The following is a 43,426-nucleotide window of genomic DNA, read 5'->3' as shown; positions in this document are numbered from 1 at the left end:
CGCCTCCCAGCCGACGGTCCAAAGGCCGAAGGAAAACTTGTCATCACGAGTGGGCTGAATCGCCATTGAAATGCTCCGAGGTTAGTGGTTATTTGAGCGTTAGGAAAGTCAAAATGTTCCCAAAACGAATATGTTTCGATAGCAAACATATTCGGTCTTTTTTGTGGTGTCAAGCACTTGGTGGCCACCGGAAGGTCCCGCCGCCGCGCACTGCACCGTCTCTTCTGGGACATACAGCCGCGTCGGGCTGTTATGTTAGGCTGTGCACCAAACTGCGTTGGGCGAACATCGAACAAGAGCACGCCAACTCGGGGAATCAGCTCGTGACAGAACGTAAACGGGCCAGCAAACCACACCTACCGCGGCTCCCCGACCCAGCCGTCCGGCCAGCACACAGGAGCGGCAGGACCCAATCAGGTGCGCCGACCATGTAAGGGCGTTGGGATCCCACGATTCGCTCACTGACCTCGAGGACAACCGCGGGAACGCGCTGACGTCCTTGAGGGTCTGGACGACGGCTCAGCATGGACAGCGCACGGTTGTGGGACTGGGAGTCCCGTCCACGCCGCGTATCGGTTAGCCTTCCAGCGCCTGGATCCGGTAGCGCAGGACGTGCGCCTGGCCGGGCTCCAGAACAATGAGGTCCTGGCCTGAATTGAAAGCATCAGGCGGGCAGCTCATAGGTTCGACAGCCAATCCTTTGCGGTCGCGCAGTTCTCCGGAATACAGCTGCACCCAGGGGGCATCGGTGCCGGTGGATTGGAGGACTGCAGAAAGCCTCAGCGCGGGGTTGCGGAGCGTGACGTCCCACTTTCCCTTGGGAAGCGCGGTGAAGGCGTGGTCCAGCCGCTGCGAATCCAGTGTTCTGGCCACAGAGAAGTCGAACTCGGTTCCTTTGGAGTCAAGCAGATCAGTGGGCTGGAGCCTTTCGTCGGTCATGAGCACCTTGCCGGCCGTGAAGCTGAGCTCACAGTTGGAGATGTCCTCTCCCCCGGCGGTCATATAGGGGTGGGAGCCGCAGCCATAGGGTGCGCGGGACTGGCCACGGTTCTCGGCCCTAAGCTCTACCATGAGTCCGGAATCCGCCTCCAGTCTGTAGTTGGTCGAGAGCTCGAGCTGGAACGGGTACCCGGGCTCACCGTTAAGCCGGTGTGTGAGGGTTACCTCCTCAGGTGACTGCTGGCCCACCAGCCATTCACTCCACAGCACGAGTCCGTGCAGGGCACTGCCAGTGGCCGCCTCATTTACGGGCAGCTCGTATCGCTGCCCGGCAAATCCATATGCGCCGCTGTGCACCCGGTTCGGCCAGGGCATGAGGACCTTTCCCGCGTATGCCGGCGGCAGCCCGTCCGGAGGGAAGGGCAGGACGAGGTCTTGACCTTGGAAAGTGAGGCCATGCAGCCCCGCCCCTACAGTGGTCGCACTTGCCTGGTATTCCCCCGCCTCGAGAACGATCAGCTCCCCGTTGGGACTGGCGATTGTGGACATGCGGTTCCTTTCAGGAAGACGTTGCCGGTTAGGACGAGCCGCGTTCGGCACTGCCGTACTTTGGGGACAACGTGAGCGTTGGGGATTCAGGGCGTTTCAAGTGTTCTGTTGGTTCTGTTGGACAGTGCAGGACGCCAAAACCGTCCGGCCGGCGCGCGTTCCTCCGGGATGATCAAGTCAGCCCGGATGCTACGGCAGGGCACAGCCCGGCTTCGTCAGGAACGAGTCTGTCTGCTCAGCTGTGGCTGGTTACCGGCCGTGGTTCCGAGGATGATCCTCGGATTACCAGGTGGGTTGCCAGCTCCACCCGCTGGGAATCGAGTGCTTCACCGTGGATCTGCCGGAGCACAGCACGGAGCGCAGCGCGGCCCATCTCCTGAAGTGGCTGTGCGACGGAGGTGAGGGGCGGAATGGATTCCTCTGCTTGGTATGTTCCGTCGAATCCTACGAGGCTCAGGTCCTCGGGGACCCGCAGGCCGTTTTTGCGCGCTTCTCCGAGGACTCCGAGTGCAATGATGTCGCTGGCAGCGAAAATGGCGGTAGGTGGCTCCGGGAGACTCAGCAGTTCCTTCAGCCCTTGGGCACCGTGATCTGATCGGAAGCTCCCGGAGATGGTGTACGCGGGGTTCACTGTTAGGCCTTTGGCCATGAGGGCCGCCATGTAGCCGTGCAATCTGGCCTGGTTGCACTCGGCCGTTTCCGGTCCGCCCAGGAACCCGATACGCGAATGCCCCAGTTGCAGCAGGTGTTCCGTTGCAGCCTTACCGCCTGCCCAATTGGTGGCACCGACGCTGACGACGTCGGTCGGGGGTGGATTCATCGGGTCGATCACCGCCACCGGTATCTTCCGGCGCCGGAACGCGTGCAGCTGGGCGGCGCTGAAGGCGGATGTCACCACGATCATGCCGCCGCGGCCGGCATCGACCATTCTCTGCGCCCGTCGTTCCGGGCTTATCGGGGTGCCGCCCGCGTGGCTGGTTACGCTCAGCATCACTTCGACATCCGTGGCGCCAGCATACTCAAGCACCCCGTTGAGGATCTCCACGGAGTACGCGGACGTCAGCGCATCGAAAACCACCTCGACCACAGTTTGCCCCGGCGCAGAGGCCCTGCGCTGCAGCGGGGACTGATAACCCGACTCCTCCAGGGCAGCAATCACCCTGGCACGAGTATCCGGGGAGACATCCTCCCGCCCATTCACGACCTTGGAGACCGTGGGCGCCGAGACGCCGGCCCGCAAAGCAACAGCTGCCAGGGTTATTTTTTCCGGCCGAACGGTCATAGACAAGGCATCCTCGAGTTCCTTCGAAACATTTCGATGAATGCCATCATGCATCGCTTTCGAAAGGTGGTCAACCGCAATGGAGAGATTTACAGAGACCACGGCAAAAAAATATCTTGACTGTGACAGGGCTCACCGTTAGATTTACTTCCACTGGTCGCAACTTTTCGAAACTTTCGAAAGCGCACAGGTGCGACCCTACTGCTCAGACGACATGGACGGTCGGCCTCGAAGCCGGCGAGACAGTCCACTTCACACGTTACCGGGTGCCCAGCGTTGAGCCCGGAGGATGAACGGATACAAAATGAAGATTCGAAAGATGCGCTCTGCTGCCTTGGCAATTTCCGCCGCGGGAGTGGCGCTTAGTCTGGCCGCCTGCGGTTCTGCCGGTCCTGCCGGTTCAAACGTGAGCGGTGACTCGGCCACCATGTGGGGTCTGACCGGCGGTAACCAGCCTGTCATGCAGAAGTCCGTGGACTCGTGGAACCAGACGAACCCGGAGAAATCGATCAAACTGGATTTCTTCGCCAATGACGCCTACAAAACCAAGGTCCGTACCGCCGTGGGCGCCGGTGAAGGCCCCACGTTCATCTATGGCTGGGGCGGTGGGGTGCTGAAGTCCTATGTGGATTCCGGCCAGGTCGCTGACCTGTCCGACTTCGTCAAGGAAAACCCGAAAGTCAAGGACCGGTACCTTCCCTCGGTGCTGAAGAACGGTGAGGTGGACGGCAAGACCTACGCCCTGCCCAACAACAACGTCCAGCCTGTCGTCCTCTACTACAACAAGGAAGTCTTCGAGAAGGTTGGGGCGCAGCCGCCCAAGACCTGGGATGAACTGATGGCACTCGTGCCCAAGTTCAAGGATGCCGGCATTGCCCCGTTCTCCCTCGGCGGCCAGTCCAAGTGGCCGGACCTGATGTGGCTGGAGTACCTCGTCGAGCGCATCGGCGGGCCAGAGGTTTTCGCGAACATCGCCGCCAACAAGCCCGGAGCCTGGTCTGACCCTGCGGTGACAGAAGCACTGACAAAGATCCAGGAACTGGTTGATGCAGGCGGATTTATCAACGGATTCTCGTCCATTGCCGCCGACAGCAACGCCGACCAGGCTCTGATGTACACCGGCAAGGCGGCCATGATCCTCCAAGGCGGCTGGATCTACCAGGGCATGAAGAAAGACGCGCCCGACTTCGTCAAGAGCGGCAAGCTCGGCTTCACCACCTTCCCCGCCGTCGAAGGCGGCAAGGGCGACCCCGCGAACGTCGTAGGCAACCCCTCCAACTTCTGGTCCATCTCCGCCAAGGCCACGGATGCGCAGAAGAAGGCCGCACTGGACTATGTCAAGGATGGCATGTTCACCGACGCGGACACGAAGGCTTTGATCGATTCGGGGGCCGTGCCGGTGATCAACGGAATCGAAGACAAACTCGCTGCGTCTCCGGACAAGGACTTCCTGACCTTCGTCTACGGAATGGCCAAAAAGGCGCCCAACTTCACGCTCTCCTGGGACCAGGCCCTGAGCCCGGCCCAGGGCGACGCGATGCTGTCCAACCTTGACCAGATCTTCCTGAAGAAGATCACCCCCGAGCAGTTCGTCTCCACGATGAACGCGACGACCGGGAAGTAAGAGACCGTGACATCCCTCAGTTCTGCACCCCGAAGGGTCCGCGACGCGGGCCCCTCGGGGTGGCTGGCAGCACCGGCCCTTATCTTCTTCCTGGCCTTCGCGGTCGTCCCGCTCATCGGCGTCGTCTTCCTTAGCTTCACGAGCTGGAACGGGCTCGGCGAGATCAAGCTGGAAGGCCTGTCCAGCTGGACCACCGTCCTGACGGATCCGGTGACGGGCAACGCCTTGGTAGTAACAGCCAAGATCATGTTCTTCTCGTTCGTCGTCCAAGCGCCCGTCAGTTTGCTGCTTGGCGTGTTTACGGCCGGCGGGCAAAAATACCGTGCAGCTCTGGCCGTCCTCTACTTCCTGCCGCTGCTGCTCTCGTCTGCCGCAGTCGCGATTGCCTTCAAGGCCCTGCTGGACCCTAACTTTGGCCTAGGACCCGGCTTTAAGCTCCCTATCCTGACCCAGGACTGGCTCGGAAATTCGGATCTGGTGCTCTTCGTGGTGGTCTTTGTCATCGCCTGGCAGTTCGTCCCGTTCCACACCCTGATCTATCAGGGCGGGGTGCGCCAGATCCCGGCCTCACTCTACGAGGCCGCGGAAATCGATGGGGCGGGACGGTTCCGCCAGTTCTGGAACATCACCCTGCCCCAGCTGAAATACACCATCATCACGTCCTCCACGCTGATGGTGGTAGGCAGTCTGGCCTACTTCGACCTCATCTTCGTGCTCACCGGCGGAGGCCCCGGCTACAGCACACGGCTGCTGCCGCTGCACATGTACCTGACCGGCTTCAAGGCCAACGACATGGGGGCGGCCAGCGCCCTGGGCGTCATCCTCATCGTCATCGGCCTCGGACTCGCGCTGCTCCTGCAGCGCTTGGGCGGGAAGAACCGCAACGCAAGCCAACTGGAAGGTGCCTGATGGCCTCCACGACACAGCTCCCCGTTCCTCCGTCGCGGGTTACTGCAGACCCGGCAGCAGCACCCGTTGCCCGTACCAAAGGCCCGGGCCGGCAGCGTCCAAACCTCCTGGGCGGGGTGGGAGGCTGGCTCTGGCTCGCGATCATTATCATCCCGATCTACTACGTGGTGATTACCAGCTTCAAGAACCAAGCCGGATTCTTCACCTCCAATCCGATGCTTCCGGCCCCAGAACCTACGCTGGACAATTACAAGCTGGTGCTGGACAACAACTTCGTCAAGTACTTCACGAACAGCGTCATCGTCACCCTTGGTACAGTGCTCCCCGCCCTCGCCGTGTCTTTCATGGCCGCATACGCAATCGTCCGGGGTAAAAGCCGGTTCCTGAACTGGACGAACAACCTGTTCCTCCTGGGCCTGGCCATCCCCCTGCACGCCACCATCATTCCCATCTATTGGATGATCACGAGGGCGCACCTGTACGACACACTGCTGGCGCTGATCCTGCCATCCGTGGCTTTTGCCATCCCGGTCAGCGTCCTGATCCTGTCCAACTTCATGCGCGATGTACCCAACGAGCTATTCGAGTCCATGCGCTTGGACGGCTGCTCCGACTGGGCCATGATGTGGCGCCTGGCCCTGCCGATGACCAAACCGGCGGTCATCACCGTGGGCATCTACAACGCCCTCCACGTATGGAACGGCTTCCTCTTCCCGCTGATCCTCACCCAAAGCCCAGCCACGAGGGTGCTGCCGCTCTCACTGTGGACCTTCCAAGGCGAATTCAGCGTCAACATCCCCGCCATCCTCGCCTCCGTGGTCCTGGCCACCCTACCCCTCCTGGTGATTTACGTCGTCGCCCGCCGGCAGCTGCTCAGCGGCCTGACGGCCGGCTTCAGCAAGTAATTCCAGGAACTCCACGAAAGGACATAGAAAATGACTACCGCAAAGCCATTGCGGGTCGGCATGGTCGGCTACGCCTTCATGGGCGCGGCGCACTCCCACGCCTGGCGGACAGCGCCCCGGTTCTTCGACCTGCCCCTGCAGCCGCAGCTAACCGCCGTCGCCGGCCGGAACGCCGACGGCGTCAGGGCCGCAGCCAAAAAGCTCGGCTGGGAATCCGTCGAAACAGACTGGCGGCGCCTGATCGAACGCGACGACATCGATCTAATCGACATCTGCACGCCCGGTGACACCCATGCCGAGATCGCGACCGCCGCCCTCGAGGCCGGCAAACACGTGCTGTGCGAAAAGCCGCTCGCAAACTCCGTCGAGGAGGCGGAGCGGATGACGGTTCTGGCTGAGGCAGCAGCCAAACGCGGTGTCTTTGCGATGTGCGGGTTCAGCTACCGCCGCACGCCGGCGCTGGCACTGGCCAAGCGCATGGTGCACGAAGGCCGGCTGGGAACCATCCGGCATGTCCGCGCCCAGTACCTGCAGGACTGGCTCTCAGATGAGAACGCCCCCATGACCTGGCGGCTGGACAAGAGCAAGTCCGGGTCCGGGTCCCTGGGGGACATCGGAGCGCACAGCATCGACGCAGCACAGTGGATCACCGGGCAGAAGATCACCGGCGTTTCCGCACTGCTGGAAACGTTCGTTCCGGAGCGTCCCCTGGCCGGGGACCTGGTGGGCCTGGGCGGGCACGGCGACATCGGGCAGGACGCGCCGCTCGGGACAGTCACCGTGGATGACGCCGCCATCTTCAGCGCCCGGTTCGACGGCGGCGCTGCTTCAGCGGGCGCCATCGGCGTCTTCGAGGCGACGCGCTACGCGCTGGGACGGAAGAACGCGATGCGGCTGGAACTGAACGGCACCAAGGCGTCCCTTGCCTTCGACTTCGAGGACATGAACGCCCTCTCCTTCTACGATGCTGCCGAATCGCCCGACGCCGGCTTCCGCAGGATTTTCGTCACCGAACCCGAGCATCCCTACGTCGGCAACTGGTGGCCCACCGGCCATGGTTTGGGGTACGAACACGGCTTCACCCACCAGGTGGTGGACCTGGTCACAGCGATCGGCGACGGCCGCCAGCCGGAGCCGTCCTTCGCGGACGCCCTGCAGGTCCAGCGTGTCCTCGCTGCCGTGGAATCCAGCGCCGCCAACTCCAGCCAATGGCAAAAGGTCTGAGAACGTGAGCACAGAAGAAGGAATCCCGATGACCCGGCCTATTACGCTTTTCACCGGCCAGTGGGCCGACCTGCCGTTCGAGGAGGTGGCCCGGCTCGCCGGCGAGTGGGGCTTCGACGGCCTGGAGATCGCCTGCTGGGGCGACCACCTGGACCCGCGCCGCGCCGCCGAGGACGACACCTATGTCCAGGACCGGCTGGACATCCTGGAAAAGAACAACCTCCAGGTCTTCGCCATCGCCAACCACCTCACCGGCCAGGCCGTCTGCGACGACCCGATCGACGAACGCCACCAAGGCATCCTCGCTGCAGAAATCTGGGGCGACGGCGAGCCCGAAGGAGTCCGGCGACGGGCCGCCGAGGCAATGATGGACACGGCCCGGGCCGCATCCCGGCTCGGCGTGAAGACCGTAACCGGATTCACCGGTTCCTCCATCTGGAAGGCCGTGGCGATGTTCCCGCCCGCTTCAGAGGCCATGATCGACGCCGGGTACCGGGACTTCGCAGAACGTTGGAACCCCATTCTGGACATCTTCGACGAACAAGGGGTCCGCTTCGCCCTCGAAGTCCACCCCTCGGAAATCGCCTACGACTACTGGACCACCAAACGCACCCTGGAAGCCATCGGCCACCGCAAGAGCTTCGGCCTGAACTTCGATCCGTCCCACTTCATCTGGCAGGACCTGGACCCCGTGATGTTCCTGCAGGACTTCGCCGAACACATCCTCCATGTGCACGTGAAGGAGTCCGTGCGCCAGCTCGACGGGCGCAACGGCCGGCTCGGCTCGCACCTGCCCTGGGCCGATCCCCGCCGGGGCTGGGACTTCGTCACCGCCGGGCACGGCGACGTGCAGTGGAACAGGATCTTCCGCACCCTGAACGCCATCGGCTACACCGGTCCAACCAGCATCGAATGGGAAGACGCCGGCATGGACCGGCTCACCGGCGCCCCCCAGGCGCTGGCCATGGTGCAGGAACTTGCCCGGATTGCCCCGCCCACTGCCGCGTTCGACGCCGCGTTCGCAAGTCGCTGACGCAACGTTCAAAACTAAGGAATCATTTCATGACAGAAAACAAGACAGCCCTGGTGGTCCGGGGCGGCTGGGACGGCCATCAGCCTTACGAGGCCACGGAACTCTTCATCCCGTTCCTCAAAGACAACGGGTACGACGTCAGGGTCGAGGAATCCCCCAAGGTCTACGCCGACGCCGCCTACATGGCCGGAGTGGACCTGATCATGCAGTGCATGACCATGACCACCATCGAAAAAGACGAATTCGCCGGACTCCGCGCCGCCGTCGAAAACGGCACGGGCCTGGCCGGCTGGCACGGCGGCATCGCCGACTCCTACCGCAACAACTCCGATTACTTGCACCTGATCGGCGGCCAATTCGCCTGCCACCCCGGCAAGCACCCCGACGAGTGCGTCGGTGAGCAGTCCGACAACTACGTGCCGTACACCGTCAACATGCTCCCGGCCGCCGCGGACCACCCCATCACCAAAGGCATCGGCGACTTCGAACTTGTCACCGAACAGTACTGGGTCCTCTCGGACGACTACATCGACGTCCTCGCCACCACCACCCAGAAGGTCCGCGCGTGGGACCCCTGGAACCGCGAAGTGACCTCACCGGCCATCTGGACCCGCCAATGGGGCAAGGGCCGCATCTTCGTCGCCACCCCCGGCCATCACGTCGACATCCTCCAGGACACCAACGTCCGCACCATCATCGAAAGGGGCCTGCTATGGGCAAGCCGATAAACGTAGGAATCATTGGCTGCGGGGCCATCATCGCCCAGTACCTCACCAATTTCCGCCGCCTCCACGCCGTAGAACTGGTAGCGGTGGCCGACCTGGATCCCGCCCGCGCCCAGGCCGTCGCAAACGACTATGAGGGCGTTCGCGCTGTTTCAGTTGACGAACTCATCGCCGCGGACGACGTCGACCTCGTTCTCAACCTAACCATTCCCGCAGCCCATGCAGACATCGCGCTAAAGGCCATCGCCGCCGGAAAGAGCGTCTACGGGGAGAAGCCCCTCGCAGCTAACGTCATGGAAGCCCGGCAAGTGCTCGAGGCGGCTGCCAAGGCAGGTGTGAAGGTCGGGTGTGCCCCTGACACCGTCCTGGGCACCGGAATCCAGACCGCCCGGAAGGCCATCGACGACGGCCTCATCGGCGCCCCGATCAGCGCCACCGCCACCATGGTCACCCCCGGACACGAGCGCTGGCACCCCAACCCCGACTTCTACTACCAGCCAGGCGGCGGACCACTGCTCGACATGGGGCCCTACTACGTGAGCGCTCTGGTCACTCTGCTCGGCCCGGTCGTGTCCGTGATTGGCGCGGCCAGCCACACCCGCAACGAACGAACCATCGGGTCGGGCCCCCGGGCAGGTGAATCCATCCCTGTGACCACGGACTCCCACGTCACCGGCATCCTGATGCACGCCTCGGGCGCACTGTCCACGCTGCTCATGAGCTTTGACGCTGTCCAGTCCAAGTCCCCCAACATCGAAATCCACGGGGAGCTAGGCTCACTTGTGGTTCCGGATCCAAACCATTTCGACGGCGACGTTCAGCTGTTCCTCCTCGGCGCCGAGTCCTGGGAGACATTGCCGGTCTCCGCCGGTTACGTCGATTCAGGCCGCGGCTTTGGCATCGCCGACCTCGCCGCCACTGCGGCGGGAAGCGAACCACGCGCCGGAGGTGTACTGGCATTCCACGCGCTCGAGGTCATGGAATCCATCCTCGTATCGGCGCGCACCGGAGCCGCCGTGCCCATCCAGAGCACCGCAGCGAGGCCCGATCCTGTTCCCTTGATCAACCTCAACCAGGCAGCCACGGTGGAACAGACAATGCCATCCGAAGAGATTCGCCAGGAGGAAGTCCAGGCCATCAGTTCGTAGGACTGCGCAGATACGCCCCGCTGGCACCAGTCGGGGCGTATCACGTGTACGGGCAAACTGCTATTGCTGCGATTCCGACTTTCGGGCTCGCGGCGTTTGATGGCAAGGTGCTGGTTTCCAGCTGGGCGAGGCAGCGGAACAAGCAGCGATCCCGAAGGTCCAAGCCCCGTTTCCTCGGTCCCCAGGGTTCGGTTGATGAGCGGTCCGAGTTGGGGGCTGCTGATGGTGACGACGTCACCGTTCTTTTGGGTGAAGCCGAGGCCTTCGGTGTCGCGGTCCTAGGTGAGGGCGAACAGTGTTCCTGTGAACAGGGCGAACCCGTCGGGATGTTGGTGGCTGCTGTTCGCCGCTTCGATGGGCTCTTCGAAGGGGCGGCTGATGCGGGCCAAGTTGCGTGAAGCCCTCGGGGAAGAGCCGGATCAGCGGGCCGATGGCGCAGAATGCGTTATTGTCCTTGGCCGTGCCGAGCTGTCTGCGATCATGAAAAACTGCCTATAGGCGGCCACGAAAATGCCACTCACCGCCAGTAAAACTGCCCACCGGTGACCATGAGATCTGCCCACTTCCTTACTGCACCGACCGGGTCCTAAGCGGCGGGGGCCTCTCCCCTGGGTTTGATGACGGTGTCTAGTCGCACCAAATGTCGCCCAGGAAGAGGCCTTGTATGAAGCATGACGGAGAAATCATGGAAATTCTTGTTGCCTACGATCTGACCGGATCGTTGCGCGCCACGGCGAAGCTCACGGGATGCTCCCACCACACACTCTTGCCAGGCATATCGCTGCCCGGGACGACGCCGGCCGGCCCATCGCCGAGCCCACACCCCGGCCCGGGGCCACGGACGTGTTCCTGCCCAAGATAGAGGAATAGATCGAGGCGTCCAAGGGACGGATCTGCGCCGACAAAGCCCACGAAAAGCTCTTGGGCCTGGGCTACGAGGGGTCGGAGCGGCCCACCCCGCCGGGCCATCGCGCAGGTCAAGGCCGCGTGGCGGCTGGGGCATGTGCGGGTCCACCCGGCCATGGATCACCGAGCCGGGGATGTGGCTGAAGTACCCCGCCCAGAATCCGGAAACACCGGTCCAGTGCCGCGAACACGCTCGGCGCGGTCCGGTCCACTTCGCCCGCCACTGCGGGGTAACGGTGCTGACCTGCCAGCCGGCGGACCCCGCCGCGACGGGCGGGGTCGAAGCGAGCGTGAAACTGGCCAAGCCTGATCTCGTGCCCAGGACACCAACCCGCGGTGACTACGCGTCCTTCGGGGAGCTCGAGGCGGCGTGCGAGGCGTTCGTGGAGGAAGTAAACAACCGTGAGCATGCCGTGAGCGCGGACGAACACCCGGGCACCGAGCAGGTGGAGCCCCGGGGCTGTCACTGAGGAAAACCGTGCCCGGGAAGCGATGTCCCTGGTCACGGAACTGTGCGGCAGGCGCCGGTACCCCTGCTCGTCGAGATCCCGATCCTCCACTGGATCGGCAAGCACGCAAGGACGGTATTTACCGGCTCCTGGCCGCTGACCTGCGTGCCCATCATCGGGTCATCCCCGGTTGAACGCGTCATCGTGAACTTTTACTCGCCAGACATCTCCGCCCATTCCCACCCAATTGTTTGACTCAGCCCGGAGGCGCTGGGCTGGTTTGGCTACGCCGGCACGTCCGGGCTTCCCACAACGCCATCAGCAAAGGAACAGCAAGAATGAATGGACCAACGGGCTCTGTTCTGTGCAGGGGATCCGGGCATGAATGCCATACGAGCCGGATCAGCTGACCTTCCTCCTGGCCTCGAAATGATCCACACTTGTGCACAGAGTTTTCTCTCTACATCGACCTACGTCGGCGAAAGGCAGGTCAGGTTGTGGTTTCTTTGATCTCGCTGGCAGCACTTACTGGACCGCAGGAGCTCAAGCCCACCGTCCCTTCTCCCCGGAACATTAAGTCCACGGACCTGCCGAAACTCGCAGACCTCTATCTGCATGCCTACGGCGACGGAACATCCCCTCCGGACGCAGAAAAAGCCGCCGACAGGATCAGCGCCGCCTTCGAAGGCGTCCACGGCACCCCTATCCCTCAAGCTTCCCTATTAACCGCTGACCCAGAAGGCCGCATCACCGCCGCTATCATCACCACAGAGCGAGGCCTTGGAACCGACGGAACCAGAACTGCTTTCATCGCAGAACTATTCACCCACCCCGATCACCGCAGGCAGGGCCTCGCCGAAAAACTCCTCAGCCACACCCTCCAGGCCCTGCACGATACGGGCCACAAGACCCTGGCTGTGACCGTAAACAGCGCTAACGCCGCCGCCATCGCCCTCTACCTGTCCCGAGACTTCCGCCGCCTCACCCCCTTCGCAGCGAACGACGACTAAGCCAATCGCGAGAGGTGTGGCCACCAGAAAATTCCTCGTTATATCGCTGGACGATCAACCAGGTATTTATTAGTGTCTCTAACTACGGAAACCGGCAGGGGCGCGAACAGCGCCCGGGGAGGAGGAGCGCATCACCGCTGACCAATACCAGAGCTCAACTGCCCAACCCGCTGAAAGCCCCTCCCGAGGGGCTTTCCTCATATACCGCGAGTATGAAACGGACACAGTCATTTGTCCGAACTTCATCACTCGTCCCAACCGCGCCCGCATGGAGCCGCGGCTGGGCCAAAAGACCCAGTGTGTTCGCAGCATGATGAACTTCAACTATCGGCGTTCCGAAGCTGCGGATGAGAAGTCCGACTGAGGCGGATCGATGCCGGTGCTCCCTGGGCCTACTCCTCGCGGTCGATCTCCAAGTAGCTGAGGCCGCTCAGATCTAACCAATATTGGGTTGGTGTTTCCACCAACCGCAGCAGCACTCCTTGGCAGTCGCGGCAGCGAACCACAATGCCGGGTGCGTCGGTGAAGACCATGGCCTCGCCAAAAGCTCTAACTGAGCCGCAATGCCTACAGCGTCCGAGCGCCGCGATGATGTCGATGCGGAACACTTCGGACAGGGCGCCGGCCGTGGCGTTTCCGTCCACATACCGAATCGGGTCATGGGGTACGGCTGCAATGTCCTGGTCTTCGGAGTCCGGGACAGCAAAGTTGTCTGGGCCGTTCACCGGATACCTCCCGTCCCGCCAAACCGTTCAGTCTTTATCGACTCCGGCGAATAGCCGGCCATCACAAGCCAGTCCGCAACGGTCTCCACGAAAACTGTTTGGCCGCAAACAAATACATCCGGATTCTCCTCAGCTGGGAAGATCTTGCCCAAAAGGGTGTCCGAAGTAAGGCGCGCCGGCGTGACCGGCCAGCCCTCCGGCGTCGAGCGCGTATAGACGTAGTCGACCATTAGCTTGGCTGATTCCTGGTCCAATCGACGCAGCTCATCGCGGTAAAGCGAAGTCTCGGGGGACTTGAGGGAATAGAGCAACTTGAAAGGGGACTCGTTGTTGGAGGCCTGATGGGCGCGGATCATCGACATAAGAGGCACCACACCGGATCCTCCCCCGATCAGCTGAACCCGATTCACATTACTCGGCCGCCAGACAAACCACCCGCCCACCGGCCCCCGGATTTCCAACTGGTCCCCGACGGCCAAGTCCCGGACAAGGTAAGGCGACACTTCGCCGCCAGGAAGCTCGTCAACGGTGATTTCCAGATGCTCATCCATACCTGCGGATGCAACCGAGTAAGAGCGGATGGCCGTGTACCCGTCGTCGGCGGTGAGGCGGAGGTCAATGTGCTGGCCGGCCAGATGTCCCATTAAGCCATCCACACGCAGCCGAACGGTCCTGGCTGTGGCGTGTTCCGGGACCCCGCCCACCACTTCAGCGACACGCCATACGGAGCTCACGGCAAGAGCCTCACGAGTACCGCTCCTCGCGCCACGGATTGCCGTGAAGATGATAGCCATTCGATTCCCAGAAACCGGGAACGTCTTCCCCTGTCAGTTCCAAACCATGAATCCACTTGGCGCTTTTCCAGAAATACAAATGCGGCACCAAAAGCCGAGCCGGACCGCCGTGGGCCCGTTCAAGAGGTTCGCCATCGAATTCCCAGGCCACCCACGCCTTGCCGCCCAGGAGGTCCCAAAGCGGAACATTGGTTGTGTAGCCGCCGAAGGAATGCGCCGTGGCGAAGTCGCTAGTGGTTTCCACGTTTTCGAAGAGTGTGTCCAACGAAACTCCACGCCACACTGTTCCCAGTTTTGACCAGCTGGTCACACAGTGAATGTCCTTAATGATTTCCTCCTGCGGCAAGGCCAAGAATTCATTCCAGGACCAAAAGAGCCGCAGGCCATTCTCAGTGGTGATGAAAAATTCCCATTCGTCGATGGGTATAAGCGGAGCAGGCCCGGCCGTCAGGACGGGAAAGTCCTGCGTTTCATGCTGCCCAGGAGGCAGTGCAGGATTCTCGGACCGCCGTCCACGGAAACCGGAAGAAATGATACCCATGATGCACCTCCGCAGTGGAGCTCCACCCGGCCCAGCGGCCGTTGTTGCCCCAACCATAGGGCAACGTCTCGGCGTGGTCTAGGCATCAACGGGACTCAGCCGGACGGCAAGCAGGAGGGGGTCGGGGTTTGGGGTTTCTGCTTGGTTAGAGTGACTGCGTGAAGACACTGGGGATTGATCTGGCTGCGGATCCGAAGAGAACCGCTGCCGCGGTCATTGAATGGCGTAAAGGACAGGCGCAGCTTGTCCACTTGGCACTCGGCGTCACCGACAAAACCGTCGTCGAGCTTTTCGGAGCATCAGACGTGACCGGCATCGACTGTCCTCTTGGCTGGCCCCACCCCTTCCTGTCATTCCTGCTCGGCCATTCCCGCAACGATCCAGATGCCGTTCTCCGTCATGACGGGTTGGCCGGACGTCGCGAGCTTGCCTACCGGGCCACCGACCGGTTCGTCACCCACCAAACGGGCCTGATCCCTTTGAGCGTCTCGGCGGACCGGCTAGCGCACCCGGCCATGCGCTGCGCCGTCATTCAAGCCAAAATAGCGCGTGCCTCGGGCATTCAACCCCGGGACGGTACAGGTCGTCTTATCGAGGTCTACCCTGCTGCCTCCCTGAGGATATGGGGTATCTCGGCCCGCAGGTACAAGGGCCGCGGGACGCCGGAGTCCGAAATCCGCTATAACATTCTCGGCCAGCTCACCACCGCAGCCCCTTGGCTGGACTTTGACGCATACCGCGACCAGCTGATCGCCTCGGATGATCTGCTCGATTCGGTCATCGCATCCCTCACAGCCCGCGCTGCCGCCAACCAGGCCACCCTGCTACCCGGCCCGGATCAGGACCTTGCAGCGCGTGAGGAGGGCTGGATCCACCTGCCCACCGGTGCGCTCACCGAGCTGAACAAAATAGGCCGACTCCTGTAAAAGTCGGTGACCGTGAATATCGCCATACCCGTTGATCGATCTCCTATCACCGGTGGGCACAAGTCATGTCACCCTCCCCGGGACTCACATGAAGAAGCAGAATAGCCCGCAAAAGCCAAGGGGGAGGAACCTGGTGAACAAGCAACGTCGAGCACAAAAACTCACCCCGGATTGTTCCCAGGTCATGTCGCCCTCCCCCAGACCCGGAATGAAGAAGCAGAACAGCCACCCAAGGCCAAGCAGGAGGATGAGCCAAGTGGGCAACCAACGATGCAATAAAGAAACCCGCACCGAATACTTCTCAGGTCATGTTGGTCGAGGCAAGAACCTCCATGAACAGGTAATGAACGACAAACCGTCCAACCAGGAAAGGACCGAGGCAGCCAGCCACACCAACGGCCACCAATGAAAAGGGCCCCGAAGGGGGCCCTCACAACACAATTTGTGCACACTCAGAGGTTAAAAGCCCCTGAACAAGAAAACACGTGCCCACGGTGGGACTCGAACCAGCCTCCTCCCCCTAAAATCCGCCACTCCGCGGAAATCCTGCCCAGTCCGGCCCGGTCCGACGCCGGTACAACCGCATCCGAAGCCCCGGTGTGGACACTGTCCACACCCACTTTTTTGCCAGTTTGAGGCACCGTCGAGTGAACAGCTCCAGGGTGCGGGGGCGCAGGTCCTGCCTGCCGCGGCCTTCATTCCGCCCGCTGTCACTAAGCTCCGGCTGGATGGCCGGGAGTCCGCAATCAGCCTCAATCCAGCACCCATGGACGGGGCACGTCTCGGGCTCGGATCCAGCAAGAATCGTCATGAAGTTCCACCTCCTGCAGACATCTCATGAACGAAAGAACGGAAACGTGCATGACCAAAGGTCAGCCCACGGTTACCGGTCACAAAGGGCCGAGAGCGGCACAGGTTTCGCGAGGGGGACGTAACACTCAACCCGAAAACTTGTGGCCAACGAGAGAAATCCGAACTTGGCGAAGAAGAAGTACCGGGCTATCGCCAAAATGACGAAAGGCCGGTTATCGGCATTTTCGCACTAAAAGCGCTTATGTACATTTCAGCACGGTCGGGCTAAAATTGGGTAATGAGTGAAATGACTGTGACTGATGCACGGAGCCGGCTCTCCGAGGCGGTCGATACCGCCCGGGTCAGCCACGAGCCCGTCTACCTGCTGCGCAGGGGCCGCCGCGTCGCCGCGTTGATCGACGCCGAGGATCTCGCCACTCTGATTGAGGCCGCCGAGGACCTGGAGGATCTCCGTGCCGCGGACGCCGCGAGGACCGAGATGGCCGACACCGGCGAGGGCACCGTGCCGTGGGAGGAAGTCAAGGCGGAGCTGGGTCTGGCGTGAGCTATGCCGTCCAGCTCGCGCCGGCCGCGGTCCGGCAGCTGCGCAAACTCCCGCCCGACGCCCGCCGACGCATCCAGGCCGCCATTGAACTCCTCGCCGAAACACCGCGTCCCCCAGGCGCCAAGAAGCTCTCGGGCAGCAGCCACGACTGGCGTGTCCGGACCGGCGATTACCGGATCATCTACGAGATCCGGGACGCCCAGCTGATCGTGCTGGTCCTATCCATGGGCCACCGGCGGGAGATCTACCAGCACTAGGGGAAAGGGGTCTGCACCGTCCGGCGCCTTCCAGCGGAATCCCGATCATTAGGACCTGTCCCGACCAACCATTTCGGGTTTGACGTAGGGAATCCACCCGAGTCCTTCCCTCCATCAACGTCACACACCGGGTTCCTTGCATGAGCCTCTCCTGGGTGGATCTGTGATGCTGAGCGGGTTCAGGCTGTTTCGACCGGGCCCCAGTATTTAGAACTCCTGTCCCGTCGCGCGGATTGCGATGTCCGAGATGTCGACGACGGAAGGCTGGGAGTGCCCACAACATGGCGGTAGCGACGGCCTCAGGTGCGATGGCGGCGTCGGGGGCTTCCTTCCAGACGGGGGGTGTCAACGTGGCCCGGGGCAATGTGGCGCAACCGGACAGCTGTCCCCCGCCGGCCGTCATGCGGCTAGCCCCTTTTCTCTCACTCCGTGCCGAACAAAGGGGCATCGGACGTCGGCGCCCTGCGTAAAAAGTTGTTCACGGCGTTGTGGCAGGTGGTCTTCGGGCGGCTCGGGATTTCTACTCTGGAACCAAGAAAGTCATGAGGCGCCGCCTCGTGCTCCGCGGTACTGATGGCCCACGCGGCGTTGACGCGACCAATGTGACTGAAGGCCTGCGGAAAATTCCCCAACAGTTCGTTGCTGTCCGGCGCGACTTCTTCGGCCAGCAGCCCCAGATCAGTGGCGAATCCCGCGGCACGCCCGAAGACTTCCCGTGCGCGTTCCGTGTGTCCGGCGAGGGCGAGGGCCTGCGCGAGCCAGAAGGTACAGAGCAGGAACGTGCCCTCCTCGCCCGGAGTCCGTCACCGGCGCGATAGCGGTAGACCAGGCCCCGGGAGTCGGTGAGCCGCTGCTCGATGGCCTCAATCGTGGCGAGCATCCGGGGATCATCGGCGGGCAGAAAACCCACGATGGAAAGCAGGAGACTTGACGCATCGAGCTCATCTGAGCCGAATGCTTGGGTGTAGGCGTTCGCGGCATCGCTCCAGCCGTGGGCGTGAATTGCCCCGGCAATCTGATCGCGTGCTTCCTCCCATGCGGGGATCCGGTCCCGCGCTCCCAGGACGTCGGCGAGGGAGATAGCCCGGTCAACGGCCACCCAGCACATGAGCTTTGAGTGTAGGAAGTGGCAGGGCTCCCCACGGACCTCCCAGATGCCTTGGTCTGTGTCTTGCCATCGTGAGGCGGCTGCGTCCGCGGCGTCGGCCAGAAAGCGATGCGTGTCCGGGTCCAGGGCGGCGAGGTAGTCCGGCAGGGTGGCCGCGGCGTCAAGAAGTTCGCCGTAGACATCGAGCTGGCGCTGGTGCCAGGCGCCGTTGCCGACGCGGACCGGGGAACTGGAGCGCCAGCCCGGGAGGTGGGCAAGTTCGCGTTCGGACAGGTCGTGCTCTCCGCCGACGCCATACATGATCTGAAGGTCCCCGGCGGGCAGCTGGGAGGCGACCGCCGTAGCTAGGAATTGGAAGAATTTTCCGGCCTCATCCGGACACGCGGCCACCCACAACGCCTGGAGTGTCATGCTCGCGTCACGGATCCAGGTATACCGGTAGTCCCAGTTGCGTGAGCCGCCTACGGCCTCGGGCAGGGACGTGGTGGGCGCGGCGACGATCGCACCAGTGGGGAAATACGTCAACGCCTGCAGGAACCGGCCGCTGGCCCCGACCAGATCCTGCCACGGCAACGCGGTAGTTCTGATGCAGTCCGGACCAACTCGTCCAGCCCTCCACCGTGTCCCTAAGCCTGCGCGAAATCTCCTCCTGATCCCACATCGGCGGTGGATCTTGCCAGCTCTGTTTGTGATGGAGGGCGAAACCCACAGATTCCCCGGCTCTCAGCGACAGCCGGGCCCGGGCGCCGTCGCCGCTGAGATCAAACTGAACCGGGGTGGACAGGGCCAGCACATCGGCCCCGCCGCGGACGACCAGGCCCCCGGCAGATTCGCGCAGGAAAGGCCGGATCAGACCGTACTCCGGCCGGGGCGCGAAGACAACGTCCATGTCGAGTGAGCCGCTGGTGCAGGAAACCTGCCGCAGTAAGACCCCTGGTGATCCGGTGCCCAGGTCGTGGCCCCGGTTACCGTCGCCGAGCACCAGGGCGTCCGTCACCGTCGCTGCCCCTTCCGGGGTGGTGTAGGTCGTCTTCAGGACCATCGTCGGGCCGACATAGCGACGCGTCGAGGCGGCTTTGCCTGCCGATCGGATTGACCAGGAGCCGGCCTCTTCGCCCAGGATCCTGCCGAACACGGAGGGCCTGTCAAAACGGGGAAAGCACAACCAGTCCACGGATCCCGCGCCGCTCACCAGGGCCGCGGACCGGCAGTCAGAGAGCAGAGCATAGTCCGCAATCGGATCACCGCTCATCGTCGCACCCTAACTGATCCATGCCCGCCCGCCCCGGACCGTCGTCACTGTCACTCTGGGCAGCGTCACCAGCGGATCGACCAGCCTGCGCACAGTCACCACCGCCTCAACCATTATCTGGACCCCAACCGCGGCAGTGACAAACCTCTCCGGAACCCCGTCCTCGGTGGCGCCGGCCAACGAAACCGGAACCTTGGACAGGGAATTCTGACCATAGAGGGTCACCATGGCGCCGATACGCGCGGCAGTCCGGATTGACGCAGGAACGGCGCAGGCTTTATCGAGGATTCCCGCGGGAACGGTCCGGCGACCGTTTGCTTTGTCACCATTGTCTTGGATCCCCTTTTAGGCCGCTGCCATCGCTTGCGCCCGGGGAAGAAGTTGGGGGGGCTCGGTGGCCTCGCTGGGTACGCGCCGCGAGCCCTGATGAGGACCACCGGGACCAAAATTGACAGCCCTGTGCCAGGGCTCTGGGTTTCGCTGATGCTGGGGAGTGTTTGTGCGTATGAATCGTTTTGTTCGGCTGCTGGTTTCCGGGCTTGTTGTGGCTGTGTTGTTTGGAATCAGCATGCCTGCGGAGGCCGCGGGACGGGCGGGCATAACGCTCAGCACTTCATCGGGTCCGGCCGGCGCGTCGGTCACGGTGACCGGTGCCGGCTTTGCCCGGGACGCAGCGGGAACAGTGACAGCCGGATCCTTGACCGTTCCATTTACCACCACGGCGAACGGCGTCTTCACCGGTGCCGTCACGATCCCGGCTACGTCGGCCGCGACGGTCAAAATAACTGCCACGGCCGGAAAGCGCTCAGCGTCCTCGGAATATGCAGTCACCTACGGCCCTGCCTCACTCAACGCTGGACGGGACGCAGCAGGAGCTCCCGTGACCATGGCCGCCAGAACGCAGACCACGACCACCACCACGACAACGACAGCCCCGCCCATCAGCGCTGACCAACTGCGCTTTGGCGTATCCACCCCCGGCGGGCCGCAGGCCTCCAGCGAACTGGATGCCGTGGCCGCGCTGGTCAATGAAAGCCCCTCGATTGTGATGTCGTATAAGGACTTCAGCCAGGCTGCACCGATCGCTGACCTTAACGCCGTCAATGCCCGCGGCGCGAGCAGCCTCGTCACCTGGGAGCCATGGCTGTGGAGCGGCAACGGCGCGAACCAGCCCGCCTACGCCCTGGACCGCATCACCGCCGGGGACTTCGACACCTACATCCGTCAGTGGGGCACCGCCCTGGCCTCCTGGGGCAAGCCCGTGATGCTGCGGTTCGCCCATGAAATGAACGGCAACTGGTACCCCTGGGCCGAGGCGGCCAACGGAAACGGCGCCGGAGACTACGTCGCCGCGTGGCGCCACGTGCACGACGTCGTGGCATCCACGGGTGCCACGAATGTGCAGTGGGTCTGGGCACCCAACGTTCCCTACTGGGGTTCCACGCCCCTGACCGGGCTCTACCCGGGTGCGGCCTACGTCGATGTCGTGGCCCTGGACGGCTACAACTGGGGCACGTCACAGTCGTGGAGCGCCTGGACCTCCCCGTCCGCGCTGCTCGGCGAAGGGCTGACTGCGCTGCGCGGCCTGGCACCGGGCAAGCCCATCGTCATCTCCGAAACGGCCTCAGCAGAAGCCGGCGGGTCAAAGGCCACCTGGAACAGCGACCTCGTTTCCTATCTGGCGGCCCAGCCGGACGTCACCGGGTTTGTCTGGTTCCACCACAACAAGGAAGTCGACTGGCGGATCAATAGCTCCACCAGCTCAACGAACGCCCTCAAGGGCGCCCTGGCCGCCAGGAACTCCTAACCTGACACAATCCGCCGTGTCGCCCCCGCTCCAGGCCCAGCGTCTGAGCGGGTGCGGCACGGCGACCCAATGCGAGGCCTGAATGCGACGCTTCTTTGACCACCAGCTGCTGGTCCGGGTCCTCACGACCCTGACCATCATCCTGGGCGTGAATTACATGGTTTGGCGGTGGCTGTTCTCGGTGAACTGGTCAGCTGCCTGGATCAGCGTGCCGCTCGTCCTGGTCGAAACCTACAGCCTCATCGATTGCTTTCTCTTCGGCCTCACGATGTGGCGGCTGCGGGAACGCCCCGCGCCGCCGGCACCGCCCGGGGGCCTCAGCGTGGACGTGTTCATCACCACCTACAACGAACCCATCGACCTGGTCATGACCACGGCCCTTGCAGCCACCGGCATCAGTTATCCGCACGACACCTGGATCCTTGATGACGGCGGGCGGCCCGCCATGCAGCAGGCCGCCGAGGAAGCCGGGATCGGTTACATCACCCGTTCCCCGGAGTGGGACAACCGCCCGCGGCACGCTAAGGCGGGGAACCTGAACAATGCCCTGGCCGCCACCCAGGGTGAGTTCCTGCTCATCCTGGACGCGGACCAGATCCCGGAACCGGAAATCCTGTTCCGCTTGCTGGGCCACTTCAACAACGACAAGGTCGCACTCGTCCAGACCCCGCAATGGTTCTACAACGTCAATGACACAGACATCCTCGGAAGCCAGGCACCCCTCTTCTATGGCCCCATCCAACAGGGCAAGGACGGCTGGAACGCGGCCTTCTTCTGCGGCTCCAACGCCATGATCCGCCGCGAAGCCCTCATGCAGGTCGGGATCACCTGGTACGTCCACGGCGTCAGAACCACGGTCGGCCAAACCCTCAAGGCCGGAGACCGTATCATCGCCCGGGCCCGCACCGAACATGCCGCATCAGGGCAGCATGTGACCCGGGCCCTGGAGGACGTCGGCCGCGCCGTGCGCACGGCCCGCAGGGACCTGCGCGAGGACATGCCGGTCGGGGCCGTCACCTATAACTTCCAACGAAAGGTCGACGCCGCGGCACGGACCGTCGTGACTGCGGACCTCGCCACCATCCAGGCCGACCTGGACGAAATCCGGCAGCTCACCGGCCAATCGTCCCAGGTAGAAGCTCTGATCACCCGTGATGTTGTCGACCGGCTGGCCCGGCGCGACTGGTCACCCATAGGCGCCATCGGCCCCATCAGACGCATGATCCGCGCCCTGGACGTGGACCGTTCGGACGAGGCCATCCCGGTCATGCCGATGGCCACCAACTCCGTCACCGAGGACATGGCCACCTGTATGCGGCTGCACACCCATGGCTGGGAGAGCGTCTACCACCACGAAATCCTGGCCAAGGGCCTCGCCCCGGAAGACCTCCGGACCATGCTGACGCAGCGGCTGCGCTGGGCCCAAGGCACCATGCAGGTGTTCCTGAGCGAGAACCCGCTGCTGCAAAAAGGCCTCAGCGCGGGACAGCGGCTGATGTACTTCTCCACGATGTGGAGCTACCTCTCCGGATTCGCGGCCGTGGTCTACCTCGTCGCCCCGATCCTGTTCCTGTGCTTCGGAGTGTTGCCCGTGACCGCGTTCAGCGTCGACTTCTTCGCCCGCCTGATCCCGTTCCTGATCGTGAACCAGCTCCTGTTCTTTGTCGCCGCCCGGGGCCGGAAAACCTGGCGCGGACAGCAATACAGCCTCGCCCTCTTCCCGGTGTGGATCAAAGCCTGCACCACGGCGGCGGGCAATGTCCTGTTCGGCCGGAGCCTCGGCTTCGCGGTCACTCCGAAGACCAGGCAGGACGGCGGCCCGCCCTGGTTCCTGATCCGGCCCCAACTGGTTGCCATCGCAGCCCTGATCGTGGCCACCGTGACCGGCCTGGTCCGCATGTATATCGGCGTCGGCGCCCCCGCCGGCACCCTCGTCAACGTGGCATGGGTCAGCTTTGATCTGGTCATACTCAGCGTGATCATCCGGGCCGCCCTCTACAAAGGCTTCACCCCAACCGAGGAAATAGAGAAGACGAAATGAAATTCGATGTTGAACCCTCCGGCCGCGACGGCGCCGTGATCCATGCCAACGGACGCTTGAACCTGGTGTCCGCCCCGGCCCTGAAAAACCTTGTCACCGGAATCGTCCACGACGAAGGCCGTCATAACCTGGTCGTTGACCTCGCGGAGACCGACTTCATGGACTCCACCGGGCTCGGAGCACTGATCTCCGGACTCAAGACCGCCCGTGCCGCCGGCGGCGACCTGCGCATCGCCTGTGCCGGCAAGCAGGTCATGATGGTGCTCCAGCTGACCAGCATGGACCGGATCCTGCAGCCGCACGAGACCATCGAGGAGTGTTACGAATGAACGCCGGACGCCTTCACGTGCACGAACTCCATGCCTGCGCCGACCCTGAATGCCTGGGCAAAGTCCACGACCTCCTTGCCCTGATATGGGAGACTTCCCCCGATGTCTCCGCGCTGGACCGGGCCATGTTCGAAACCGCAGTCATCGAGATTGCTGCCAACATCGTCCGGCACGGCTCCGAAGAAGGCAGTACCTTCTGCAACCTCATCCTCGAGGTCTATCCCGATCGGCTGGACGCCCGATTCAAGGACGACGGACAGATCGCCCACGTCGACCTCGACGCAGCTGCAATGCCGGACGATTTCGCTGAAAGCGGCCGCGGCCTCGCTATGGCCAAAGCCGCCGTCGACGTCCTGACCTACCGGCGCCACAACAACGACAACTACTGGACCCTCAGCCGCACCCGGACGGCCACCTGACTCACCTTTCATGAAGAATCCGGGACAGAATCTCCGCAACCGGTGTTTGAGATACGCGGCGCCATTAATTGCCGGGCGTGGTAATACTGACTTGTAAAGCAATACAACCAGCCCTGTCACAGGAAAGCGCCTATCATGCTATGCCCCGCTGGAAATCGACGTGTCGATCACTTTGCTCTTTCCGTCCAGTCCTCGCCGCTCCCGCGGCCACCCCTGGCGAACCCAGCCTCGACACGTGGCAGGAAGCACCCCACAACAGATGGGCGTTCGCGCACCTCGGGGAGATGCTCCCGACGGCGGCAGTCACCCGCCGGCATCCGGCCGCCCCGGCTGCGGCTACTGAATGCTTGGACGCCCTGAAGCTTCCCGGCCTGAAACAACGCCTCGAACAGACCCATACCGGCGCCTTTCCGGTGCTGCACCGCAACCAGGTCATCGCTGAGTACTACCGTGCCGGCTTCGCTCCCGACGATCTCCACCTGGTGATGAGCATCTCGAAGTCCATGTGCGGCCTGGTGATGGGGGCCTTGACCGACACCGGCGGCGTGGACCCCGATGCGCAGGTAGTTGAATATGTCCCCGAGCTCGCCGGATCGGTCTACGACGGCCCGACCGTCCAGCACGTCCTCGATATGGCCATAGCCATCGATTACAACGAGGACTACTTGGATCCGGCGTCCGAGGTGCAGACCCACGACCGGTCCGCGGGCTGGCGCACCCGCCGGCACGGCGACCCCAACGACACCTACGCCTTCCTGACCACGCTCACCGGCAGCGGGGACGTAGGAAAATTCCAGTACTGCTCGGCGAACACCGACGTCCTCGCCTGGATCATCGAACGCGTGACCGGGATGCGCTACTCGGAGGCGCTCGCCAAGTACCTGTGGTCCAAGCCCGGCGCCGGCCGCGACGCCACCATCACCGTAGACTCCACCGGTTTCGGCATCGCGAACGGCGGGGTCTCCTGCACAGCCCGCGACCTCGCGCGTGTGGGCCACGTAATACTCGACCGGGGCCAGGGTCCAGGCGGCAGGGTGGTGTCGGAGGAGTGGGTCCGCAGCATCCTCGCGGGCGGAGACCGGGAAGCCATGGCGGATTCCCCATTCACCGCCCTGCACCCCCGCGGTTCCTACAGCCGGCAGTGGTGGTGCACGGGAAACGAGCATGGCATCGTGACCGGCGTCGGCATCCACGGGCAGTACCTCTGGATCGACCCTTCCGCAGAAACCGTGATTGTGAAGCTTTCCAGCTGGCCCGAACCCGGCTCGGACCAACTCCACCAACTCGATAACAAGCTGCTGCTGGACCTGGGCAGCGTACTGAACGGACCCAGCGCAGCAAGCGCACTCAAACTGAAGGAAAATGTCGCGTGACCACGCAGCTCTACACCAATGCCCGCATCTTCACCTCCGACACCCGACGCTGGGCGCAGGCCCTGCTCGTCCAGGACGAACGAATCCTGTACGTCGGTGACGCCGCCACAGCGGAGCGCCTTCGCCCGAATGCCGAAAAGATCGACCTCCAGGGCAGGCTGGTGGTGCCCGGATTCGTTGACGGCCACGCCCACGTGATCGGCACCGGCGAAGCCTTGGGCCAGGTGAGCCTGTGGGGCGCCAAGTCCGTGGAAGAGATTCAGCAACGGATCAAGAAGTGGGACACCCAGCACCCTGATTCTGCCCGTATCCTGGCCACCGGCTGGCTGCACGGAGCAATTCCCGGCGGCGTACCCGACGCAGGAATGCTCGACGCCGTTGTTCCCGGAAAACCCGTCTATGCCTTCGCCTACGACTTCCACTCCGTATGGGTGAACACAGCCGCCCTCGCCGAACTCGGGATCACCAAGGACACCGCGAACCCGCACGGCGGCACCATCAAACGGGACTCCGACGGGCACGCCACCGGGTACATCGACGAGAACGCCTTCTACGACATCGTGCTCCCCTTCCTCGATTCCCAAGTCAGCCAGAACGAACACGAGACCAGCATCGCCGCAGTCCAGCAGGCCTACCGGGAGACCGGCGTGACCACGGCGTGCGACATGGGCTTCAACGAAACTGACCTTGAGACGTTCAAACGGGCGGACAAAGACGGCACCCTCACAAGCCGGCTCATCGCCTACTGGCGCGTGAACAACACCGGCTCCATGGAGGACAACATTGCCCAGGTCCAGCGCGCCGCCGCACTCGCCCTCGAGCATGAATCGCCCTTCCTGCGGGTGGTGGGCATCAAGATCATCATTGACGGCACCATCGACGGCTGCACGGCAGTCCTCGGGACCCCCTACGCCGACGGGTCGAATGCCGAACCGATCTGGACCCTCGAAGAGCTCGCACCCGTAGTCGCGGCAGCCGATGCCGCCGGGTTGAAAGTAGCGATGCACGCCATCGGGGACGAGTCAGTACGGATTGCAATCGGCGCGGTTGAAAATGCCGTCGCCCAGAACGGCCCCCGCGAACGCCGCCACCGGATCGAGCACCTTGAGCTCGTCGACAGGGCCGACGTCGATCGCCTCGCCGCGCTCGGAATCATTGCGAGCATGCAGCCGGTCCACGCCGACCCCGCGATCGGCGGGAACTGGCGCGCCAAACTCGACGACCACCGGGTGGAGCGTGGCTTCCCCTGGCCGTGGATCAGGGAGGCAGGCGCCTGCCTTGCTTTCGGCACGGACTCCCCCACCTCCCCACACGCCCCATTGCCCAACATGTACGTCGCCGCTACCCGGGCCTCGGCCCTGGATGCAACCGCCGGAACCAACGTCCCGGACTTCGCCCTGCCGCTTGCCGAGTCGATCGAGCACGCCACCCGCGATTCGGCGTGGTCGTGCGGGGCTGAGCATGAAATTGGTCGCCTCGCCCCTGGACTTTACGCAGACTTCGTCGTCCTGGACACCGACGTTCTCGCCACTGAAAGCCCTGCAACGAGCATCCGACGGCGGCAAGTCGCCGTCGGATGCTCCCATGTGGGCCCAGCACTTACGGTTCCAAGGAAATGAGACTCTTATTGCCGACGCGGCTGACCTCGAACCGGTCGACGTCCAGCTTCTCGTCGACGTAGGCTAGGCAGGACGCCGGCCCTGCCGGGGACGGCACGCTGGTCCTTCCACAGGCTGGTCACCGACCTACGGAAAGGCCCCACTCATGAGCGAACCCGGCTGGGTCCAGCACGCCATCTGGTGGCACGTGTATCCGCTAGGCTTCGTCGGTGCCGAGAAGACAGCGACGGCGGAGCCCGCCGCTGCACACCGGTTGCTGGATCTGGTGCCATGGCTGGACTACGCAGTGGAGCTCGGAGCGTCGGGGCTGGCGCTCGGTCCCGTCTTCGCGTCCGAGACGCACGGCTACGACACCACGGACTACTTCCGGATCGACCCCCGACTGGGGACCCTCGAGGACTTCGACAGCCTGGTCGCGGAGGCGCACGGCCGCGGGCTGCGGATCCTGCTCGATGGCGTCTTCAACCACACCGGCCGTTCCTTTCCGCCCTTCCAGCATGTCCTCCGGGAGGGTCCTGGCGCAGCCACCGCCCCTTGGTTCTCGCTGCAGTGGCCCGAAGGAGCCACGGCCGGCGTCGAGCCCGGGTACCGGGACTTCGAGGGCCACCACCACCTCGTGGCGCTGAACCATGAGGAGCCTGCCGTCGCGGATTTCGTCGTGGACGTCATGGACCACTGGTTGCGTCGCGGGGCCGATGGCTGGCGCCTCGACGCCGCGTATGCCGTCCCGTCATCGTTTTGGGCCGGCGTGACCGCACGCGTCCGTGCAACCCACCCCGATGCCTACTTCGTGGGCGAGTACATTCACGGCGACTACGCGTCCGATGTATGCAAAGGCGGGCTGGATTCCGCGACCCAGTACGAGCTGTGGAAGGCCGTGTGGAGTTCACTCAATGACGGCAACTTCTTCGAACTCGCCGCGGCACTGGAGCGGCACAACGCCCTGCTCGGGTCTTTCGCGCCGCTCACGTTCATCGGCAATCACGACGTCACACGGATTGCGAGCAAGCTGGAGGATCCAGGGCTGCTCGCGCACGCCGTCGTGGTCCTGCTCACGCTCGGCGGAACGCCGTCGATCTACTACGGCGACGAGCAGGCCTATCGCGGCATCAAGGAGGACAGGGCAGGGGGCGATGACGACGTCAGGCCGCTCTTTCCGGCTTCCCCCGGCGATCTGTCACCTGTGGGGCGACCCGTCTTCGAACTGCACCAGGAACTCATCGGCCTGCGCCGCCGCCATGCGTGGCTGCACCGGGCACGGACCGAGGTGCTGCAGCTGTCCAACGAGGTGTTGGTGTACCGGGTCTCGGCCGGTGGTCCGGAACAGCTCATCGTTGCCCTGAACCTCTCAACCGAGCCCCAATCCGTCCGTACACCGAGCGCGCGAGTGCTGGCAGGACGCGCCACCCCTGACGGGAGCAGCGGACTTGCTGTCCTGGCCGCGCGGTCATGGGCAGTGCTGGGCTGACCCCCGGTGCGCTACCGCCGGCACTTGCCATCGGCGGGCGAGTAAACAATGAATGGAACTGGTGCAGTGCCCGGCAACCCCAACGGACGCCCAGGTGCACCTATGGCCTGTCCGGTAAGGAGCAGATAGATCCCTGCGCAGGCCCATCCCGAGTGCCAGGATCAACCAAACATCGTTCTTCGCATTGCATAGCCTGTGATTTCGTGCAGCGGTTTTGAGCACATCCCATGCGGGGGGCAGGGACGACAACACGCTCCGGCTCCGGGCATGCTGCCCCGTGCCCGTGCCCGTTGGCGTGGAGCGATCGACGATCTCACCCTTCGACGACGACAAGAGAATTATTGACTGGGCCAGTGGTGTTCCAGCTTCTCCTCGGCATCCCGCCGCCGTTTACCTACGGTCCGCAGCCGGGGTCGCCGGCGAACCGCCATAGTCTCGCTCAGTGGGAAGTTCCCCTGGCGCGTCGGCCCGTAGGCCGGGATCGTCCTTTTTTGTCCTTCATAGGGGGATCGTCCCACCGCGCATCCGCGCCGGAAAGTCCTTACGCCTGCGGCCATACTGGGCCCGGCTGCCGGCGGGCAAGGCCGGCTGCGGGCGGAGTCCCGCTGCCGGCCTGCACCTGGCCAATGCCCCTCGGGCGGGAACCGGACCGTGGGGTTCCTGCGTTGCCTTCCGCCTGAAGTGGTGCCGGCGTGCCGGTTAGCGGCGGGTGTCGCCGGTGCCTTCGGTGTCGATTTGTTCCTTGCGGACTTCCTCGTTGACGGTTTCCTCGTCGGTGACCGTTTCCTTGTCCAGGCGGACCCGTTCGACGGGGACGGTTTCCTTTTCGACGACGGGGCGTTCCTCGTGCAGGGTGACCTCGTGTTCGCTCTCGGTGAGATCCGGGCCGGACAGGGCCTCGTCGCGGTTCGCGTCGGTGATCGGTTCGCGTTCAAGCCGGACCTCTTCGCGCTGGACCGGGACGGTTTGGGTGACGTTTTCGGTGGTGACGTACTTGCGCAGCCGCGCCCGGCCGGTGGCCTGTTTCTCGGTGCCCACGTTCAGGCGTTCCTCGGAGCGGGTCATCGCGTCATCGGTGGTGCCACCCGAAGTGTCCCTGCCGACAGTGCCGGTGTCCGAGGCATCCCGGTAGCCGCCGGTGCCGCCGGTGTCCGAGACGTCCCTGTAGCCGCCGGCAGCACCGGTGGCATCTGTTTCCTCCCGGCCGGTGGTGGCGTCGGTGTAGCTGCGCTGGCCGCCGCCGAGCTGGTAGTGCTGGTAGAGCCGGTCCTCCTCGGCCGGGTCCAGATGCCCGTCAGGATCGACGCCCGGGGCGTCTTTGATCTGGTCCTTGCTGTACGCCACGACAAGGTCATCGCCCTGCTGGCGGGCGCCTTCCAGCGGGACGAAGGACTCCTTGGTGCCGAACAGGCCCGTCTTCACCGTGACCCATTTGGGCTGGCCGGTGTCATCGTCGGCATAGACCTGGCCGACGCCGCCTATTTTCTCCCCGTCGGTGCCCAGGACGTCTCCCCTGCCGCCGAGAAGGGCGTCGATATGCTCGTTGGTGATCATGATGACTCCTTAAATAGGATTCTGGATTCTGGATGGGTTGTTCGAAGTTTCAGCGTCGTCACCCGGTTAACCGGGTCAGCCTCCGATGACCAGGAAGAGCACGACTTAGGGAACGGGGATTCCATCACCCTTGCTCGCCGGGACCCCGGGGTTCCCTTTCCCTGTAGACCTCCGGCGAGAGGCATGACCACGGACTCCATACCGGGACAAAGACGAACTCTTCTGCTACTAGCCTAGGCACGCCATCCCCCTTAAAAGCAAGTATGCTTAGTAATTTTCCGCTTGTCCGTGCGGGCGGTCTGGAAGCATGCTCCACGCACCCGCGCTGTTGCACCGGTTCATGGAGGTCAGCAGGCGTCAGCCGACCCAGCGGCCCTGTTACTGCCCGGGAGTGGACCAGGACTTTCTCAGACGCTTCCTGGCACGGTCAAAAGAGGCTGCTTCAGGGTCAAGCCGCGGCTACCAAGCGGAAGCGGGCACTTACTCTCCGGGCCATTCTCCGGTCCAGCGCTCGAAGAGCCTCGCACCGCCGCGGTCCAGGACCGTCTTGATCACGGCGAAGATGGCGCCCTGAATGGCGGCAGCGATCAGGATCTCTTTCAAGGCGTAACCGGTGGACAGGGACTTGGGGGCCTCGTCCCGGTCCCCGGGCGCGGCGTGTTTCCATACCTGCTTAAACACCTGTCCGGCGATGACGCCGCCGATCACGCCTGAGGCCAGCCCGATCGGCCGGTACAGGATTTTTGCTGGTTTGCTGGTTTGTTTCTGAGCCATGACGTCCTCGGGTGCAACAGCGGCCGGACACCGCGGGCACCTTCGCCCCGGTGGCTTCCAAAACTACTCCAAACGCCGCAGCGGCATAACCCGTTGCGGCTTACTCACCCCCGTGACACCGGCGCTCATCGGAGTTAGATTCGACCTATGCAGCACCGGCACGGGCAGGGAGCGAGCAGATGAGAACCAAGTGCCGTTCCTCGGCACAGAACCCACGGACCGCACCCTGAGGAACCGCATCATGACGAATCCCACGGTGAGGAGTACAGATGGATACCACGGAAAAACCCGGCGCTTCCGATGACCGTCCGGTCGCGGAGCTGATGACCGAGCTGTCGCAGCAGACCTCCCGGCTGGTCCGTGACGAGCTGCGGCTGGCCCAGGCCGAGCTGAAGGAGAAGGGCAGGCACGCCGGGCGCGGGGCCGGTCTTTTCGGCGGGGCAGGGCTTCTGGCGTTTTTTGGTGCCGCGGGCCTGATCACCACGGCGATCCTGGCCCTGGCCCTGGTTCTTCCCGCCTGGCTCAGTGCTCTGATCGTTTCCGTGGTGCTGCTGATCGCCGCCGGAATCGCGGCCCTTGTCGGCAGGAAGGAAGTCAAAGAGGCCGGCCCGCCGGCGCCGGAAGCCGCCGTCGACAGTGTCAAGCGGGACATTCAAGAGGTCAAGGAGCACAGACGCAAATGAGTACCTCCGTCACCCCTCCTAACCCGGAACCGTCCAAGGACGCCGGGATCGAGGACATCAAGCATGACATCGAACAGACCCGCGAAGAGCTCGGCCAAACCGTCCAAGCCCTCACCACCAAACTCGACGTCAAGGCACAGGCCAAAAACAAGGCCGCGTCCCTGAAAGACCAGGCCACGAGCAGCCTGACATCGGGTAAAGAACAGGCCGCCGGCGCGGTGGCATCCGCCCAGGCCCGGCTGGACCGGCTGGCCCAGCAGGCCAAAACCTATCAGGCGGAACACCAGCAGCGGAGCCAGGCCCTGGTTGCCGGAGTATGCGCCGTCGCCGGGGCGCTTATCGCCATCATCATCGGGCGCAGCCTGCGCAGGAGAACGGGCGCGGACGACGCGTTAACCCCCTGACGCGGACCCGACGACGGGGGGGAACGGCATCCCCCAGGAATCAGGAACCGGCAGCCCTGTCCCTGATGGCGTTCCGTGCCGGGGATCAACTGTTCTCGGGCCCTGCCGGGCGGTTACCGGGGCTCTGCTGTTCGCGCAGTTCCCGGCCGCGCTGGATGTCTTCCTCCTCCTGCTCATGAAGTTTGTCGCTCTTCTTCGTGCCGCGTGGCGGCAGCTGAATGGTTTCCTCCGCCTCGATGCCCGCCTGCAACTCCCGGCCGCGTTCTGTTTCGGCGTCGAGCTCGGCTCCGAACAGCAGCGACATGTTCAGGATCCAGAGCCACAGGAGCATGACGATCACGCCGCCGATCGCGCCGTAGGTCTTGTTGTAGTTGCTGAAGTTGGCAACATAGAAGCCGAACCCGACTGAGGCAAGCACGAACGCCATCAGGGCGATGAAGGAGCCGATGCTCATCCAGCGGAACTTGGGCTGCCGGACGTTGGGGGTGGCGTAGTACAGGATGGCGATGACCACGATTACCAGCGCGACGATGACCGGCCACTTGGCAATGTTCCAAACCGTAAGGAACACCCCGCCCAGTCCCAGGACGCCTCCGACTGCTTCGGCCACGGGGCCGCTGATCACGAGCATGGCCGCGAGCAGCGCCACGATGACCACGGAAAGGACCGTCACGCCGAGCATGGTTCCGCGGAGCTTGACGAAGCCGCGGCCTTCATCGATTTCATAAACCCGGTTCATGGCACGGCCGAACGCGCCCACGTAGCCCGAAGCGGACCAAAGGGCCGTTGCTAGGCCGATGACCAGGGTGAAGCCGGCCGCCGGTGAGGTGGTCAGCTCCTGGATCGGTCCTTTGATCATGTCCACAGTCTGCCCGGGCGCGACGCCCCGGACGATTTCCAGTAGTGCCCCCGTCGTCTTTTCTGCCTGCCCAAAGATGCCAAGAAGGGAAACGAGCGCAAGCAGCGCCGGGAAAAGGGAGAAGACAGCGTAGTACGTGAGGGCAGCGGCGAGGTCGGGACATTGATCCTGGCTAAACTCCCGAAGGGTTTTCCTGGCAATGTATTTCCAGGACGGCTTGGTCACATCCGTGGGGCTGCCTGGCTTGCGTTCGTCATCCGGAGCGGGCGCAGTGTCCGCCTTGGACGTGCTTGATTCCGGGGCTTCATTGGTGGCCATGGGACCCTCCTCCTTACTGGGCCATGATGGGCAGGCCAATCCTCGACTGGCACGCCCGTGATGCAGCGTCAGGTGTTCTGGACGCGGTCCTTGGCCTCCGCCGCACTGTCCTTGACGTCGGAAACTGCCGCCTGGCCCTCTCCCTTGACGTTCTCGGCGGCTTCGGTGGCAGTTTCCTTGACGTTCTGCATAGCTTCCTGGGCTGGTTCCTTCAGGCCCTGGAAAGCGTGCGCCTGATCGGGCCGGCGGCCTATGTGCCGTCCAGCTTATCCTTCGCGTCCTTCTCTGCGTCTTTGGCTTTGTCACCTGCAGTCTTCAACTTGGCGTCGGCCTGCTCGACCGTGCCTTCAGCCTTAAGCCGGTCGTTGCCGGTTGCTTCGCCCGTCTTTGTCTTGATCTTGCCGCGAGCCTCCTCGGCGGCGTGCTTGATCTTGTCACCGATTCCCATGCTGATCTTCCCTTCATCGTTGTGTGGGCCGGAGAGGAATCCATCCCAAGCAATAGACCAGGTCATGCTCCGCCCGGGCCGCGGTCCCGGCCCTCCTCCTGGATACCACCGATCGGGTTGTCTGGCTGTTGCATTACCCGCCGTCCGATGGACCTGGATGGATATAATAAGTCTACTTACCGTATCGTCCGCCAGACACCCTGTTTTCAATCCCGATCCGGTACGCAGCGAGTTGTCGTGCCCCTCTGTCAGCGCAATTCATCCGCGGTCAGGCCCAGGAATGCTGTTCGTTCAGAAGGCCGGTCACTCAGTCATGGGTTTCCCGCTTCAAAGGTCCTTGGGCTTGGTGTTCGTTGCCGAGCAAGGGCCAGACCACGTCGCCCGTGACGGATGAACCACCAGGCCCGCCGTCCGTGTCCGACGCGTCTTCGGGGGGCCGTCCTTGACGGGGGTTAGGGGCGGAGGTTGAAAACCTCCCAGCAGGCTGTAGTGGATATGCGCCACGGTCGCGGTGGTGCCGGCCTGGTGAAAGGGGCTCAGGGCGCGGCCGCCGATTCTTTCGCCATCGGTCCCTCCGGCCACTCCGGTGGGCCCGGTCCTGTGGCCTTCGTCGAGGGTGAGGGTCAGGCCGGGGGTACTGTCTGGACCGGCTGGTCTCCGGCTGTCTCCCCCGCAGGTGCAATGGCCGGTTCGGGAACCGGACGCACTGCTTTCCACACGGCGAGACCGCCAGCCACAGCAACCGCGGCGACTGCGGCGAGCAGCCACACCCTCCGGCTCGGCTTTTGAGATGCGAGGTCTTGTGCGGGCGGGTCTGGTTCGGGGATAAGCCGCGCTATCCGCTCATGGAGCCTCGGGGTCGCCGCTTCCACTCCCCCGGCCAGTTCGTCGGCGATCGTCCGCAAACTCACCTGCAGGCGTGGCGACGCTGCTTCAAGACCACTGTCGATTCGTGTCAGCATACGGCGCAAGGCCGCTTCAATGCCGGGTGTCGCCCATTCCCTGCCCTTGGCCAGGCGAGTGATGAGGACTTCTTGGAGATGGCGTGCTTGAGCCGCGCGGTCGATTTCTTCAGAGGTATGCACAAGAGCCTCCAGGGTCGGATGAGTGAGGCTAAGCCTAGAACCTGCGTTCCTGCCTGAACAGCCTCGAAAATCTCGCTGGGCCACATTGAAAACTGGCCGAGTTTGGTGTTTGGGCCGGCGTTCGGGACCGAAAGAACGAGACGTGGCAATAGAGACGAAAATCCAGCCATGCTGCTCGTGCGGAAGCGTTGCATGGGCCGGACCACCGCCGGGATGGCTACTCCGGCGGCCCACTGGGTTGAACGCATCTTTACAATCTTGTTGAGAGCGCATGACAAAGCCGTCATGCATCCGCGCGCTGAAGCATGCTGTCTCTCAACCCGTGTGGAGCGGGGTAAGGACGGTACACGATGGCAATACAGAGACCCACTACGGACGCCGGTCCGGAAGGCAACGCCCGGCTACGGGCGCTGGATTCGCTGCAACTCATGGACACCCCGCCCGAAGAGCGCTTTGACCGGATCACCCGCATGGCAAGGGAAGTATTCAGCGTTCCCATCGCCGCCGTCAATCTCCTCGACGACGAACACCTGTTCAACAAATCCCCCCAACCACAAGGGCGGATGCGCTGGCCACGCAACCAGACCTTCTGCAACGTAACCGTCCAGCAACAAGACCTGGTCGTAGTGCCTGACGCGCGACAGGATCCGCGCCTCGGTTCACTCCCCGACGTCGTGTCCGGCAGGGGCGTCCGCTTTTACGCAGGCCGGCCACTCAGCGTGCCCAACGGCCAACGGGTCGGCACCCTCTGCCTCTACGACGTCAGACCCCGCACCCTGGACGAGGCTGAACGCAGAACCCTGGACGAACTGGGCCGCTGGGCCGAGCGCGAGCTTCAGGATTCGGCCGAACTGGACCGCGCCCACGAAGTCCAACAAGCCCTGCTCCCCCGTGCCCTCCGGGGCAACCGGCTACGAACTGGCAGGCATCTGCATGCCCTACCGCAGCGTCGGCGGAGACTTCTACACTTGGCGGGAACACCCGGTCGCCTCGACCTGACGCTGGTGGACGTCATGGGCAAAGGAACAGCCGCCGCACTCATGGCCGCAACCATCCGCAGCGCCGTTCGCGCCGCACCGGCCGGGGACCCCGCGGACGTTCTCAACAGCGTGGCGGGAACGCTCCTGGAGGACCTGGACGTCACCGGGATCCTTGCCACCGCCATCCAGGCCACCATCCACACCGGCAACGGCGAGATCACCTACGCGGATGCCGGTCATGGCCTGTCCCGCATCGTCGGCCCGGACGGGAACCACACCAGGCTCCCGGCCGGAGGCCTGCCCCTGGGCGTCGGAGAACCCAACAGCTGGGCCGCCATCCCGGCCCGCCTGGAACCCGGGCACACGCTAATCTGCTTCACCGACGGGCTGCTGGACCTGTACGGAGGAACCCTTCAGGCGCTGGGCCACATGGCCGACATAGTCCACGAGGCAAAGGACCCTGCCTCCGTCATGAAAAACTCAGGGAACTCACCACCAGCCTGCGTCCGGACGATGACCTCACAGCCATCGCCATACGCCGGCCCCTTCAGTACGCATGAACTACCGGATTCTGACTTCGATCGTGGCCATGGCCCAGTCCACCGGCAAACATCAGCGATTTCCCTAAGGGTGTTTCCCTCCTAGTCGATGCCTGAAAAAGGTTCGCGTACCGAAGCCGAAAGGACCTTGGTGGCCGACCCCGGGGGGTCACCGACAGCCAGATTCGAAGCGCTGTCCACCTGGTCGAAGGCGGTGAACCCGCAGCGCAGGTTGCCCGCGATCTCAGAATGTCCCGAGCAACGTTTTATAGGCGGTCCCGAGCACTCACGAACTAGCCGCGTCACATCTTCTTCCCTGAAGACGACACCCAGCAAGACGACCGTTGCCGCAGAACCGCTATTTTGAGCTGCGATTTAACCGCCATTCTGAACGAACAGTTCTCATATCAGTCAAGGATTCGCACAGAGTCAGGGGCCGATGGGGTCCCTCGACAAGGTCCAGGTGTTCGTTCCGTCCTGCCGGGTGAATGTCACGGTGGTGACCAGCGCGCGGATCAGAGCCAGCCCGCGTCCCGACTCGGCATCCTCGCCGGGCATGGCGGGGTCTCCGTCGTCGATGGCCGGGCTGGCGGCGCCGAACGCGCTGACCTTGGCCCGCAGGCTCGACTGGCGGATGCAGATGTCCACTCCAAGTTCCACGGGGTCCGACGATTCCGGCTCCGCATGCTGGACCACGTTGGCGGCGGCCTCGATCACGGCGGTGGCGAAGGTCATCCGGTCCATGTCGGGAACGAACGGGGCATCTTCCCAGAGGTCGTCCAGCTGGGAGTGCACGGCATCGACGCACTCGGGCGTGGCCAGGCTCCGGAAGTTCCGGCGGGCCAGGACGTCAGTCATTGCCGAACGCCTCGTCAGCGGTGGCGTAGGACGTCAGCACGCGGTCCATGCTGGTCAGTTCCAGAACCATCTTGACCTGCGGCTGGACGGCTGCGATGCGGAGGTCGCCGCCCGCCTGGCGGGCCGCCTTCAGGCAGCCGATGAGGGCTCCGAGTCCCGAGGAATCCATGAACGCGGTGTCCTCCAGGTTCACCACGATCCGGCTGGATCCCGAGGCAACAACATCCGCCACGAACTCCCGCAGCTTCGGCGCGGACACCATGTTCAGGCGGCCGGCGGCCTTGATTTCGGCGTACGAATCCTTGACCTCGTAACTAAGATCCATCCGTCTTCCTCTCTTCGACTAAACCCTGCGCCGGAAGGGTCTCCGGCCCGGAACCTTCTTCTTCGAAACCGCCTATCTCAAAACTCTGCGGCTCAAAACCCTTGTACAGCACCGCCCGGACCAGGATGCTCATGACCACGAGGTCGAACACCACCCAGGCCACGTTGACCAGCGTACCGACCGGTTCGGACATCCCGGCGGCAAGCCGCGCGATGCCCACCACCGAGGAGATGGCCAGCAGCACGGACACCACAATCTGCGGCCGGATCAGGCTCCAGCTGGGGCCGCCCGTCTGGCGGTCCTTGGGCGTGACGGCGAACCCAAGGGGACGTCCGAACCAGACGTTACGGGCCGCCGTCGTACATGCCCTGATCCAGGTCGGAAACAGCGCAAGGCTGTACTGCTGCCCGCGCCAAGTGGGGATGCCGCGGCCGGCGATGGCAAACAGCAGCTGGTTGACCACCATGAACGGAATGAACCGGATGAAGAAGTCGGCGCTGAGGCTGGTGACCGGCAGGATCCCGAGCAGCAGGTAGACGATGGGGGCAGCAAAGTAGATCACCGCGGCGAAGCCGCTCAGATAGGTCCACATGGTGGCGAAGTACATGAGCCGCTGGCCGAGTTTCAGGCCGCGCTCCACCAGCGGGTTTTCCCGAAGCATCACTTGGATGGTGCCTTGGGCCCAGCGCAGCCGCTGCGTCAGCATGGTGGCGAGGTCCTCCGGGGCGAGGCCGTAGGCGAGGACCTCGTGGTGGTAGACGCTCTCCCATCCCATGCCGTGGATGCGCATGGCGGTGGCCATGTCCTCGGTGACAGAGATGGTGGCCAGCGGCATGACGGGCTGGGCTTCGCCGGCGCGTTCCACGGAGAGGGCGTCCAGCACGGCCTGCACGGATTCGATGGCACCGAGCGGGGACCAGTCCCGGGCGGACATGCGCTGCACGGCGTCGTCGGCCACCACGGGGACGCCGGAATCGCCCACGTGCGCCAGTTCCATGGCGGCGATCTCCTCAAGGTCTGCCTGCAGTGCGGACACATCGGCCTGGACCAGCGCCTGGACAGCCTGGTCCACCTTGCGGCGGACGCGGTACGTGATCTCACTCAGGGACTCGCCGTCGTCAAGCCGGCGCCGGGCTTCGGCGGTCGCCGTCTCCACCTCGTCGAGTATCTGCGCCACGAGCAGGTTGTCCGAATCGGCCGGCTTCCGGGCCTTCCGGATGGCCGACTGGGATGCCGCCAGGGCGCGGCGGATGCTCTTTTCCGTCTCCTTCACGTACCCCACCAGGCCCAGCTGCATGAGGGCCTCGCGGCGGAGGATGGCATTGGAGCCACAGAAGAACGCGGCGTTCCAGCCGTCCTTGCCCTGCTGGATGGGGCCGTAGAACAGCGGCGCCTGGCTGCCCAGGGGATCGGAGGCGGGGACGTTGCTGAAGTACTGGGGCGTCTGCACCAGCGCAACCTTGGTGTTGGTGAAGTAGCCCAGCGTTTTGTCGAGGATGTCCGGCTCGGGGATCTGGTCGGCGTCGAGGATCAGCAGGAACTCACCCTCGGTGACCATCAGCGCGTTGTTGAGATTGCCCGCCTTCGCATGGCGGGGCATATTCTTCCAGTCCGCGCTGCGGGTGACGTACCCCAGCCCGTGCTCCTCGGCGAGGCGGCACATCTCGGGGCGGGCGCCGTCATCCAGAATCCACGTGCTGTGCGGATGCCGGATGCGCTTGGCGGCGAGGGCTGTGGTCATCACCAAATCCAGCGGTTCATTGTAGGTGGTGATGAAGACGTCCACGGTGGCGTCGGCCGGAGCCTGGGGCGCGTCCTTGCGGAGCTTCAGGCGCCACACGGTCAGGCCGAACAGCATGACGTCGATGAGGCTGTAGGTCTCGGCGGCCACGAGCGGCACGGCGATCCACCAGGCCTCCCAGTTCAGCGAGGCCAGCCAGCGCCAGGCGATGTAGTTGATCCCCAGGATGACGGTGAGGAGCACCACCACCCGGGTCCAGAAACGCGTCAAGATGCAGCCGGTCCGGCCGCCCCGGCCAGGCGCCGCACCATGACCGCGGTGACATCGTCCTCCGCGGTGTCGGCCGGGGCCAGGGCGAGCAGGGCGGCGCAGGCCGCCTCCGCCGTGGGCTGCCCGTGCGTTGACCGGCGGACAGCGTCCGTGAACTCCTCGACCGAGCCGAAAACGTCAAGGACGCCGTCGCTCACGACGGCGAGCGAGTCACCGGGAGCCAGGTCCAGCTCCGCTTCGGTCCAGCTGGCATCGGCCCAGGCCCCGACCGGCGGGCCGGCGGACGGGAGCCGCTGCGCACCGCCGTCGGCCTGGAGGTGAAGCGCCAGGCCGTGGCCGGCGTCGACGTAGCTGACCTTTCCGGAACCGGCATCGAGGCGGGCGTGGAAGAGCGTGACGAACGACCCGGAGATGTCCAGATCCGACGCGATCGAGCGGCTGGCCAGGCTGAAGGCATTGCCGAGGTCCGGTTCGTGGCGGACCGAGCGCATCACGGCCCGTGCGGTGGCCGCGATAAGGGCGGCGCCCATGCCCTTGCCCATGGCGTCGGCGAACGTCAGATGGAGCCCGTCGGGCGTCTGGTACCAGTCATAGAAATCGCCGCCGACACTGCGCGAGGGGCGGAACACGCCCGCCACCTCATAGCCGTCCATCCGGACTTCCTCGCGCGGGAGCAGGCTCTGCTGCACCTCGGCGGCGCGGCGGAGGTCGTTCTGGGCGGCCTCGTCAGCGGCGGGGGTCCGGGAGCGGCGGAACAGCGCGTTGACCCGGGACTGGAACTCACGCGGGCTGAAAGGCTTGTTGATGTAGTCGTCCGCCCCGTTGTCCAGGCCGGTGAGCTTGTCCAGCTCATCCACCCTGGCCGTGAGCATGATGATGAACGCGTCCGAGAACTCACGCAGCCGCTTGCAGACCTCCAGACCGTCCAGATCCGGAAGATTCAGGTCCAGCGTGACCAGGTCGGCCTTTGTGTTCCGCACTGCCTCGATGCCCGGGAACCCGGCGCCGGCCTCGGTGACGTCGAAGCCCTGCTTGGCCAGCACCCGGGCCAGCAGCCCCCGAATGTCCGGATCATCCTCGATGACGACGGCGCGGCGCGGCTCAGGGGTTGAAGACATGCCTCTATTAACTACTGTCTTTACAAACTTGTCACGCCGGCATGACCTCCGGAGCCTCGGCATACCTGACCAAACCCTTCCGGCCCAGGCAACGCACTGAGGCAGTGAACAAGCTCTGCCCGGTAGGCACCTCTGACCGCCCACGGCCTGGAACAGCGCAACTAACGCGGGGGCACTATCCGGATTCGGCCCCAGTGGACCGTCCAACTTCGCGATCCCCTCGGGCTTCCCGCAGTATCGCCGCAGGCCTTTACGTGCGAGAAGAAGTCCTCGGTGGCTACGTTGTCCCACCCAACTACTGCGGTGGACCGGGTGATGCAGGTCCCCTGGTCCGGCCCAGCCTGTGCGTGGCGCTTCCCCTCTATCGGCATGGAGGACATTGTCCCCATCCGAATTCATTTTGAGAGGCGGAGACCGCCGTGCATGCGAAACAGGGCAGGTGCCCAGCGCTGACGGTTCCACTCAACTTCGTGAGGTTCAAAACTCTGCCGGATAAAGCGGCAACTTTACGTAGGCTCAATTATCGGAAGTTTATATTTTATCGGAGCCAGCGTCCGGGCGATCTTAGGAATGGCAGGAGTGGAGCGACCGTCTTATGAACGCCCTCCCGGACTGGCAGGGTCCGTCCTACGACTCCGAGGTATGCGCTCACCGGGAACACCATTGTGCTGGAGGAGCAGTACCTACTTACCCGCCTTCATGTGTCACCCGTCCAGGCCGACGGACGCGTCGTTAAATATGTCCGGCGCTGAAAGGCGGCGACGAGGATTTTCGCCCTACGGCACTTGAACGTTCCGCAGCGATTAGCAAAGTTGCAGCCGTGAGCGTCTCTTACTGCCCATTCCGGGCGGTCTCGGATGGGCAGTGAGAGACCCCGCGCTGCAGTGTCAGCGCCGGCGGACCCTGTCGAGGAACAACCGGGTTCGGGACTCCAGGCCGACGATGCGGCGTTTGACTACATCGGTCGGGTCCGGGTTGATTTCGTTGGCCGGTGGTTCGACGCGAACGTTTGTCGAACATAGGAAGTCAGCGCAGATCAGCGTCCCCACGGTGTTGCCATCACGTCCGGACTGTCCTGCCCGCCGGGCCACCCAGAGGAAGACATCTTCCTTGGAGAAGACGTCACGGCAGAGTTCGCACAGTACGGAGCGGTTCTTCTTGGCGCCGCCCTCGGGTGCGCGGAGCATGACGCCGGTGAGGCCGCCGTTGTCGGGGAACACCAGGTAGCCGCGAAGCGGCATCTTTGCATCACGCCAGCCCAGGAAGTCGAGGCTCTCCCAGTCCAGGGTGTCGAAGTCCCGGGGCAGGTTGAGTTTGGCGGCTTCGGAGCGGCTGGCGTTGATGAATGATGACCGGATCTGTTGGGGTGTGATTTTTTGCATGGCATGGCTGCTTTCGGAAGATGGAAGGAGCCTCGGGCGGCAGGATTAGAGTGAGCCGCGCTATGAGAAAGGGCGGCTAGAACCGCTGTCCGAGGCCGGAGAGAACTGCATAAGGGGCGGTCGTACAGCAGGCCAAAACGGCCACCTCGCTGACCATGGCAGCATTTGCCGCAGTGGCGCGCATGCTCATTCCCCCGTTCCCAAAAACCGACGCTCGTCATTTTTGCAAATGAGCAGCTGCCATGCAAAGCAGGGCCGGATCCTTCTCAAGAATCAGACACACATGCCCCGCCCAATGTCCCACAGCTTGCGGGACATTTGCCCGGCCATGCTGCCAGCTCGCCCGCACGGTGTTTAGAGTATGGGCTGCAGTAGATGCGAGAGTTCCGTGCAGCAACGAAATGCATTGGCCGCGTGTCGGAGCGCGCGTAATTGGTGACGGCCACGTCTTGGCTACTGAGCCGAGATTGCGGTGGAATAGCGTGTCGCCGTAGGTCTCCTGCATCTAATGCACAGTTCCATCGTTTCCTGTCCCGGAGATATCCCTGGCAGCACCGGTTCAGGGGAGCCATATGGGTCTAGTGTAGGGCGGGTCGGCACTCGCCGGCGATTACCCTCAGGGAGGGTGCATGAGCTCCAGACAGTCCAGCTCCGAGCAATTCATGAAGTACTTGAAAAGCGTCGGGGGTTCAGAATCTGACATCAGCGGAACTGCTTACGTGGTCACCGATGAAGACACAGTGGAGAGCGTAGTCTCGCACCTGAGGATCGAACAGCAGCACCACGGCAGGCTCATCCGTGAGCCGGCCATTCTTCATGCCTCCGCGCAAGTGATGATCAGCAGGCGCGACGAACACGACCCCACCCGCCACGCCGGAGCTTCCCAAGCGGGGGAATACCAGCTGGACATCCATTTCGGCCCAGGCCACACCACACGGGAAAGTATCCCCGAAAAGGAACTTGCGGACGCCCAGATTTGGGCAAGGGCACGAATCGAAGCCGGAGGAGCCGAGTTCGGAGCCATCTACTTTCCTGCGGGCGGCAGCGGCGCACCAGGCACGGGAGCCTTAGTGTTCAATTTCGACCGTTCAGTGGGCTGGTTCCGCTGAGCCGGTTTGCCTCCCACGCTACGTTGCGTACCCGGCCTCAAAAGATGTAGCCGCCACTGGAAGCGCTGGCGATCTCACCAACTGGCGAACATAGACACGTCGACAGCTTGGCCGAAGGGCCGCGGCTGTGACCTCAGCCGCTCGTGCTTCCGCCCTGACGTGGTGACGCGTGTCGAAAAGCAGCGTCCTGATCCGATGCTGAATAAATCGGGAACCCACCGGGAGGGGCCGTATTGTCGGCGCATGTAGCCCCTTCCCTG

Annotated in this window: 44 protein-coding genes and 3 pseudogenes; 27 read left to right on the top strand and 20 right to left on the bottom strand. The window is 63.7% G+C overall.

Going from position 1 to position 43,426, the window contains the following annotated elements; translation table 11 throughout:
* Positions 1-576 precede the first annotated feature (576 nt).
* Positions 577-1,488, bottom strand: coding sequence for an aldose-1-epimerase (locus J7I85_RS24255; protein WP_214858350.1), 912 nt, complete (start codon positions 1,486-1,488; stop codon positions 577-579).
* 235 nt (positions 1,489-1,723) lie between these two features.
* A complete protein-coding gene (locus J7I85_RS24250; RefSeq protein ID WP_214858349.1) occupies positions 1,724-2,770 on the bottom strand; it encodes a LacI family DNA-binding transcriptional regulator in 1,047 nt (348 codons plus the stop codon).
* A gap of 304 nt (positions 2,771-3,074) precedes the next feature.
* Between J7I85_RS24250 and J7I85_RS24245 the strand changes: the two genes are divergently transcribed.
* The 11 genes and pseudogenes from J7I85_RS24245 to J7I85_RS24200 all read left to right on the top strand — a co-directional run bounded on the left by J7I85_RS24245 (position 3,075) and on the right by J7I85_RS24200 (position 12,703).
* Entirely contained in the window at positions 3,075-4,394 is a 1,320-nt protein-coding gene (locus J7I85_RS24245; protein WP_214858335.1) for an extracellular solute-binding protein, read from the top strand.
* Between the two features lie 6 nt (positions 4,395-4,400).
* Entirely contained in the window at positions 4,401-5,303 is a 903-nt protein-coding gene (locus tag J7I85_RS24240) for a carbohydrate ABC transporter permease (protein WP_214858325.1), read from the top strand.
* A complete protein-coding gene (locus J7I85_RS24235; protein ID WP_214858323.1) occupies positions 5,303-6,208 on the top strand; it encodes a carbohydrate ABC transporter permease in 906 nt (301 codons plus the stop codon). Before J7I85_RS24240 ends, J7I85_RS24235 begins: the two co-directional genes overlap by 1 nt.
* 30 nt (positions 6,209-6,238) lie before the next feature.
* Complete coding sequence (locus J7I85_RS24230) at positions 6,239-7,432, top strand: Gfo/Idh/MocA family protein (RefSeq protein ID WP_214858322.1); 1,194 nt, start codon at positions 6,239-6,241, stop codon at positions 7,430-7,432.
* A gap of 28 nt (positions 7,433-7,460) precedes the next feature.
* Entirely contained in the window at positions 7,461-8,465 is a 1,005-nt protein-coding gene (locus J7I85_RS24225) for a sugar phosphate isomerase/epimerase (RefSeq protein ID WP_214858320.1), read from the top strand.
* Positions 8,466-8,494: 29 nt separating this feature from the next.
* Entirely contained in the window at positions 8,495-9,193 is a 699-nt protein-coding gene (locus tag J7I85_RS24220) for a ThuA domain-containing protein (protein ID WP_214858318.1), read from the top strand.
* Positions 9,178-10,338, top strand: a complete 1,161-nt coding sequence (locus J7I85_RS24215) for a Gfo/Idh/MocA family protein (RefSeq protein ID WP_214858317.1) — start codon at positions 9,178-9,180, stop codon at positions 10,336-10,338. The genes J7I85_RS24220 and J7I85_RS24215 overlap by 16 nt, the downstream gene beginning before the upstream one ends.
* 44 nt (positions 10,339-10,382) lie before the next feature.
* Positions 10,383-10,736, top strand: a complete 354-nt coding sequence (locus tag J7I85_RS25845; RefSeq protein WP_214858315.1) for a hypothetical protein — start codon at positions 10,383-10,385, stop codon at positions 10,734-10,736.
* A 266-nt stretch (positions 10,737-11,002) separates the two neighbouring features.
* Positions 11,003-11,394: pseudogene (locus J7I85_RS26090) on the top strand (IS21 family transposase); the annotation flags it as partial.
* 62 nt (positions 11,395-11,456) lie between these two features.
* Positions 11,457-11,663: pseudogene (locus J7I85_RS26085) on the top strand (IS21 family transposase); the annotation flags it as partial.
* Positions 11,664-12,190: 527 nt separating this feature from the next.
* Entirely contained in the window at positions 12,191-12,703 is a 513-nt protein-coding gene (locus J7I85_RS24200) for a GNAT family N-acetyltransferase (RefSeq protein WP_214858311.1), read from the top strand.
* 392 nt (positions 12,704-13,095) lie between these two features.
* Here the strand turns inward: J7I85_RS24200 and J7I85_RS24195 are convergent, their stop codons facing one another.
* Genes J7I85_RS24195 through J7I85_RS24185 form a run of 3 tightly spaced genes read right to left on the bottom strand, consistent with a single transcriptional unit; the run spans position 13,096 to position 14,763 of the window.
* Entirely contained in the window at positions 13,096-13,428 is a 333-nt protein-coding gene (locus J7I85_RS24195; protein WP_308159642.1) for a DUF6510 family protein, read from the bottom strand.
* Positions 13,425-14,222, bottom strand: coding sequence for a ferredoxin reductase (locus J7I85_RS24190; RefSeq protein ID WP_214858309.1), 798 nt, complete (start codon positions 14,220-14,222; stop codon positions 13,425-13,427). The genes J7I85_RS24195 and J7I85_RS24190 overlap by 4 nt, the downstream gene beginning before the upstream one ends.
* Positions 14,173-14,763, bottom strand: a complete 591-nt coding sequence (locus tag J7I85_RS24185) for a molybdopterin-dependent oxidoreductase (RefSeq protein ID WP_214858308.1) — start codon at positions 14,761-14,763, stop codon at positions 14,173-14,175. The genes J7I85_RS24190 and J7I85_RS24185 overlap by 50 nt, the downstream gene beginning before the upstream one ends.
* Positions 14,764-14,921: 158 nt before the next feature.
* On the opposite strand from J7I85_RS24185, the gene J7I85_RS24180 reads away from it, so the two are divergent.
* The 4 genes from J7I85_RS24180 (at position 14,922) to J7I85_RS24165 (ending at position 17,303) form a co-directional block, all read left to right on the top strand.
* The gene (locus J7I85_RS24180) at positions 14,922-15,689 is read left to right on the top strand and encodes a DUF429 domain-containing protein (RefSeq protein WP_214858306.1); all 768 of its coding nucleotides are present in this window, start codon (positions 14,922-14,924) and stop codon (positions 15,687-15,689) included.
* 88 nt (positions 15,690-15,777) lie between these two features.
* Positions 15,778-16,098, top strand: coding sequence for a hypothetical protein (locus J7I85_RS24175; protein ID WP_214858304.1), 321 nt, complete (start codon positions 15,778-15,780; stop codon positions 16,096-16,098).
* 681 nt (positions 16,099-16,779) lie between these two features.
* Positions 16,780-17,046 carry a type II toxin-antitoxin system Phd/YefM family antitoxin gene (locus J7I85_RS24170; RefSeq protein WP_214858302.1) on the top strand — a complete coding sequence of 89 codons (267 nt, stop codon included), beginning with the start codon at positions 16,780-16,782 and terminating at the stop codon, positions 17,044-17,046.
* Entirely contained in the window at positions 17,043-17,303 is a 261-nt protein-coding gene (locus J7I85_RS24165; RefSeq protein WP_214858300.1) for a type II toxin-antitoxin system RelE/ParE family toxin, read from the top strand. The genes J7I85_RS24170 and J7I85_RS24165 overlap by 4 nt, the downstream gene beginning before the upstream one ends.
* A gap of 422 nt (positions 17,304-17,725) precedes the next feature.
* Here the strand turns inward: J7I85_RS24165 and J7I85_RS26080 are convergent, their stop codons facing one another.
* From J7I85_RS26080 to J7I85_RS24150, 4 genes and pseudogenes are all read right to left on the bottom strand, one after another.
* On the bottom strand, positions 17,726-18,079 hold the full coding sequence (locus J7I85_RS26080; protein WP_214858354.1) for a glycoside hydrolase family 15 protein: 354 nt from the start codon (positions 18,077-18,079) through the stop codon (positions 17,726-17,728).
* Positions 18,080-18,174: 95 nt separating this feature from the next.
* A pseudogene (locus J7I85_RS25440) lies at positions 18,175-18,936 on the bottom strand (glycoside hydrolase family 15 protein); the annotation flags it as partial.
* Positions 18,830-19,663 carry a trehalase-like domain-containing protein gene (locus J7I85_RS24155; protein WP_214858298.1) on the bottom strand — a complete coding sequence of 278 codons (834 nt, stop codon included), beginning with the start codon at positions 19,661-19,663 and terminating at the stop codon, positions 18,830-18,832. The gene J7I85_RS24155 and the pseudogene J7I85_RS25440, both read right to left, overlap by 107 nt.
* Positions 19,664-19,672: 9 nt before the next feature.
* Positions 19,673-19,891 carry a hypothetical protein gene (locus tag J7I85_RS24150; protein ID WP_214858291.1) on the bottom strand — a complete coding sequence of 73 codons (219 nt, stop codon included), beginning with the start codon at positions 19,889-19,891 and terminating at the stop codon, positions 19,673-19,675.
* Positions 19,892-20,168: 277 nt separating this feature from the next.
* On the opposite strand from J7I85_RS24150, the gene J7I85_RS24145 reads away from it, so the two are divergent.
* The 7 genes from J7I85_RS24145 to J7I85_RS24115 all read left to right on the top strand — a co-directional run bounded on the left by J7I85_RS24145 (position 20,169) and on the right by J7I85_RS24115 (position 28,719).
* Positions 20,169-21,470: a glycoside hydrolase family 26 protein gene (locus J7I85_RS24145; protein ID WP_214858290.1), complete on the top strand. Its 1,302-nt coding sequence runs from the start codon at positions 20,169-20,171 to the stop codon at positions 21,468-21,470.
* Positions 21,471-21,552: 82 nt separating this feature from the next.
* Entirely contained in the window at positions 21,553-23,511 is a 1,959-nt protein-coding gene (locus tag J7I85_RS24140) for a glycosyltransferase family 2 protein (protein WP_214858288.1), read from the top strand.
* Positions 23,508-23,840: an STAS domain-containing protein gene (locus J7I85_RS24135; RefSeq protein WP_214858286.1), complete on the top strand. Its 333-nt coding sequence runs from the start codon at positions 23,508-23,510 to the stop codon at positions 23,838-23,840. The genes J7I85_RS24140 and J7I85_RS24135 overlap by 4 nt, the downstream gene beginning before the upstream one ends.
* Positions 23,837-24,259 (top strand): ATP-binding protein, encoded by a 423-nt coding sequence (locus J7I85_RS24130; RefSeq protein ID WP_214858284.1) that lies wholly within the window; start codon positions 23,837-23,839, stop codon positions 24,257-24,259. The genes J7I85_RS24135 and J7I85_RS24130 overlap by 4 nt, the downstream gene beginning before the upstream one ends.
* 347 nt (positions 24,260-24,606) lie before the next feature.
* A complete protein-coding gene (locus J7I85_RS24125) occupies positions 24,607-25,632 on the top strand; it encodes a serine hydrolase (protein ID WP_285289657.1) in 1,026 nt (341 codons plus the stop codon).
* A complete protein-coding gene (locus tag J7I85_RS24120; protein WP_214858280.1) occupies positions 25,629-27,251 on the top strand; it encodes an amidohydrolase in 1,623 nt (540 codons plus the stop codon). The genes J7I85_RS24125 and J7I85_RS24120 overlap by 4 nt, the downstream gene beginning before the upstream one ends.
* A 145-nt stretch (positions 27,252-27,396) precedes the next feature.
* Positions 27,397-28,719 (top strand): alpha-amylase family glycosyl hydrolase, encoded by a 1,323-nt coding sequence (locus tag J7I85_RS24115; RefSeq protein WP_214858278.1) that lies wholly within the window; start codon positions 27,397-27,399, stop codon positions 28,717-28,719.
* A 699-nt stretch (positions 28,720-29,418) separates the two neighbouring features.
* Here J7I85_RS24115 and J7I85_RS24110 read toward each other — a convergent pair.
* Positions 29,419-30,273: a DUF2382 domain-containing protein gene (locus tag J7I85_RS24110; RefSeq protein WP_214858276.1), complete on the bottom strand. Its 855-nt coding sequence runs from the start codon at positions 30,271-30,273 to the stop codon at positions 29,419-29,421.
* Between the two features lie 480 nt (positions 30,274-30,753).
* Positions 30,754-31,047, bottom strand: a complete 294-nt coding sequence (locus J7I85_RS24105; protein WP_214858274.1) for a DUF4235 domain-containing protein — start codon at positions 31,045-31,047, stop codon at positions 30,754-30,756.
* Positions 31,048-31,316: 269 nt separating this feature from the next.
* Between J7I85_RS24105 and J7I85_RS24100 the strand changes: the two genes are divergently transcribed.
* Both J7I85_RS24100 and J7I85_RS24095 read left to right on the top strand, forming a co-directional pair.
* Positions 31,317-31,730 (top strand): phage holin family protein, encoded by a 414-nt coding sequence (locus tag J7I85_RS24100; RefSeq protein WP_214858272.1) that lies wholly within the window; start codon positions 31,317-31,319, stop codon positions 31,728-31,730.
* Positions 31,727-32,134 (top strand): DUF3618 domain-containing protein, encoded by a 408-nt coding sequence (locus J7I85_RS24095; RefSeq protein WP_214858270.1) that lies wholly within the window; start codon positions 31,727-31,729, stop codon positions 32,132-32,134. Before J7I85_RS24100 ends, J7I85_RS24095 begins: the two co-directional genes overlap by 4 nt.
* An 85-nt stretch (positions 32,135-32,219) precedes the next feature.
* On the opposite strand, the gene J7I85_RS24090 is transcribed toward J7I85_RS24095, so the two are convergent.
* The 4 genes from J7I85_RS24090 to J7I85_RS24080 all read right to left on the bottom strand — a co-directional run bounded on the left by J7I85_RS24090 (position 32,220) and on the right by J7I85_RS24080 (position 34,844).
* The gene (locus tag J7I85_RS24090) at positions 32,220-33,311 is read right to left on the bottom strand and encodes a YihY/virulence factor BrkB family protein (RefSeq protein WP_214858268.1); all 1,092 of its coding nucleotides are present in this window, start codon (positions 33,309-33,311) and stop codon (positions 32,220-32,222) included.
* 68 nt (positions 33,312-33,379) lie between these two features.
* The gene (locus J7I85_RS25675) at positions 33,380-33,502 is read right to left on the bottom strand and encodes a hypothetical protein (RefSeq protein ID WP_285289656.1); all 123 of its coding nucleotides are present in this window, start codon (positions 33,500-33,502) and stop codon (positions 33,380-33,382) included.
* A gap of 59 nt (positions 33,503-33,561) precedes the next feature.
* Positions 33,562-33,825: a CsbD family protein gene (locus J7I85_RS24085; RefSeq protein WP_308159641.1), complete on the bottom strand. Its 264-nt coding sequence runs from the start codon at positions 33,823-33,825 to the stop codon at positions 33,562-33,564.
* A gap of 557 nt (positions 33,826-34,382) precedes the next feature.
* Positions 34,383-34,844 (bottom strand): hypothetical protein, encoded by a 462-nt coding sequence (locus tag J7I85_RS24080; protein WP_214858266.1) that lies wholly within the window; start codon positions 34,842-34,844, stop codon positions 34,383-34,385.
* 350 nt (positions 34,845-35,194) lie between these two features.
* On the opposite strand from J7I85_RS24080, the gene J7I85_RS24075 reads away from it, so the two are divergent.
* Together J7I85_RS24075 and J7I85_RS24070 are read left to right on the top strand one after the other, a co-directional pair.
* The gene (locus J7I85_RS24075; protein WP_214858264.1) at positions 35,195-36,469 is read left to right on the top strand and encodes a PP2C family protein-serine/threonine phosphatase; all 1,275 of its coding nucleotides are present in this window, start codon (positions 35,195-35,197) and stop codon (positions 36,467-36,469) included.
* A 77-nt stretch (positions 36,470-36,546) separates the two neighbouring features.
* Positions 36,547-36,660, top strand: coding sequence for a helix-turn-helix domain-containing protein (locus J7I85_RS24070; protein ID WP_308159644.1), 114 nt, complete (start codon positions 36,547-36,549; stop codon positions 36,658-36,660).
* A 132-nt stretch (positions 36,661-36,792) separates the two neighbouring features.
* On the opposite strand, the gene J7I85_RS24065 is transcribed toward J7I85_RS24070, so the two are convergent.
* The 5 genes from J7I85_RS24065 to J7I85_RS24045 all read right to left on the bottom strand — a co-directional run bounded on the left by J7I85_RS24065 (position 36,793) and on the right by J7I85_RS24045 (position 42,057).
* Positions 36,793-37,221, bottom strand: coding sequence for an ATP-binding protein (locus J7I85_RS24065; RefSeq protein ID WP_214858262.1), 429 nt, complete (start codon positions 37,219-37,221; stop codon positions 36,793-36,795).
* Complete coding sequence (locus tag J7I85_RS24060) at positions 37,214-37,546, bottom strand: STAS domain-containing protein (protein ID WP_003803017.1); 333 nt, start codon at positions 37,544-37,546, stop codon at positions 37,214-37,216. Before J7I85_RS24060 ends, J7I85_RS24065 begins: the two co-directional genes overlap by 8 nt.
* On the bottom strand, positions 37,536-39,557 hold the full coding sequence (locus J7I85_RS24055; protein WP_214858260.1) for a glycosyltransferase family 2 protein: 2,022 nt from the start codon (positions 39,555-39,557) through the stop codon (positions 37,536-37,538). The genes J7I85_RS24060 and J7I85_RS24055 overlap by 11 nt, the downstream gene beginning before the upstream one ends.
* Positions 39,554-40,675, bottom strand: coding sequence for a PP2C family protein-serine/threonine phosphatase (locus J7I85_RS24050; RefSeq protein WP_214858258.1), 1,122 nt, complete (start codon positions 40,673-40,675; stop codon positions 39,554-39,556). Before J7I85_RS24050 ends, J7I85_RS24055 begins: the two co-directional genes overlap by 4 nt.
* Before the next feature lie 887 nt (positions 40,676-41,562).
* Positions 41,563-42,057 (bottom strand): FBP domain-containing protein, encoded by a 495-nt coding sequence (locus J7I85_RS24045; RefSeq protein ID WP_214858256.1) that lies wholly within the window; start codon positions 42,055-42,057, stop codon positions 41,563-41,565.
* Positions 42,058-42,686: 629 nt separating this feature from the next.
* Here J7I85_RS24045 and J7I85_RS24040 point away from each other — a divergent pair.
* A complete protein-coding gene (locus tag J7I85_RS24040; protein ID WP_214858254.1) occupies positions 42,687-43,166 on the top strand; it encodes a hypothetical protein in 480 nt (159 codons plus the stop codon).
* The last annotated feature ends 260 nt before the right edge of the window (positions 43,167-43,426 follow it).

Origin of the sequence: Arthrobacter sp. ISL-65 (genome assembly GCF_018613795.1) — a bacterium.
Taxonomy (GTDB): domain Bacteria; phylum Actinomycetota; class Actinomycetes; order Actinomycetales; family Micrococcaceae; genus Arthrobacter.
The sequence above is the reverse complement of the archived record's forward strand: the minus strand, read 5'-3'. Positions and strand labels throughout refer to the sequence as shown.

Coding starts and splice junctions, on each gene's coding strand:
- J7I85_RS24255 (WP_214858350.1), bottom strand. CDS start 1,488: ATGTCCACAATCGCCAGTCCCAACGGGGAGCTGATCGTTCTCGAGGCG.
- J7I85_RS24250 (WP_214858349.1), bottom strand. CDS start 2,770: ATGACCGTTCGGCCGGAAAAAATAACCCTGGCAGCTGTTGCTTTGCGG.
- J7I85_RS24245 (WP_214858335.1), top strand. CDS start 3,075: ATGAAGATTCGAAAGATGCGCTCTGCTGCCTTGGCAATTTCCGCCGCG.
- J7I85_RS24235 (WP_214858323.1), top strand. CDS start 5,303: ATGGCCTCCACGACACAGCTCCCCGTTCCTCCGTCGCGGGTTACTGCA.
- J7I85_RS24230 (WP_214858322.1), top strand. CDS start 6,239: ATGACTACCGCAAAGCCATTGCGGGTCGGCATGGTCGGCTACGCCTTC.
- J7I85_RS24225 (WP_214858320.1), top strand. CDS start 7,461: ATGACCCGGCCTATTACGCTTTTCACCGGCCAGTGGGCCGACCTGCCG.
- J7I85_RS24220 (WP_214858318.1), top strand. CDS start 8,495: ATGACAGAAAACAAGACAGCCCTGGTGGTCCGGGGCGGCTGGGACGGC.
- J7I85_RS24215 (WP_214858317.1), top strand. CDS start 9,178: ATGGGCAAGCCGATAAACGTAGGAATCATTGGCTGCGGGGCCATCATC.
- J7I85_RS24190 (WP_214858309.1), bottom strand. CDS start 14,222: ATGGCTATCATCTTCACGGCAATCCGTGGCGCGAGGAGCGGTACTCGT.
- J7I85_RS24185 (WP_214858308.1), bottom strand. CDS start 14,763: ATGGGTATCATTTCTTCCGGTTTCCGTGGACGGCGGTCCGAGAATCCT.
- J7I85_RS24175 (WP_214858304.1), top strand. CDS start 15,778: ATGAAGAAGCAGAATAGCCCGCAAAAGCCAAGGGGGAGGAACCTGGTG.
- J7I85_RS24170 (WP_214858302.1), top strand. CDS start 16,780: ATGAGTGAAATGACTGTGACTGATGCACGGAGCCGGCTCTCCGAGGCG.
- J7I85_RS24155 (WP_214858298.1), bottom strand. CDS start 19,663: ATGAGCGGTGATCCGATTGCGGACTATGCTCTGCTCTCTGACTGCCGG.
- J7I85_RS24150 (WP_214858291.1), bottom strand. CDS start 19,891: ATGGTGACCCTCTATGGTCAGAATTCCCTGTCCAAGGTTCCGGTTTCG.
- J7I85_RS24145 (WP_214858290.1), top strand. CDS start 20,169: ATGAATCGTTTTGTTCGGCTGCTGGTTTCCGGGCTTGTTGTGGCTGTG.
- J7I85_RS24140 (WP_214858288.1), top strand. CDS start 21,553: ATGCGACGCTTCTTTGACCACCAGCTGCTGGTCCGGGTCCTCACGACC.
- J7I85_RS24135 (WP_214858286.1), top strand. CDS start 23,508: ATGAAATTCGATGTTGAACCCTCCGGCCGCGACGGCGCCGTGATCCAT.
- J7I85_RS24130 (WP_214858284.1), top strand. CDS start 23,837: ATGAACGCCGGACGCCTTCACGTGCACGAACTCCATGCCTGCGCCGAC.
- J7I85_RS24115 (WP_214858278.1), top strand. CDS start 27,397: ATGAGCGAACCCGGCTGGGTCCAGCACGCCATCTGGTGGCACGTGTAT.
- J7I85_RS24110 (WP_214858276.1), bottom strand. CDS start 30,273: ATGATCACCAACGAGCATATCGACGCCCTTCTCGGCGGCAGGGGAGAC.
- J7I85_RS24105 (WP_214858274.1), bottom strand. CDS start 31,047: ATGGCTCAGAAACAAACCAGCAAACCAGCAAAAATCCTGTACCGGCCG.
- J7I85_RS24100 (WP_214858272.1), top strand. CDS start 31,317: ATGGATACCACGGAAAAACCCGGCGCTTCCGATGACCGTCCGGTCGCG.
- J7I85_RS24095 (WP_214858270.1), top strand. CDS start 31,727: ATGAGTACCTCCGTCACCCCTCCTAACCCGGAACCGTCCAAGGACGCC.
- J7I85_RS24090 (WP_214858268.1), bottom strand. CDS start 33,311: ATGGCCACCAATGAAGCCCCGGAATCAAGCACGTCCAAGGCGGACACT.
- J7I85_RS25675 (WP_285289656.1), bottom strand. CDS start 33,502: ATGCAGAACGTCAAGGAAACTGCCACCGAAGCCGCCGAGAACGTCAAG.
- J7I85_RS24085 (WP_308159641.1), bottom strand. CDS start 33,825: ATGACCTGGTCTATTGCTTGGGATGGATTCCTCTCCGGCCCACACAAC.
- J7I85_RS24075 (WP_214858264.1), top strand. CDS start 35,195: ATGGCAATACAGAGACCCACTACGGACGCCGGTCCGGAAGGCAACGCC.
- J7I85_RS24065 (WP_214858262.1), bottom strand. CDS start 37,221: ATGACTGACGTCCTGGCCCGCCGGAACTTCCGGAGCCTGGCCACGCCC.
- J7I85_RS24060 (WP_003803017.1), bottom strand. CDS start 37,546: ATGGATCTTAGTTACGAGGTCAAGGATTCGTACGCCGAAATCAAGGCC.
- J7I85_RS24050 (WP_214858258.1), bottom strand. CDS start 40,675: ATGTCTTCAACCCCTGAGCCGCGCCGCGCCGTCGTCATCGAGGATGAT.
- J7I85_RS24045 (WP_214858256.1), bottom strand. CDS start 42,057: ATGCAAAAAATCACACCCCAACAGATCCGGTCATCATTCATCAACGCC.
- J7I85_RS24040 (WP_214858254.1), top strand. CDS start 42,687: ATGAGCTCCAGACAGTCCAGCTCCGAGCAATTCATGAAGTACTTGAAA.